The 55,853-nt window shown below is 73.9% G+C and carries 48 protein-coding genes, 2 tRNA genes, 1 pseudogene and 1 riboswitch (1 of these 52 cut by a window edge); of the genes and pseudogenes, 38 read left to right on the plus strand and 13 right to left on the minus strand.

Features of this window, described 5'->3' with window-relative positions; translation table 11 throughout:
* The 4 genes from ACIQTO_RS15555 to ACIQTO_RS15570 form a co-directional block, all read left to right on the plus strand.
* Window positions 1-179, plus strand: the end of a protein-coding gene (locus ACIQTO_RS15555; protein WP_402388100.1) for a hypothetical protein. The gene continues 346 nt to the left of window position 1, outside the view; 179 of the gene's 525 nt are visible here — the last part of the coding sequence; its start codon lies off the left edge, out of view; its stop codon occupies window positions 177-179.
* A gap of 43 nt (window positions 180-222) precedes the next feature.
* Entirely contained in the window at window positions 223-1,881 is a 1,659-nt protein-coding gene (locus ACIQTO_RS15560) for a WXG100 family type VII secretion target (RefSeq protein ID WP_402388101.1), read from the plus strand.
* A gap of 194 nt (window positions 1,882-2,075) precedes the next feature.
* Window positions 2,076-3,422 carry a type VII secretion-associated serine protease mycosin gene (mycP, locus tag ACIQTO_RS15565; RefSeq protein WP_402388102.1) on the plus strand — a complete coding sequence of 449 codons (1,347 nt, stop codon included), beginning with the start codon at window positions 2,076-2,078 and terminating at the stop codon, window positions 3,420-3,422.
* Between the two features lie 159 nt (window positions 3,423-3,581).
* On the plus strand, window positions 3,582-4,922 hold the full coding sequence (locus ACIQTO_RS15570; RefSeq protein WP_402388103.1) for an MFS transporter: 1,341 nt from the start codon (window positions 3,582-3,584) through the stop codon (window positions 4,920-4,922).
* Between the two features lie 41 nt (window positions 4,923-4,963).
* On the opposite strand, the gene ACIQTO_RS15575 is transcribed toward ACIQTO_RS15570, so the two are convergent.
* The gene (locus tag ACIQTO_RS15575) at window positions 4,964-5,569 is read right to left on the minus strand and encodes a flavodoxin family protein (protein ID WP_402388104.1); all 606 of its coding nucleotides are present in this window, start codon (window positions 5,567-5,569) and stop codon (window positions 4,964-4,966) included.
* A 216-nt stretch (window positions 5,570-5,785) separates the two neighbouring features.
* On the opposite strand from ACIQTO_RS15575, the gene ACIQTO_RS15580 reads away from it, so the two are divergent.
* The 4 genes from ACIQTO_RS15580 (at window position 5,786) to galE (ending at window position 8,337) form a co-directional block, all read left to right on the plus strand.
* Window positions 5,786-6,196, plus strand: a complete 411-nt coding sequence (locus tag ACIQTO_RS15580; protein WP_402388105.1) for a winged helix-turn-helix transcriptional regulator — start codon at window positions 5,786-5,788, stop codon at window positions 6,194-6,196.
* Between the two features lie 145 nt (window positions 6,197-6,341).
* Window positions 6,342-6,417: transfer RNA gene (locus ACIQTO_RS15585), tRNA-Thr, on the plus strand.
* A 169-nt stretch (window positions 6,418-6,586) separates the two neighbouring features.
* The gene (locus ACIQTO_RS15590; RefSeq protein WP_402388106.1) at window positions 6,587-7,255 is read left to right on the plus strand and encodes a LuxR C-terminal-related transcriptional regulator; all 669 of its coding nucleotides are present in this window, start codon (window positions 6,587-6,589) and stop codon (window positions 7,253-7,255) included.
* Between the two features lie 119 nt (window positions 7,256-7,374).
* Window positions 7,375-8,337 (plus strand): UDP-glucose 4-epimerase GalE, encoded by a 963-nt coding sequence (galE, locus tag ACIQTO_RS15595; protein WP_402388107.1) that lies wholly within the window; start codon window positions 7,375-7,377, stop codon window positions 8,335-8,337.
* A 150-nt stretch (window positions 8,338-8,487) separates the two neighbouring features.
* Here the strand turns inward: galE and ACIQTO_RS15600 are convergent, their stop codons facing one another.
* Entirely contained in the window at window positions 8,488-9,147 is a 660-nt protein-coding gene (locus ACIQTO_RS15600) for a TetR/AcrR family transcriptional regulator (RefSeq protein ID WP_402388108.1), read from the minus strand.
* A 118-nt stretch (window positions 9,148-9,265) separates the two neighbouring features.
* Between ACIQTO_RS15600 and ACIQTO_RS15605 the strand changes: the two genes are divergently transcribed.
* The 4 genes from ACIQTO_RS15605 to ACIQTO_RS15620 all read left to right on the plus strand — a co-directional run bounded on the left by ACIQTO_RS15605 (window position 9,266) and on the right by ACIQTO_RS15620 (window position 14,211).
* Complete coding sequence (locus ACIQTO_RS15605; RefSeq protein ID WP_402388109.1) at window positions 9,266-9,847, plus strand: NADPH-dependent FMN reductase; 582 nt, start codon at window positions 9,266-9,268, stop codon at window positions 9,845-9,847.
* A 68-nt stretch (window positions 9,848-9,915) separates the two neighbouring features.
* A complete protein-coding gene (locus tag ACIQTO_RS15610; protein ID WP_402388110.1) occupies window positions 9,916-11,436 on the plus strand; it encodes a DHA2 family efflux MFS transporter permease subunit in 1,521 nt (506 codons plus the stop codon).
* A 173-nt stretch (window positions 11,437-11,609) separates the two neighbouring features.
* Window positions 11,610-12,563: a LuxR C-terminal-related transcriptional regulator gene (locus tag ACIQTO_RS15615; RefSeq protein ID WP_402388111.1), complete on the plus strand. Its 954-nt coding sequence runs from the start codon at window positions 11,610-11,612 to the stop codon at window positions 12,561-12,563.
* Window positions 12,564-12,624: 61 nt separating this feature from the next.
* Window positions 12,625-14,211: a polysaccharide biosynthesis protein gene (locus ACIQTO_RS15620; protein ID WP_402388112.1), complete on the plus strand. Its 1,587-nt coding sequence runs from the start codon at window positions 12,625-12,627 to the stop codon at window positions 14,209-14,211.
* Window positions 14,212-14,229: 18 nt separating this feature from the next.
* On the opposite strand, the gene ACIQTO_RS15625 is transcribed toward ACIQTO_RS15620, so the two are convergent.
* The gene (locus ACIQTO_RS15625) at window positions 14,230-14,727 is read right to left on the minus strand and encodes a MarR family transcriptional regulator (protein WP_329489314.1); all 498 of its coding nucleotides are present in this window, start codon (window positions 14,725-14,727) and stop codon (window positions 14,230-14,232) included.
* A 111-nt stretch (window positions 14,728-14,838) separates the two neighbouring features.
* Here ACIQTO_RS15625 and ACIQTO_RS15630 point away from each other — a divergent pair, with 111 nt between their 5' ends.
* A complete protein-coding gene (locus ACIQTO_RS15630) occupies window positions 14,839-15,693 on the plus strand; it encodes a methyltransferase domain-containing protein (protein WP_402388113.1) in 855 nt (284 codons plus the stop codon).
* A gap of 49 nt (window positions 15,694-15,742) precedes the next feature.
* Here ACIQTO_RS15630 and ACIQTO_RS15635 read toward each other — a convergent pair whose 3' ends face one another.
* On the minus strand, window positions 15,743-16,492 hold the full coding sequence (locus tag ACIQTO_RS15635) for a TetR family transcriptional regulator (RefSeq protein WP_380573881.1): 750 nt from the start codon (window positions 16,490-16,492) through the stop codon (window positions 15,743-15,745).
* Between the two features lie 26 nt (window positions 16,493-16,518).
* On the minus strand, window positions 16,519-17,490 hold the full coding sequence (locus tag ACIQTO_RS15640; RefSeq protein ID WP_402388114.1) for an acyl-CoA desaturase: 972 nt from the start codon (window positions 17,488-17,490) through the stop codon (window positions 16,519-16,521).
* A 236-nt stretch (window positions 17,491-17,726) separates the two neighbouring features.
* On the opposite strand from ACIQTO_RS15640, the gene ACIQTO_RS15645 reads away from it, so the two are divergent.
* The 9 genes from ACIQTO_RS15645 (at window position 17,727) to ACIQTO_RS15685 (ending at window position 24,261) form a co-directional block, all read left to right on the plus strand.
* Window positions 17,727-17,800: transfer RNA gene (locus ACIQTO_RS15645), tRNA-Gln, on the plus strand.
* A 139-nt stretch (window positions 17,801-17,939) separates the two neighbouring features.
* Window positions 17,940-19,397, plus strand: a complete 1,458-nt coding sequence (gene glmU, locus ACIQTO_RS15650; protein WP_402388115.1) for a bifunctional UDP-N-acetylglucosamine diphosphorylase/glucosamine-1-phosphate N-acetyltransferase GlmU — start codon at window positions 17,940-17,942, stop codon at window positions 19,395-19,397.
* 201 nt (window positions 19,398-19,598) lie between these two features.
* Window positions 19,599-20,576, plus strand: a complete 978-nt coding sequence (locus tag ACIQTO_RS15655; protein WP_402388116.1) for a ribose-phosphate diphosphokinase — start codon at window positions 19,599-19,601, stop codon at window positions 20,574-20,576.
* A 284-nt stretch (window positions 20,577-20,860) separates the two neighbouring features.
* Window positions 20,861-21,451: a 50S ribosomal protein L25/general stress protein Ctc gene (locus ACIQTO_RS15660; RefSeq protein WP_402388117.1), complete on the plus strand. Its 591-nt coding sequence runs from the start codon at window positions 20,861-20,863 to the stop codon at window positions 21,449-21,451.
* A 107-nt stretch (window positions 21,452-21,558) separates the two neighbouring features.
* The gene (gene pth / locus ACIQTO_RS15665) at window positions 21,559-22,140 is read left to right on the plus strand and encodes an aminoacyl-tRNA hydrolase (protein WP_402388118.1); all 582 of its coding nucleotides are present in this window, start codon (window positions 21,559-21,561) and stop codon (window positions 22,138-22,140) included.
* A gap of 351 nt (window positions 22,141-22,491) precedes the next feature.
* Complete coding sequence (locus ACIQTO_RS15670) at window positions 22,492-22,767, plus strand: hypothetical protein (protein WP_402388119.1); 276 nt, start codon at window positions 22,492-22,494, stop codon at window positions 22,765-22,767.
* Window positions 22,768-22,866: 99 nt separating this feature from the next.
* A complete protein-coding gene (locus ACIQTO_RS15675; RefSeq protein ID WP_402388120.1) occupies window positions 22,867-23,202 on the plus strand; it encodes a hypothetical protein in 336 nt (111 codons plus the stop codon).
* 5 nt (window positions 23,203-23,207) lie between these two features.
* A complete protein-coding gene (locus ACIQTO_RS15680; RefSeq protein ID WP_402388161.1) occupies window positions 23,208-23,387 on the plus strand; it encodes a sigma factor-like helix-turn-helix DNA-binding protein in 180 nt (59 codons plus the stop codon).
* Entirely contained in the window at window positions 23,377-24,261 is an 885-nt protein-coding gene (locus ACIQTO_RS15685) for a hypothetical protein (RefSeq protein WP_402388121.1), read from the plus strand. Before ACIQTO_RS15680 ends, ACIQTO_RS15685 begins: the two co-directional genes overlap by 11 nt.
* Window positions 24,262-24,382: 121 nt before the next feature.
* Here the strand turns inward: ACIQTO_RS15685 and ppc are convergent, their stop codons facing one another.
* Entirely contained in the window at window positions 24,383-27,196 is a 2,814-nt protein-coding gene (gene ppc / locus ACIQTO_RS15690) for a phosphoenolpyruvate carboxylase (RefSeq protein ID WP_402388122.1), read from the minus strand.
* A gap of 260 nt (window positions 27,197-27,456) precedes the next feature.
* On the opposite strand from ppc, the gene ACIQTO_RS15695 reads away from it, so the two are divergent.
* Complete coding sequence (locus ACIQTO_RS15695; RefSeq protein WP_402388123.1) at window positions 27,457-28,725, plus strand: sensor histidine kinase; 1,269 nt, start codon at window positions 27,457-27,459, stop codon at window positions 28,723-28,725.
* Between the two features lie 75 nt (window positions 28,726-28,800).
* Here the strand turns inward: ACIQTO_RS15695 and ACIQTO_RS15700 are convergent, their stop codons facing one another.
* Window positions 28,801-29,346: an SUKH-3 domain-containing protein gene (locus ACIQTO_RS15700; RefSeq protein WP_402388162.1), complete on the minus strand. Its 546-nt coding sequence runs from the start codon at window positions 29,344-29,346 to the stop codon at window positions 28,801-28,803.
* 46 nt (window positions 29,347-29,392) lie between these two features.
* Window positions 29,393-29,854 carry a YwqJ-related putative deaminase gene (locus ACIQTO_RS15705; protein ID WP_402388124.1) on the minus strand — a complete coding sequence of 154 codons (462 nt, stop codon included), beginning with the start codon at window positions 29,852-29,854 and terminating at the stop codon, window positions 29,393-29,395.
* 412 nt (window positions 29,855-30,266) lie between these two features.
* Here ACIQTO_RS15705 and ACIQTO_RS15710 point away from each other — a divergent pair, with 412 nt between their 5' ends.
* From ACIQTO_RS15710 to ACIQTO_RS15740, 7 genes are all read left to right on the plus strand, one after another.
* On the plus strand, window positions 30,267-31,445 hold the full coding sequence (locus ACIQTO_RS15710; protein WP_402388125.1) for a Gfo/Idh/MocA family protein: 1,179 nt from the start codon (window positions 30,267-30,269) through the stop codon (window positions 31,443-31,445).
* Window positions 31,442-32,422: an NAD-dependent epimerase/dehydratase family protein gene (locus tag ACIQTO_RS15715; RefSeq protein WP_402388126.1), complete on the plus strand. Its 981-nt coding sequence runs from the start codon at window positions 31,442-31,444 to the stop codon at window positions 32,420-32,422. The genes ACIQTO_RS15710 and ACIQTO_RS15715 overlap by 4 nt, the downstream gene beginning before the upstream one ends.
* A 53-nt stretch (window positions 32,423-32,475) precedes the next feature.
* Complete coding sequence (locus ACIQTO_RS15720; RefSeq protein WP_402388127.1) at window positions 32,476-33,588, plus strand: DegT/DnrJ/EryC1/StrS family aminotransferase; 1,113 nt, start codon at window positions 32,476-32,478, stop codon at window positions 33,586-33,588.
* A 120-nt stretch (window positions 33,589-33,708) separates the two neighbouring features.
* Window positions 33,709-34,857 (plus strand): DegT/DnrJ/EryC1/StrS family aminotransferase, encoded by a 1,149-nt coding sequence (locus ACIQTO_RS15725; protein ID WP_402388128.1) that lies wholly within the window; start codon window positions 33,709-33,711, stop codon window positions 34,855-34,857.
* A 226-nt stretch (window positions 34,858-35,083) separates the two neighbouring features.
* Window positions 35,084-36,085, plus strand: a complete 1,002-nt coding sequence (locus ACIQTO_RS15730; protein ID WP_402388129.1) for an SMI1/KNR4 family protein — start codon at window positions 35,084-35,086, stop codon at window positions 36,083-36,085.
* 75 nt (window positions 36,086-36,160) lie between these two features.
* Entirely contained in the window at window positions 36,161-38,875 is a 2,715-nt protein-coding gene (locus tag ACIQTO_RS15735) for an SUKH-4 family immunity protein (RefSeq protein WP_402388130.1), read from the plus strand.
* Between the two features lie 265 nt (window positions 38,876-39,140).
* A complete protein-coding gene (locus ACIQTO_RS15740; RefSeq protein WP_402388131.1) occupies window positions 39,141-40,493 on the plus strand; it encodes a hypothetical protein in 1,353 nt (450 codons plus the stop codon).
* A 73-nt stretch (window positions 40,494-40,566) separates the two neighbouring features.
* On the opposite strand, the gene ACIQTO_RS15745 is transcribed toward ACIQTO_RS15740, so the two are convergent.
* Entirely contained in the window at window positions 40,567-41,232 is a 666-nt protein-coding gene (locus tag ACIQTO_RS15745) for a hypothetical protein (RefSeq protein ID WP_402388132.1), read from the minus strand.
* Between the two features lie 388 nt (window positions 41,233-41,620).
* Here ACIQTO_RS15745 and ACIQTO_RS15750 point away from each other — a divergent pair, with 388 nt between their 5' ends.
* Window positions 41,621-42,022 carry a beta/gamma crystallin domain-containing protein gene (locus ACIQTO_RS15750; RefSeq protein WP_402388133.1) on the plus strand — a complete coding sequence of 134 codons (402 nt, stop codon included), beginning with the start codon at window positions 41,621-41,623 and terminating at the stop codon, window positions 42,020-42,022.
* Between the two features lie 103 nt (window positions 42,023-42,125).
* Here the strand turns inward: ACIQTO_RS15750 and ACIQTO_RS15755 are convergent, their stop codons facing one another.
* Window positions 42,126-43,439 (minus strand): nucleotide sugar dehydrogenase, encoded by a 1,314-nt coding sequence (locus ACIQTO_RS15755; RefSeq protein WP_402388134.1) that lies wholly within the window; start codon window positions 43,437-43,439, stop codon window positions 42,126-42,128.
* Between the two features lie 717 nt (window positions 43,440-44,156).
* Here ACIQTO_RS15755 and mfd point away from each other — a divergent pair.
* Complete coding sequence (gene mfd / locus ACIQTO_RS15760) at window positions 44,157-47,786, plus strand: transcription-repair coupling factor (RefSeq protein ID WP_402388135.1); 3,630 nt, start codon at window positions 44,157-44,159, stop codon at window positions 47,784-47,786.
* Window positions 47,787-47,979: 193 nt separating this feature from the next.
* On the opposite strand, the gene ACIQTO_RS15765 is transcribed toward mfd, so the two are convergent.
* On the minus strand, window positions 47,980-48,291 hold the full coding sequence (locus ACIQTO_RS15765; protein ID WP_402388136.1) for a DUF4352 domain-containing protein: 312 nt from the start codon (window positions 48,289-48,291) through the stop codon (window positions 47,980-47,982).
* Between ACIQTO_RS15765 and ACIQTO_RS15770 the strand changes: the two genes are divergently transcribed.
* Both ACIQTO_RS15770 and ACIQTO_RS15775 read left to right on the plus strand, forming a co-directional pair.
* A complete protein-coding gene (locus ACIQTO_RS15770) occupies window positions 48,260-48,946 on the plus strand; it encodes a hypothetical protein (RefSeq protein ID WP_402388137.1) in 687 nt (228 codons plus the stop codon). The two genes, ACIQTO_RS15765 and ACIQTO_RS15770, sit on opposite strands and share 32 nt — an antisense overlap.
* 7 nt (window positions 48,947-48,953) lie before the next feature.
* Window positions 48,954-49,679 carry a response regulator gene (locus tag ACIQTO_RS15775; RefSeq protein ID WP_402388138.1) on the plus strand — a complete coding sequence of 242 codons (726 nt, stop codon included), beginning with the start codon at window positions 48,954-48,956 and terminating at the stop codon, window positions 49,677-49,679.
* Window positions 49,680-49,772: 93 nt separating this feature from the next.
* On the opposite strand, the pseudogene ACIQTO_RS15780 reads toward ACIQTO_RS15775, so the two are convergent.
* A pseudogene (locus tag ACIQTO_RS15780) lies at window positions 49,773-50,501 on the minus strand (phosphatase PAP2 family protein); the annotation flags it as partial.
* A gap of 236 nt (window positions 50,502-50,737) precedes the next feature.
* On the opposite strand from ACIQTO_RS15780, the gene ACIQTO_RS15785 reads away from it, so the two are divergent.
* Window positions 50,738-51,334, plus strand: coding sequence for a hypothetical protein (locus ACIQTO_RS15785; protein WP_402388139.1), 597 nt, complete (start codon window positions 50,738-50,740; stop codon window positions 51,332-51,334).
* A 145-nt stretch (window positions 51,335-51,479) separates the two neighbouring features.
* Window positions 51,480-52,499: a MazG family protein gene (locus ACIQTO_RS15790; RefSeq protein WP_402388140.1), complete on the plus strand. Its 1,020-nt coding sequence runs from the start codon at window positions 51,480-51,482 to the stop codon at window positions 52,497-52,499.
* Between the two features lie 117 nt (window positions 52,500-52,616).
* Here ACIQTO_RS15790 and ACIQTO_RS15795 read toward each other — a convergent pair whose 3' ends face one another.
* Complete coding sequence (locus ACIQTO_RS15795) at window positions 52,617-53,051, minus strand: SDR family NAD(P)-dependent oxidoreductase (RefSeq protein WP_402388141.1); 435 nt, start codon at window positions 53,049-53,051, stop codon at window positions 52,617-52,619.
* A 158-nt stretch (window positions 53,052-53,209) separates the two neighbouring features.
* Here ACIQTO_RS15795 and ACIQTO_RS15800 point away from each other — a divergent pair, with 158 nt between their 5' ends.
* Window positions 53,210-54,472: a cytochrome P450 gene (locus ACIQTO_RS15800; RefSeq protein WP_402388142.1), complete on the plus strand. Its 1,263-nt coding sequence runs from the start codon at window positions 53,210-53,212 to the stop codon at window positions 54,470-54,472.
* Between the two features lie 288 nt (window positions 54,473-54,760).
* Window positions 54,761-54,932, plus strand: a riboswitch (cyclic di-AMP (ydaO/yuaA leader).
* Between the two features lie 5 nt (window positions 54,933-54,937).
* A complete protein-coding gene (locus ACIQTO_RS15805; protein ID WP_402388143.1) occupies window positions 54,938-55,840 on the plus strand; it encodes a transglycosylase family protein in 903 nt (300 codons plus the stop codon).
* The last annotated feature ends 13 nt before the right edge of the window (window positions 55,841-55,853 follow it).

The following is a 55,853-nucleotide window of genomic DNA, read 5'->3' on the forward strand; positions in this document are numbered from 1 at the left end:
TGCACAAGGACTTCGTCTCCCAGATCGAGGCGATGAAGACGGCGGTCGCGAAGACGGCGGGGAACTACGCCGGCAACGAGGAGCACACGACGGCCGCCCAGAAGAGCGTCGCCAAGAACGCCGGCGTGGTGACCCCGGCGGCGGGGCCGGACGGGCCGGGGCCGAAGGTGACCTTCTGATGCTGGTCCAGGGTGGGAGTTTCGGTAGGACGGGGAGTAAGTGATGGCAGGCGGAACAGACTTCGAAGGCAAGAAGCACGAAGAGCTCAAGGCCATGGTCGCCGGGACCGACCCGGGGAAGGTGCTCAGCCGGGGGACCCAGCTGCAGGCCGCCGGTCGTGTCCTGAAGGAGCTCAGCCAGGCACTCAAGGCGCATGTCGACCAGATCTCCTGGGAAGGACCGGCTGCCGAGAGCTTCAAGACCTGGGCCGGCAACTTCCACAAGTCGGCGGCACTGCTCGGTGACTACTCCACGGGCGCCGGCGACGCTATGCACCAGGCCGGTGAGGCGCTCAGCACCGCCAAGACTGCGGTGCCCGAGGTGCCGAAGACCGAGGTCGCGACGGTCGCCAAGCACAACAGCCAGCCGTGCCCGAACATCACTCCGGTGCTGGAGATCAAGTACGGCGGTGTCGGCAGCTCGGCCGACCAGATCATGAAGCGGGTCGACTCCAACTGGGTGACCGCGGTCGAGGCGGCGACGGCGAAGAAGAAGGTCGACCAGGAGCACCAGGAAGCCATCAACCAGATGGTGAAGCTGGGGCAGGCCTACGAGGCGGCGACCACGAAGCTGAACGCGCTCGAACTGCCGCCCCTGCCGGGGACACCGGGTGAGGGTGGCGGAGTCGGCGGCAGCGAGGAGGTCGGCACCGGAGGTGGCGGCGGCACCGGCTCTGGCGGCTACTCCCGCACCCCTCACGCGGGTGCCGGTGGCGCTGGCGGTAGCTACAGCCCGCCCAGCGGTGGCGGTGGTGGCGGCGGTGGCGGCGGATCGGTGACACCCCGTCCGCCCGTGCCGGGCCCGCAGGGCCCGGGCGGGTCGGGGCACCTCGATCCCGTTCCGCCGCGCACCGGCCCGTCGCCGCTGCCGCAGGATCCGGGCGTACCGGGGCCGGCGCCGACCCCGGTGCCGACGTACCCGGGCGGCGACCGCCCGGGAACCGGCATCGACAGTGTGCCGACCGCGCCGACCATTCCCGGGCCGACCGGTCCGGTCGGGCCGGGCGGTGGCGGCAGCCTGCCGCCGACCGTCCCCGGCGGCACGCCCGCGCACCCCGGCCTCCCGGGCGGCCAGCCCGGCGGCGGGCCCCTGCCGTTCAACACCTTCGGCCCCAGCGGTGGTGGCGGCGGCTCCCTGCCGCCCAAGGGCGCCGGGCCGGCCTCGGGCCGGACGAGCACCTTCGGTGGTGGCGGCGCGCTTCCTCCCAAGAGCACGCCCGGGGGGCCCGGCGGCGGGCAGGCCTTCGGGGCCCGCGAGGCCCAGGGCGGCCGTGCCGCGGCCGGCAACGGCATGGGCGGCTCGGGCGGCGGCATGCACCCGGGCATGGGCGGCGGTCACGGTGGCGGGGCCTCCGGCGGCAGCGCACGCGGGCGGGGCCTGACCTCGACCGGTGGCGGCACGGTCGGTGGATCCAAGGGTCCGGCCGCGGGGGGCGCGTTCACCCCCGGTGGCACCGGTCTGCGGAGTCGGGCGGCCGGCGCCGCAGCGGGTGGGGAGAACGGGACGCGTTCGGGGCAGAACGGCATGCCGGGCGGTCCCGGTATGGCGGGTGGCGCGGGTAAGAGCGAGCGCGACCGGCGCAAGCGTGCCGACTACCTGCACGAGGACGAGGAGACCTGGACGAGCGGTACGCCGCAGAGCAATCCGGGCGTGATTGAGTAGGACTGCTACGACTGCCCGGCCACTGGGCTCACCCCGGTGGCCGGGCAGAGCTGTCCGGGGCATGGTCCTCGGCGACGGGGAGACAACGAGGAGCTGGAATGCGGCGGACGGGCAACGGGATGCGTAGGTGGTGCTTCGCCTCCGCGTTCTTGGCAGCGGGCGTGATCACGGGAGTCGCAGCGGCTCCGGTCGCGGTGGCCGACTCGATTCGTGAACAGCAGTGGCATCTCGATGCCATGAAGGCATCGGAGATGTGGAAGGTCAGCAAGGGTCAGGGCGTCACGGTTGCCGTGATCGACAGCGGCTTCAAGCTGGACCACCCCGATTTGGCCGGGCAGTTGCTGCCGGGAAAGGACTTCAGCGGCCTTTCGGGCGGAGTGGGCAGTTATACGGAGAGCCACGGCACCGAGATGGCCGCGCTGGTCGTGGGCTCAGGCAAGGGCCTGAACGGCAGCGGAGCCTATGGCCTGGCCCCGGGAGCCAAGGTGCTGCCCATCAAGATCAAGAACAATGACAACGCGGCTGGCGTCAGTTCATCGGACTTCCTCAACCAGATTGACCAGGGGATCGTCTACGCGGCCGATCAGGGCGCGAAGGTGATCAGCATCTCGCAGGCGACATCCGCTGCGCGGTTGTCTGCTGACGACCTTGCCGGTCTCAAGGCAGCTGTGGACCACGCGCAGGCCAAGGGTTCTCTGGTGGTGGCTGGAGTTGGGAACTCGGCGCAGTCGGGTAATCCGCTGCAGTACCCCGCCGCACTCCCAGGAGTGCTCGGTGTCGGCGCTGTGGACCGTGACGGGAATGTCACCGCCGAGTCCGAACAGGGCCCCCAGGTGGACCTTGTGGCGCCGGGGATCGACATCTACAACGCCTGTACCGCTCCGTCGGGTTACTGCAAGGGCCACGGCACGTCGGATGCGACCGCGTTGGTCTCCGCTTCGGCGGCGTTGGTCTGGTCGGTCCACCCCGACTGGACCGCGAACCAGGTGCTGCGCGTGCTCATCAATACCGCGGGGAAGCCGAGTGACGGCGCCGTCCGGGCCGACAACGTCGGCTACGGTGCCGTCCGGCCGCGAATCGCGTTGACCAGTCCCGGGGACCCGGGGCCGGCGGAGGTGTCGCCGATTCCGGAGAAGGCCGTCGAGGTTCCCCCGGGTTCGCCGTCGTCGGCGCCGTCCCCCTCGGCGAGCGCGTCCACGGGCGCGTCGGCGGGCGCGAACGCGACGCCGAGCGAGGTCAGTTCACCGGTGGGTGCGCCGGCGGGGCAGCCGGTGGCGGACGGGGCGGCCGACTCCGGCAGTGTGATGCCGATCGTCGTCGCGGTGGCCGTCGGGCTGGTGTTGGTGGCGGGGATCGTGTTCTTCGTGGTGCGCCGGCGTGGGGCCGCGGCTGCGCAGGGGGTGGGGGTGCCGCCGGTTCCGGTGGGGTACCCGCACGTGCCGGGGCAGCCGCCGCAGCAGCATGCCGGGCCGGGGGTGCCGCCGGGGCCGCCGTCGTACGAGCCGCCGGCTCCGCCGAGTGACAATCCGTACGCCCGGTAGGGGGTCGGACCGACTGCCCGGCCACTGGGCTCACCCCGGTGGCCGGGCAGTCGTCATTGGTGGTGACAGGGTGCGGGGCGGGCGTGAGGTCCCGGCTGTGCGCTGTTGTCACCCGGGTGGGCGCTGTTGCGGGGGTGCCGGGGTCGCCAGGGTGGCGGTATGGATACGCAGGAAGCCCGCCGGGCAGCGCAGTTGCGCCGGGCCGCGGCGGCGGCGCTGATCGGTACGGCGATCGAGTTCTACGACTTCTTCATCTACGGAACGGCGGCCGCGCTGGTCTTCGGCGGGGTGTTCTTCCCGGAACTGGGCACCGTGGGGGCGTTGTTGGCGGCGTTCTCGGTGTACGCGGTGGCATTCCTGGCCCGGCCGTTGGGGGCGGTGGTGTTCGGGCACTTCGGGGACCGGCTGGGGCGGCGGGCGACGCTGGTGGTGTCGCTGCTGCTGATGGGCGTGTCGACGGCGCTGGTCGGGGTGCTGCCCGGGTACGGGGCGTGGGGGTGGTGGGCGCCGCTGGCGCTCGTGCTGCTGCGGGTCTGCCAGGGGGTGGGGCTCGGCGGGGAGTGGGGCGGGGCCGCGCTGTTGATCGCGGAGAACGCGCCGGCCGGGCGGCGCGGGCGGTACGGGGCGTTTCTGCAGCTGGGGCCGACCAGTGGCTTCGCGCTCGCCAACGGGGTCTTCCTGGTGCTCCAACTGACGCTGGACGAGCGGGCGTTCCACAGCTGGGGCTGGCGGGTGCCGTTCCTGGCGTCGCTGGCGTTGGTGGCGGTGGGGCTGTTCGTGCGGCTGCAGATCGAGGAGTCGCCGCTGTTCCGGGCCGAGGAGGTGCGGGCGCGACCGCCGGTCCTGGAGGTCCTGCGCTGGCACTGGCGGACGGTGCTGGTCGGCTGCGGTGTGATCACCGTGGGGTACGCGCTGTTCTACCTGACCACCACGTACGCGCTGGCGTACGCGACGACCGGGCTCGGGGTGCCGAGCACGGTGGTGCTGTCGATGCTGCTGGCGGGCTCGGTGGGGATGGCCGGGACGGTCTGGGTGAGTGCGCGGCGCAGTGACCGGTGGGGCCGTCGGCGGACCTTGCAGGTGGGGACGGGCCTCGCGGTGTTCTGGTCGCTGCTGCTGTTCCCGTTGCTGGAGACGGTGAGCCGGCCGCTGATGTTCCTGGCCCTGGCGGGGGCGATGGTGGTGCTGGGGTGTCTGCTCGGGCCGATGGCGGCGTACCTGCCGGAGCTGTTCCCGACCCGGGTGCGGTACACGGGGGCCGCGCTGACGTACAACCTGGGCGGTGTGGTGGGCGGTGCGACGACGCCGCTGATCGCGACCCGGCTGACCGACGCGTACGGGACGGCGGAGCCGGTCGGCTGGTACCTGGCGGCGTTGGGGCTGGTGTCGCTGCTCTGTCTGCGGCTGCTGCCGGAGACCAGCGGGACGGACCTCGCGGTGGCCGGGGTGGACGGCGGACGCCGCCGGGCGCCCGTGCTGGGGGCGGATCCGGCGGCGTAGCGCGTGGCGGGGCGAGCGAGCGGGCCCGGCGTCCGGGTAGGTCAGACGGTGGCGGCGGTCTGGGCGGCGCGGCCGGCCAGCAGGGTCGCGGTGTGCTTGGCGACCCGGTCGCCGAGGTGCTCGGCAGTGGCGATGTCGGCCTTGTGCACGGCGTCGGCGCCGCCGTCGGAGGGGGTGGAGGCGGCGGCACCGGCGAAGAAGCCGAGGCGGTTGAGGTCGTTCTCGCTGCCGGTCGAGGAGTTCCAGCCCGGCTTGAGGCCGAGGTTGACCCAGCTCATGCCGTGCTGGGCGGCGAGGGTCTGGAAGAAGCCGAGGGTGCCGGACTTGTCGCCGCTCTTGGAGGCGGAGTTGGTGAAGCCGGCGGCGACCTTGTCCAGCCAGGCGTCGCCGAACCAGCGCTTGCTGCTCGCCTCGGCGAAGGTGTGGAAGGCGCCGGAGGCGGTGCCCATGTAGGTGGGCGAGCCGAAGATGATCGCGTCCGCGGCGTCCAGCCGGGCCCACTGCTCGTCGGTGATGGTGTCGACGGCGACGGAGACGACCTCGGCGCCGGTGGCGGCGGCGCCGCGGGCGACGGCCTCGGCGATGACGGCGGTGTGGCCGTAGCCGGAGTGGTAGGCGATGGCGACGGTCGGGCGGATGGCGGTCATGGTGGGGTGCTCCTCGGCGGGGCTCGTGGAAAGGGCGGCGGAACCGGCGGGAAGGCCGGGAAGGCAGGAAGGCAGGAAGGTCAAAGAAGGCCGGCAGGCCGGGAAAGGCGGCGGGTCGGCGGACGACAGCGTCCCCGCTCCAATGGTCTCCAATATAGACCAGGTCTCTAATGGTTACCAAGAGCGGATTGGAGACCAAGGGCTACCCTGGAGGGCATGACGACGCAGGAGCAGTCCCAGGCCGGGGCCGGCCAGGCTCAGGAGCTCGATGTCTTCGCCCAGCTCTGTCCGAGCCGCGCCATGCTCGCGGACCTGGCGGACAAGTGGTCGATGCTGATCCTGATGGTCCTCGGGGAGTTCGGTCCACAGCGGTTCTCCGAGCTGCAGCGCGCGGTGGACGGGGTCAGTCGCAAGATGCTCACCCAGTCACTGCGCACCTTGGAGCGGAACGGCCTGGTGCGGCGCACCGTCCACCCCGAGACACCGCCGCGAGTGGTCTACGACCTGCTGCCGCTCGGCCGGGAGCTGGCCGTGCTGGTCGCGCCGGTCGGCCGCTGGACGGAGGAGCGGACCGCGCAGATGCTCGCCGCGCGCGAGGAGTTCGACCGGGCGCACGCCGACGGCTGACCGGCCGTGTGACGGCGCGACGCGCTCCCGGACGCCGTCGTGGCCGGCCGTCGGCGCGGGGCTCGGGTGCCCTCGGCCGGGTGGTCGGAGCCGATTTCCCTTCCTGGTCGTCCGCCGTGTAATGTCTTCCTTGTTCGACCGGTTCGCCCCTATAGCTCAGTCGGTAGAGCGTCTCCATGGTAAGGAGAAGGTCTGCGGTTCGATTCCGCATGGGGGCTCCAAGTGAAAGACCCTCGCCCAACGGCGAGGGTCTTTCACGTTTCCGGCCCGCACCTGCCGAGCCGGAGGCGGGCTAGCGGGTCGGGTACGGAATGCGCTGTGATGGTGCGTCATCGGCCGCCCGCCCCACCGGGTGCGGGCGCGGGGCCGGTCCCCGACCGGGAGGGTGTCATGGGCGTTCGACTCGTGGTGGTCGACGACCATCGGCTGCTGGCGGAGGCGCTGGCCACCGCGCTCCAGCTGCGCGGTCACCGGGTGCTGGCGGTCGGCTCGCCGGCCGCGGCCGCCGCCGATCTGGTGGCCGGGCGCAGACCCGAGGTGTGTCTGCTCGGGGTGGCCGCGCCGGCCGAGCCCGGTGCCTTCGACGGGCTGCGCCGGATCCGCCGGGAGCGGCCCGAGGTGGCCGTCATCGTGCTCGGGCCGGTGGGTGAACTGCGGGGTGTGGCAGGCGCGTTCGCGGCGGGCGCGGCGGGGTACGTGCCCAGCGACGAGCGGATCGAGGTGGTCGAGCGGGCCATCGGGCGGGCTCGGGCCGGCGAGGCGGCGGTCACGGTGGACGTGCTGCGGGGTGCCTTCGACCAGTTGCTGCGGCCGGCGGTGGAGCCGGACGACGAAGCGTTGCGGCTGCTGCGGCTGCTGACCCGCCGTGAGGTCCAGGTGCTGGCCCGGATCGCGGACGGGGAGGACACCGCGGCGATCGCGGCCGGGATGCGGATCGCGGCGAGCACCGCCCGGACGCATGTCCAGCGGGTGCTCATGAAGCTCGGCGCGCGCACCCGGCTGGAGGCGGCGGCGGTGGCCGCCCGGACGGGGCTGCTGGAGCGGATGGCGCGGGACTGAGCGGGCGGTCCGGTCGGCGGTCCGGGGCACTCCGGCGGCCAGGGACAATGGGCCCCAGTCGTATGTACGTCACCGATGGCCGCCCGCACGGCGGACCATCGCCCGCTGGAGGTCTCATCATGAGTAAGTACCTGGTCACGGGTGGCGCCGGCTATGTCGGCAGCGTGGTCGCCGCCCACCTGCTGGAGGCGGGACACCAGGTGACCGTCCTGGACGACCTCTCCACCGGCTTCCGCGAGGGTGTCCCGGCCGGTGCCGAGTTCGTGCAGGGGCGGATCCAGGAGGCCGGCACGGTGCTCGACGCCTCCTTCGACGGGGTGCTGCACTTCGCCGCCTCCTCGCAGGTCGGCGAGTCGGTCGTGGACCCGGAGAAGTACTGGCGCAACAACGTGGCCGGCTCGCTGGAGCTGATCAGCGCGATGCGCGCGGCGGGCGTGCGCAAGCTGGTGTTCTCCTCCACGGCCGCCACCTACGGCGAGCCGGAGTCGGTGCCGATCGCCGAAACCGCCCGCACCGCGCCGACCAACACCTACGGCGCCACCAAGCTGGCCGTCGACCACCTGATCACCAGCGAGGCCGTCGCCCACGGCCTGGCCGCCGTCTCGCTGCGCTACTTCAACGTGGCCGGCGCGTACGGCGCCTACGGGGAGCGGCACGACCCCGAGTCGCACCTGATCCCGCTGGTCTTCCAGGCCGCCCTCGGGCAGCGCGAGCACATCGCGGTGTACGGCGACGACTATCCGACCGAGGACGGCACCTGCGTCCGCGACTACATCCACGTCGCGGACCTGGCCGAGGCGCACCTGCTGGCGCTGGACGCGGCCAAGCCGGGCGAGCACCTGATCTGCAACCTGGGCAACGGCAGCGGCTTCTCGGTGCGCGAGGTCATCGAGTCGGTCAAGCGTGTCACCGGCCGGGAGATCCCGGTGGTGACCTCGGGCCGTCGCGCCGGTGACCCGGCCGTGCTGGTGGCCTCCGCCGAGCGCGCCCACCAGGCGCTGGGCTGGACCCCGAGCCGTCCGAACCTGGACGACATCGTCGCCGACGCCTGGAAGTTCACCCTGGAGAAGAACGGCCTGTAGGCAGGGCTCACGGGCACCGGCCGGAGGGCCGGTGCCCGCGGGGCCGACGCGCCGCTCCCGCTCCGGGGGCGGCGCCTCGGCGTTCCCGCCCGCGGCCCCGGCCCCGGCCCCGCCCCCGCCCCCGGCCGCCGCGCACCGGGGGCCGGCGGGCTAGGGCGTCGGGCGCGCGGCGTAGGCGCGCAGGAAGACGTGCACGCCGGCGGTGATGATCTCTTCGGCCTCCGACGGGGCGAGCGGATGCGCCCCCCAGTACGAGCGCTGGGTGACCTCGTTCCCGATGAGCAGGACGAAGTGCTGGGCCGCACGCGCCGGATCGGGCGCGTCCAGCAGGCCCTGGTCGTCCAACTGGCCGAATCGGACGCCGAGTTCGGCCATGGCAGGGCGCGGCCCGGTGGCCTGCCAGGCGTCCAGCAGGTCCTTGGGGAGGTGCGCCGCCTCGGCGTTGATCTGCCGGACCAGTGCGAAGTGGTCGGCGAAGGTGGTGAGCGTCGCCACCCAGGCCAGGCTCAGGGCGACGAGGTCCGCCTCCAGGTCGGTGACCTTGGCCAGCTTGCGGTCGATGACGTCCAGCTGGGCGTCCCTGACCTGGCCGGCGCTCTCCTGGACGACGGTCCGGAAGAGCAGCTCCTTGCCGGTGAAGTGGTTGTAGATGGTGCGGGTGGACACCCCGGCCTCCGCCGCGATGGCGTCGATGCTGGCGCGGGAGTAGCCGTCCCGGCCGAACACCGTCCGGGCGGCCCGGGTGATGGCCTGCCGCTTCTCGGCCAGCCCCCGGCGGGGTGCGGCCGGGGCTTCGTTCTCACTGGTCATCGGGGACCTCCCAAGAAGTTTGCAGTAAGCGTTGTACTCATTGCCATACACGTTGTACTTTACCTGATGTGCCGTCCGATCGGGCGGTGACGTCGAGCGCAACCCCCAGGAGACCGCCATGTCCCAGACCCCGTACCGCGTCGCCGTCATCGTCGGCAGCACCCGTCAGGGCCGTGTCGCCCCCACCGTCGCCGAGTGGTTCGTGCGCACCGCCGGGCAGCGGGACGACCTCGACCTCGACGTCGTCGACCTGGCCGACCACCCGCTGCCGCACCTGGGCGAGGAGCCCGATGCCGAGCAGGCCGAGTGCCTCGCCGCCCTCTCGCCGCGGCTGGCGGCCGCCGACGCCTTCGTGGTGATCACGCCCGAGTACAACCACAGCTTCCCCGCCGTGCTGAAGAACGCCATCGACTGGCACCGCGCCGAGTGGCAGGCCAAGCCGGTCGGCTTCGTCTCCTACGGCGGCCTCGGTGGCGGGCTGCGCGCGGTCGAGCAGCTCCGGCTGATCTTCGCGGAGCTGCACACCGTCACCGTCCGGGACTCCGTCAGCTTCCACGGTGTCTGGGCCGCGTTCGGGGAGGACGGCGAGCCGGTCGACCCGACCGTCCCGAACGGCGCCGCCAAGGGCATGCTCGACCAGCTTGCCTGGTGGGCCCACGCGCTGCGGGACGCCCGCGCCGCCCGCCCGTACGGCGCCTGACCCGAAGCCCGAAGCCAGGCCCGAAGCCGGAGGCCCGAGGTCCGACGCCCGTCGCCCAGGGGGGACCGATGAGCACCACCACCGCCGGACCCGCCGCCACCGGGGTGCCCGCCGCACCCGGCCCGCGGACCGCGGCGATCGCCGCCGTCGTGGTCCTCGGTTCGCTGATGACCGTCCTCGACACCACGATCGTCAACGTCGCCCTCAACCACCTCGCCGAGGACTTCCACGCCCCACTGGCCACCATCCAGTGGGTGACCACCGGCTACACCCTCGCGCTCGCCACCGTCACGCCGGTCACGGCCTGGGCGATCGGACGCTTCGGCACCCGGCGCCTCTACCTGACCGCGCTCACCCTGTTCGTGCTCGGCTCGCTGCTGGCCGGCACGGCCTGGGACGCCCCGTCGCTGATCGCCTTCCGGGTGCTCCAGGGGCTGGGCGGCGGCATGGTGATGCCGGTCGGGATGACCGTCCTGGTCCGGGCCTCCGACCCGGCCCGCACCGGGCGCACCATGAGTGTGCTCGGCATCCCGGTGCTGATCGGCCCGCTCGCCGGGCCGGTGCTGGGCGGCTGGCTGGTGGACGAGGCCTCCTGGCGCTGGGTGTTCCTGGTCAACCTGCCGATCGGCGCGCTCGCGCTGGTCCTGGCCGCCCGGCTGCTGCCCCGCGACGCCGCCGCGGCCGCCGGTCGCCGGCTGGACCTGCCCGGTCTGCTGATGCTCTCCCCGGGGCTGGCGGCGCTGATCCACGGACTGGGCGCCGAGCACGGGAGGCCCGGTGCCGCCGGTCCGCTGTCGGTCCTGGCCGGGGCGGTTCTGGTCGCCGGGTTCGTCGTCCGGGCGCTGACCGTCCGTGATCCGCTGCTCGACCTGCGCCTCCTGGGCCGTCGGGCGTTCGCCGGCCCCGCCGCCACCATGGCGCTGTTCGGCTGCGGCTACTTCGGCTCGATGCTGCTGCTCCCGCTCTACTACCAGCTGGTGCGCGGCCAGAGCGCGACCGACGTGGGCCTGCTCGGCATCCCGCAGGCCCTGGCCACCGGCATCACGATGCAGTTCTCCGGGCGGCTGGCCGACCGCTTCGCCCCGGGCCGGATCGTCCTCGCCGGGGTCGCGGTGGCCACCGCCGGGTTCCTCGGCTTCACCGTTCAGCTCGGCGCGGCCACCCCGTACTGGCACGTGACCGCCGCCCTGGTGGTGATGGGGACCGGTGTCGGCATGACGCTGATGCCCGCCATGGCGGCCGCCACCCGCGGTGTCGCCCCGGTCGAGGTCCCGGCCGCCACCACCCTGGTCACCATCGTCCAGCAGGTCGCCGGTTCGGTCGGCACCGCGCTGATGTCCGTCCTGCTGTCCGCGGGACTGGCCGAGCGGCTGCCCGGTGCGGCCGGGGGCGGCCTGGCCGCGGTGCACGCCCTGGACCCGGCGGCGCGGGCCGCGCTCGCCCCCGGCCTGGCGGACGCCTTCCGGGGCACGTACGGGTGGGCCGTCGCGCTGCTCGCCCTGGCCGTGCTGCCCGCGCTGCTGCTCTCCCGTCGTACGCCGGGAGGCGCCGCCGAGAGGGTCAAGTCACGCCAACTTCGCACCTCCTGACGAAACTTCACCAAACCCCCACCGGGCCGCCCCCCACCCCGTACGCTGATTCCGGTACCGGTGGGGGTCGGTGCTTTGGTCCTCCCGGGAGCCGGGGGGTGGGCGGCGGAGCAGTACCCGGGAACGGGTCGGCGCCCCGGGCGCGGGCTCGGCCGAACAGGGGGGGAGTGACGATGGGGCGGATCCGCGTCCTGGTGGTCGACGACCACCGGATCTTCGCCGAGGCGCTGGCCGCGGCGCTCGCCGCCGAGCCCGATGTGGAGGTCGGCGCGGCCGGCAGCGCGGCCGCCGCCGAACGCGCGCTGGAGCGCGCCGCCACCGAGGGCCGGGCCTTCGACGTCGTCCTGATCGACGCCGATCTCGGGGTCGAGCCCGACGGCACCCGCACACCGCGCCAGCCCGGGGCCGACCCGCCCGACGCCGTCCGGCGCCGCCCGCCGGTCACCCTGCCCGGGCCGCGCCGCCCGGCCGCCGCGCCCGGCTTACCCCCCGCCGGTACGCCGGCCCGCAGTTCCCCGCCCCCGGCCTGCTCGACCGCCGGGCACCCGCCCGGGCCGTACCCGCCCGACCGCTACCACGCGGCCGCCCCGGTACCCGACGGGATCACCCTGCTCGCCCGGGTCCGTCGCCACCACCCCGCGCTGCGGGCGATCGTCCTGGCCACCGCCGACGACCCGCTCCGCGCCGCCCGCGCCCTGCACGCCGGCGCCACCGGCTGGGTGGCCAAGGAGAGTTCGCTGGCCCGTCTGCTGGCCGTGGTCCGGGGCGTGCTGCGCGACGAGACGCATCTGCCGCCCGCCCTGCTCACCGGCGTCATCCGGGAGCTCACCACCGCCCGGCGGGACCGCACCGAGAGCGAACGCCTCGTCGAGACCCTCACCCCCCGGGAGAAGCAGATCCTGCGCTGCATGGTCGCCGGCCTCGGCCGGCAGGCCGTCGCCGAGCGGCTCTACCTCTCCCCGCACACCGTGCGCACCCACATGCAGAACGTCCTCGGCAAGCTCGGGGTGCACTCCACCCTGGCCGCCGTCGCGGTCGCGCGGCGGGCGGGCGTCAGCCCCTCCGAGCCGGCCGCCCCCACAGTCCCGCCGTCCGTCGCCTCGACCACAGCTCCCGGCGCCGGCTGATCCGCCCGTCATACCCAGGTACCGGCTCAGGTTCGTCAGGTCAGGGAAATCCGGAGGACAGATGACGCCGCACAGCACTTCCGCACGCCCGCACGCAGCCCAGCCCGGCGCGAACGGGGGCGCCGGCGCCCCCTCGCGGGCCGCGAGCGCCCGCGCGGCGACACCACCGACGGGCCTGCGCACCCTGATCGTCGGAGCCGGCGCGGCCGGGACGGCCCTGGTCCGCGACCTCGGCCGGACCCCGGAGTTCGGACTCGACCCGATCGGCCTGCTCGACGACGACCCGGCCAAGGCCGGCCGGTCCGTGGGCGAGGTGCCCGTCCTCGGCACCCTGGCCGAGCTGACCGCGCTCGCCGTGCGCCACCGCGCCCAGGTCGTCGCGCTCGCCATCCCCGGTCTCGCCCCGCGGCGGGTCCGGGCCCTGGCCACCGCCGCCGCGGCGGCCGGCGCCGCCGTCCGCTACCTGCCGTCCTTCCTCGCCGCACTGCGCCGCGAGGTGGTCGGGTCGGACATGCGCAGCCTGGACGTCAACCGGCTGATCGGGCGGCACGAGGTGCACGTGGTCTCCGCCGACGTCCGGGACGTGATCGAGGGCCGGCGGGTGCTGGTGACCGGGGCCGGCGGCTCGATCGGCAGTGAACTCTGCCGCCAGGTCAACGCGTTCAACCCGAGCGCGCTCTACATGCTGGACCACGACGAGTCCAATCTGCACCGCCTCCAGCTGGAGATCTGGGGCGAGGCGCTGCTCACCGACGAGTCACTGGTGATCGCGGACATCCGGGACCGGCCGCGGATCCAGCAGATCTTCCGCGACCTCGAGCCCGAGGTGGTCTTCCATGCCGCCGCGCACAAGCACCTGCCGCTGCTGGAGCGGCACCCCAGCGAGGCGGTCAAGTCCAATGTGCTGGGCACCGACCACCTGGTGGAGGCGGCGCTGGCCACCGGCGTCGAGCGGTTCGTCCTGATCTCCACCGACAAGGCGGCCGACCCGACCTCGGTGCTCGGTGCCAGCAAGCGGCTGGCCGAGCTGATCGTGCAGGCGAACGCCCGGGACGCGCGCAACCTGGGTACCGGGGTGTTCTCCGCGGTCCGCTTCGGCAATGTGCTGGGCTCGCGTGGCTCGCTGCTGTCGGTGCTGGCCGAGCAGTTGCGCAGCGGCGGCCCGGTGACCATCACCCACCCCGATGTGACGCGGTTCTTCATGACCATCGAGGAGGCCGTCGGGCTGGTGCTGGAGTCCGGCCGGATGGCCCGCGGCGGGGAGGTGTTCGTGCTCGACATGGGTGAGCCGGTGCGGATCGTCGACCTGGTGCACAACTTCGCCGAGCAGGTGCAGCTGGGCCGGGACGAGGTGGAGATCCGCTACACCGGTCTGCGGGCGGGGGAGAAGCTGAACGAGGCGCTGTTCTCGGAGGGTGAGGAGCGGCTGCCCACCGCGCACGCCCGGATCTACGCCACGGTGGCCGAGCGCGGCGCCGGCCCGGAGGACCTGGCGGGCGGCCTGACCGGTCTGTACGAGGCGGCGGTGGGCAACAGCGACGAGGAGGTGCGCCGGCGGCTGGCCGAGCTGCTGCCCGGCTACCGCACCCCCGAACTCGCGCCGGCGCCGGTGCCCGCGCTCAGCACCCCGTACCCGGACGGTTTCTGACGGCCGGCGGGCCGGGGGTCAGCTCGGGATGTTGTCGAAGGGGGCGACCAGCTGCCGCAGCAGCCCGGCGAGTTCGCCCTGCTGGGTGCCGGTGAGCTGGGCCAGCAGCTCGCGTTCGTGTGCCAGCAGTCCGGCGAGCGCCTGGTCGGCCCGGTCGCGTCCGTCCTCGGTGAGCCGGACCAGTACGCCGCGCCGGTCGTCCGGGTCGGGCAGTCGCTTCACCAGGCCCTTGCCGGTGAGCCGGTCGATCCGGTTGGTCATGGTGCCGGAGGTGACCAGGGTCTGGGTGAGCAGCTGGCCGGGGGAGAGCTGGTAGGGGGAGCCGGCGCGCCGCAGCGCGGTCAGGACGTCGAACTCCCAGGGCTCCAGGCCGTGCTCGGCGAAGGCCGTCCGGCGGGCGCGGTCGAGGTGCCGGGCGAGCCGGCTGACCCGGCTGAGCACCTCAAGTGGTTCCACGTCGAGGTCGGGGCGCTCTCGGCGCCATGCTGCGACCAGGCGGTCGACCTCGTCCTCCATGACGATCAGTGTATCGGGGGATGTGTCGATGTGAAGTCTCTTGACATCGAGAAATATCATGTGGAAGCTGCGACTGGATATCTTGATGTCGAGATACTTGCGAGGTCGACCATGAGCACCCCCGTCTGGGACCCGGAGCAGTATCTGCGCTTCGCCGACGAACGGACCCGCCCGCTGCGCGACCTGCTCGCCCGGGTCCCCGCCCTCCCGCACGAGCCGGCCGCCACGATCCTGGACATCGGCTGCGGTCCCGGCAACTCCACCGCCGTCCTGCGCGAGCGCTGGCCGGCGGCCCGGATCACCGGCGTCGACAACTCCGCCGAGATGCTCGCCACCGCCCGCACCGAGGGCGAGCCCACCGCCGACTACCTGCTCGCCGACGCGCGCCGCTACGACCCGGCCGCCGCCGCGCCGGACCTGATCGTCTCCAACGCGGCGCTGCAGTGGATCGGCTTCGCGCCGGAGCACGGCGCCCGCCCGGAGGCCGGTGGGCCGACGGGGGCGGGCGGGCCCGGCGGGCACCTCGGCCTGCCGGCCCGCTGGGCCGCGGCACTGCGTCCCGGCGGCGTGATCGCCTTCCAGGTGCCCGGCAACTTCGACGCGCCCAGTCACACCCTGCTCGCCGGACTCCGCCGCAGCCCCCGCTGGCGCGCCGCGCTGGGTGAGGGTGCCGCCCGGGCCGGTGTCCACGAGCCCGGCGCGTACCTGGCGGCCCTCGCCGGGGCCGGCTGCTCCGCCGATGTCTGGGAGACCACCTACAGCACCCTGCTCCCCGGTCCGGACCCCGTCCTGGAGTGGGTCAAGGGCACCGCGCTGCGGCCCGTGCTCACCCGGCTCACCGACCCCGCCGAGCGCGCTGCCTTCCTCGCCGAGTACGGCGCGCTGCTCCGCGAGGCCTATCCCGCCGGGCCGTACGGCACCGTCTTCCCGTTCCGGCGGATCTTCGCCGTGGCCGTGAAGCGGTAGCCCCCGACGGGGGCCGGGCAGGCCGGAGGCGGACCGGCCGGGGCTCGGTCTAGGCCTTGCGGTCGCCGACCAGCTTGGGGTGGCGCTCCATCCCCTCCAGCCCGTGCCAGGCCAGGTTCACCAGATGGGCGGCGACCTCGGCCTTCTGCGGCTTGCGCACCTCCAGCCACCACTGGCCGGTCAGCGCCACCATCCCCACCAGCATCTGCGAGTACATCGGGGCGAGGCGCGCGTCGAAGCCCCGCGCCTTGAACTCCAGGCCCAGGATGTCCTCCACCTGTGTCGCGATGTCGCTGATCAGCGAGGCGAAGGTGCCGGTCGACTGGGCCACCGGGGAGTCCCGGACCAGGATCTTGAAACCGTCCGTCGAGGTGTCGATGTAGTCCATCAGCGCGAACGCCGCCTGCTCCAGCAGCTCCCGCGAGTGCCCGCCGGTCAGCGCCCCGGTCACCATGTCCAGCAGCAGCTGCATCTCGCGGTCCACCACCACCGCGTAGAGCCCCTCCTTGCCGCCGAAGTGCTCGTACACCACCGGCTTGGACACCCCGGCCCGCTCGGCGATCTCCTCCACCGAGGTGCCGTCGTAGCCGCGCTCCGCGAACACCGACCGGCCGATCTCCAGCAGCTGCTCCCGCCGCTGCTTGCCGGTCATCCGCACCCGGCCGCTCCGGCGGCGGCCGGCCGGCGCGGCCGCGCCCGCCGGGGCAGCGGCACGCGGACGGGCCTGCGCCGCATCGGGCGCGGCGTCCGTCCGCGTGCTCTCGTGGCCGCCTGTGCTGTCTGCGCTGCTCCCGTTCACCCCTACATCATGCTGCAGGCGCGCCCTCATGCGGCGCGGCGGGCGGCGATCCGCTGCGCGTCCGGCCAGCGGACGTCCCGGGCCCAGCCGGCCAGCTCGAACCAGCGGATCAGCCGGGCCGAGGAGTCGACCTGCCCGCGCAGCACGCCGTGCCGGGCCGAGGTCGGGTCCGCGTGGTGCAGGTTGTGCCAGGACTCGCCGCAGGAGAGGACCGCCAGCCACCAGACGTTCCCGGAGCGGTCGCGGGAGCGGAACGGGCGGCTGCCGATCGCGTGGCAGATCGAGTTGATCGACCAGGTGACGTGGTGCAGCAGGGCGACCCGGACCAGTGAGCCCCAGAAGAACGCCGAGAGCGCGCCCTGCCAGGAGAGCGTGACCAGCCCGCCGACCAGGGGCGGGATCAGCATCGAGAGCGTGGTCCAGAGCCAGAACAGCCGGGAGATCCGCCTTATGGCCGGGTCGTCGACGAGATCTGGCGCGTACTTCAGCTGAGGGGTCTGCTCCTCGTCGAAGAGCCAGCCCATGTGCGCCCACCAGAGACCCTTGAGCAGGGCCGGGACGGTCTCGCCGTAGCGCCACGGCGAGTGCGGGTCGCCGTCCTTGTCGCTGTACCGGTGGTGCTTGCGGTGGTCGGCGACCCAGCGGACCAGCGGCCCCTCGATGGCCAGCGACCCGGCCACGGCGAGGGCGATCCGCAGCGCCCGGTTGGCCTTGAAGGAGCCGTGGGTGAAGTAGCGGTGGTAGCCGATCGTGATGCCGTGGCAGGTGAGGAAGTACATGACGGTGGCGATCGCGAGGTCGGTCCACCCCAGGCCCCAGCCCCAGGCCACCGGCACGGCCGCCAGCAGCGCGGCGAACGGCACGGCGATGAACAGCCCGAGCGCGACCCGCTCGGCGAGCCCCTGGCTCTCCCCGCCGCGGGTCGCGGAGAGCAGGGTGGGGGCGGGATCGATGGAGAGCGCGGTATCGGCGCGCGCCTCGCCGGCCTGGATGGTCATGGGTGTCCCTTGAGGGCGGGGGTGGAGGTTACGTCTGCGTAACCTACGGCATCGTAGGTTGCGTTCGGCCGTCAGGGGAATACGTGACCGCGGGCGGCTCGGCGTATTTCACCCGACTGGATGGACAACGCCCGGAATCCGTGCGGGCCGGGTCCGCCGCGCCGGGTGGTGGAGGTCCACGGCCGTAACCCTTAGGCTGTGTCGAAGCGCCCTGGGCGCTGCGAGTTGATGATCGATCCGCCGTGGTGTAATGGCAGCACAGGGCCCTTTGGAGGCCTTTGTCTGGGTTCGAATCCTAGCGGCGGAGCCAGTAGACGCCTCTGTTTCGGGCGTATCACCCGCCCCCCGGTATTGTCGGGGCTGCTCGGCGGACTGTGCGAAGGCGACCGGCCTGGGTCCCGGCCGGGCTGCACTGCCCTCTCTGTGAACCGACTGAGGAGCCTCCCCCCGTGAGTGCCAATTCGCCTGCCGCCGTTGTCGTGCTTGCCGCCGGTGGCGGGACCAGGATGAAGTCGAACAGCCTGCCCAAGGTGCTGCACGAGGTCTGCGGACGGTCTCTGGTGGGCCACGCGGTGGCGGCGGCACAGGAGTTGACGCCGCGACAGCTGGTCGTCGTGGTCGGGCACCTGCGGGAGAAGGTGCAGGAGCACCTGGGGGCGCACTACCCGGCGGCGCGCGCCGTGGTGCAGGAGGAGCAGAAGGGCACCGGGCACGCCGTCCGTACCGCGCTGGAAGCGCTGGCGGCCGACGGGGTGGAGCTGGACGGCACGGTGATCGTGACCACCGGGGACGCGCCGCTGCTGACCGGTGCGACGCTGGCGGCCCTCGCCGGGGCGCACGCCGAGCAGGGCAACGGCGTCACGGTGCTGACGGCGGTCGTCCCCGAGCCGTTCGGCTACGGGCGGATCCTGCGGGACGGGGCGGACGGCGCGGTCGCGGCGATCGTGGAGGAGAAGGACGCCTCGGACGCCCAGCGGGCGATCGACGAGATCAACTCCGGGGTCTTCGCCTTCGACGCCAAGCTGTTGGCCGAGGCGCTGTCCCGGGTCACCACCGACAACGTGCAGGGCGAGGAGTACCTCACCGACACCCTGGAGATCCTGCGGACGGCCGGCCACCGGGTCGGCGCCGTGGTGGCCGCGGACTACCGCGACATCCTGGGCATCAACGACCGGGTGCAGCTGGCCCAGGCCCGCCGCCTGCTGAACGACCGGCTGCTGGACCGGGCGATGCGCGCGGGCGTCACCGTGGTGGACCCGGCGACGACCTGGTTCGACGTGCAGGTGTCCTACGAGCCGGACGCGGTGGTCCTGCCGGGCACCCAGCTGCAGGGCGCCACCCATCTGGGCGAGGGCTGCGAGGTGGGCCCGAACTCGACCATCAAGGACACCCGGATCGGCGTCGGCGCCCGTGTGAGCAACACCACGGCGGACGGCGCCGAGGTGGGCGACTTCGCCACCGCCGGCCCGTACGCCTACCTGCGGCCGGGCGCGAAGCTGGCCCGCAAGGCGAAGGTCGGCACCTACGTCGAGGTGAAGAACTCGGTGCTGGGCGAGGGCGCCAAGGTGCCGCACCTCTCCTACATCGGGGACGCCACGATCGGCGAGGGCACCAACATCGGCGCGGCCTCCGTCACGGTGAACTACGACGGCGTGAACAAGCACCGCACGGTGATCGGCGCGCACTGCCGGACCGGGTCGGACAACATGTTCATCGCGCCGGTGACGGTCGGTGACGGCGCTTACACCGGGGCGGGCTCGGTGATCACCGGCGACGTCCCCGCCGGCGCACTGGGCGTGAGCCGGGCGCAGCAGCGCAACATCGCGGGCTGGGTGGAGCGCAAGCGCCCCGGGACCACATCGGCGCAGGCCGCGGCCGCCGCGTCGGAGGAGGCCGGGGAAGCCTGACGGGGCGGGCGGGAGTCCGAGGGGCGGTCCCGGGGCGGACGGTTTCTGCGCGGGCGCGTAACCTGGGGGACATACGTGCGCCACTGGGCTTACCGCCCGTGTCCAGGCGTACCGACATTCCCCCGACCCCTATCGCCAGCGGGCTCGCGCCTGCCTGCGGTGCGGACGGGTTCAGCGTCAGCAACGCGAGGAGACGGTGCAGTGAGCGGGATCACGACGTCGGGTGAGAAGAAACTGAAGCTCTTCTCCGGCCGTGCCCACCCTGAGCTGGCGAGGGAGGTGGCCGAGTCGCTCGGGACCGAGCTGGTTCCGACCAAGGCCCTGGACTTCGCCAACGGTGAGATCTACGTCCGCTTCCTGGAGTCGGCGCGCGGTGCGGATTGCTTCGTGATGCAGAGCCACACGGCTCCCATCAACCAGTGGATCATGGAACAGCTGATCATGATCGATGCTCTGAAGCGGGCCTCGGCCCGGAGCATCACCGCGATCCTGCCGTTCTACGGCTACGCCCGCCAGGACAAGAAGCACCTGGGCCGCGAGCCCATCTCGGCCCGGCTGGTCGCGGACCTGCTGGCCACGGCCGGTGCCGACCGGATCATGGCGGTGGACCTGCACACCGCGCAGATCCAGGGCTTCTTCTCCGGTCCGGTGGACCACCTGTTCGCGCTGCCGCTGCTGGCGGACTACGTGGGCGAGAAGGTCGACCGCGACCGGCTCACCGTGGTGTCCCCGGACGCCGGCCGGGTGAAGGTCGCCGACCAGTGGTCGGACCGCCTGGGCGCGCCGCTGGCGATCATCCACAAGCGCCGCGACATGACGCAGGCCAACACCATCCTGTCCGCCGAGGTGGTCGGTGACGTCAAGGGCCGGGTCTGCGTCCTGGTCGACGACATGATCGACACCGCCGGCACCATCTGCGCCGCGGCCGACGCGCTGTTCGAGAACGGCGCCGCGGACGTGATCGTGGCCGCCACGCACGGCGTCCTCTCCGGCCCGGCCGCGGACCGGCTGAAGAACTCCCGGGTCAGCGAGTTCGTCTTCACCAACACGCTGCCGACGCCGGCCGAGCTCCAGCTGGACAAGATCACCACGCTGTCGATCGCCCCGTCGATCGCCGCCGCGATCCGCGAGGTGTTCGAGGACGGCTCGGTCACCAGCCTGTTCGAGGGCGTGCACTGACGAAGCCCCGCGCAGGCGGCCCCGGTCCCTCAGGGGCCGGGGCCGCCCCCGATTTCACGGGAAGCCACCGGTGCGGTTAGACTCGTGAAACTGCTCGGCGAGGGAAGCCGTGTGCCTGCTCGTCGGGTGCCCGCTCCGTGATCGACGCGCTGCTGGAGCCGGTTCTTCCGGTTGTCGGCAGAGTCGTGCGCCGCCGAGTGACCCCCGAACGTACTGTGGGTGTGGTCCCGGCGGTTTTTCGCGTTGCCTGCACCCCCGCGCCAGTTTTCACGAGGAGTGCAGTCGTGTCCGAGATCCGCATCGCCGCTGAGACCCGTTCCGAGTTCGGTAAGGGCGCTGCCCGCCGGGCCCGCCGTGCCGGCCTGGTCCCCGGTGTCGTCTACGGCCACGGCCACGCCCCGGTTCACCTGAACCTGCCCGGCCACGACCTGATGATGGCCCTGAAGACCCCGAACGCCCTGCTGGTCGTTCCGATCGAGGGCAAGGACGAGTACGTCCTGCCGAAGGCCATCCAGCGCCAGGCCATCAAGCGCACCATCGAGCACGTCGACCTGCTGCTCGTGAAGCGCGGCGAGAAGGTCACCGTCGAGATCCCGGTGCTCACCGAGGGCGAGCTGGCCCCCGGCGGCAACCTGCTGGAGCACGTCCTCAACGCGCTGCCGGTCGAGGCCGAGGCCACCCACCTGCCCGAGTCCGTGACCGTCTCGGTCGAGGGCCTGGAGGCCGGTGCCTCCATCACCGCCGGTGACATCACGCTGCCCAAGGGCACCACGCTGGCCGTCGAGGCCGACGCCGTCGTGCTGCAGGTCATCGGGGCCCAGGCCTCGCAGGCCGACGCGGACGCCGAGGCCGCCGAGGCCGGCGCCGAGGCCTGAGCCTCCCGCACCGTCTGACCGCTGCCCCGGCCGCTCCGTTCTGGAGCGGCCGGGGCAGCGGTGTGTCCGGGATGATGTCGACGAGCGAGAGCACGAGGAGCGATGCGATGAGCGAGGACGCGTACGAGGGCCCCTGGCTGGTGGTCGGGCTGGGCAACCCGGGGGAGCAGTACGCCCGGAACCGGCACAACATCGGCTTCATGGTGGCCGACCTGCTGGCGGAGCGGATGGGCGCCAGGTTCAAGGCCCACAAGAGCCGGGCACAGGTGGCCGAGGGGCGGCTGGCGGGCCGGCGGGTGGTGCTGGCCAAGCCGATGTCCTTCATGAACCTCTCGGGCGGCCCGGTGACCGCCCTGCGGGACTTCTACAAGGCGCCGGCCTCGGCCCTGGTGGCCGTCCACGACGAGCTGGACATCGACTACGCGGCGCTGCGGCTGAAGCTCGGCGGCGGCGACAACGGCCACAACGGGCTGAAGTCGATCACCAAGTCGCTGGGTCCGGACTACTACCGGGTGCGCTGCGGGATCGGCCGCCCACCGGGCCGGATGGAGGTCGCGGACTTCGTCCTGAAGGACTTCTCCGGCACCGAGCGCAAGGAGCTGGAGTGGTTCGTGGACCGGTCGGCGGACGCCGTGGAGGCGCTGCTCTCCGACGGTCTGGAGCGGGCCCAGGGCGTCTACAACTCCTGACCGCGGCACGGCCCCGCGGCCGGTGGCGCCAGGGTGCCCCCGCTCCGGGCGGCCCGGTCCGGCGCTGGCTGATCCGGCGTCAGGGGCACTGTCGCGCAAGGGAGCCCGGCTCCTGGTCGCCGCGCGCCGCCCTCCCGCCGGGTGCGGCGGCCGGTCCGGGGGGTGGCGGGCGGTGCCGGACGTGGCCGACTGCGCAACAGTCGTACAACGCTTGGCGTCCAAACCTGAATGGGTGTGAGAAACCTGTGCGGGATCGGATAACGTCAGGCCCGTACGCGAACGGGTCCTGGGGAGTTCTCGATGCGGAGTTTGCGGCCGATCCGGCACCTGCGGCCGGTCCGGGTGGCACGGATGAGGAAGCTCGGCCGGAGGGTCGGTACGGCCGGCGCGCTGGGGGCGGCCGGAGTGCTGCTCTCCAGCGCCGGTGTGGCGCACGCGGACTCGGTGGCCGAGCCCGATCCCGGTGTGGTGTCCCAGGATCCCGCCTCCGCGCAGTTCGGTCCGGTGCTCGGCGGCTCGGTCGGCGGTGACGCGGGCCTGCTGGCCGTCGGCGGCGGCCTGGTCGTGGCGGCGGGCGGCGCGGCCCTCTGGGTGAAGCGCCGGCGCGCGGGCGATCCGGGGGAGTGACGAGGGCCGGAGGGGCCGGGTCCGCGGTGCGGACGCCGGCCCCTCCGGTGTTTTCCCGGGGCTGTCATCCGTTTTCGCCCGCCGGTGCGTCCTGTGGGCATGAAGCGCGAATCGATGCGGCCGGACGGCACCGCGAGTGACCCGTTAGACGAGTTCGTCGCGGCGCGGTACCAGGCGCTGCTGCGTGGCGCGTTCCTGATCACGGGGGACATCCACGACGCACGGGACCTCCTGCACGACGCCCTGGCCCGGGTGTACGCCCGGCGCGGCGCGATCCGGGATCCGGGGGCGGCCGAGGGCTACGTCCGCAAGGCGATGGTCCGCACCCACGTGTCGCGCTGGCGGCGGACCCGGCGGGAGGTGCTGACGCCGCGGCTGCCGGAGACCCGGCGGCCTCGGTCGTCGCACGGGACGAGCAACTGGAGACGGCGCTGAGATCCCTGCCGGCGCGTCAGCGGGCGGCGGTGGTCCTGCGGTACTACGCCGACCTGCCGGTGGCCCAGGTGGCCGAGGAGCTCGGGTGCTCCCTGGCGACCGCCCGGACCCATCTGGCCCGCGCGATGAAGACGCTTCGGCAGGAACTGGCACCGGCTGAGGAGATGGTGGGTCATGGCGGCTGACGGCGGGACCGGGCGGGTCGGCGCGGACGGTGCCGAGGGCCGGTTCGAGGAGGAACTCGTCGTCCGGCTCGGGGCGCGTGTGCGGGGGGTGGGCGGGAGTCCGCCGCTGGCGGACCTCAGAGCCGCCGGGCGGCGCCGGGCGCGCCGGGGCCTGGCGCTCCGGGCCGTCGTGGTGGCGGCGGTGCTGGCGGTCGGTGCGGGGGCGGCGGTGCTGGCGGTCGGTGCGGGGGCGCTGACGCAGCTGGGGGCGGGTGGTGGCGCCGGGTCGTCGGGACCGGCCCGGGGTGGGGAGAGTCCGTCCGATGACCTGGGCGGACTGTACGGCGGCTGCCGGTCCGGGCCGGCCGCGCTGCGGATGCCCAGTTGGGAGCAGCTGCACGGCCTGGCACCGACCCCCACACACCCGGCCGCCCCGTCGTGGACTCCCCCGCGCCCGGAGGCGAGCGCGAGCCTGGATCAGGTCGCCCGTCACACGAGGGAGGTGGCCAACGCGATCAGGAGCTTCGGTGCGCGGGAGTACCCGGAGTACTGGTTCGGCGCCTGCACCGACGTGACCACCGACGTGGTGTACGTGATGGTGGCTTCGGGGAGCGACATCGACAAGGTGCTGCCGGAGGCCGTCCCCCACACCGGAGTCACTGTCCAGTTCGTGTACGTGGGCGGCTCGCGGAAGTACTACCAGGCGCTGGCGGAGCGGATCACGTCGGAGGACGCCGCCTACTGGGCGCAGCGGGGTGTGAAGATCTCCGAGATCCGGATCTCGGAGGACGGCACCGGGTTGATCTTCGTCACCCAGCAGGCCGCGGCTGCCAAGGCCGACATTCTGGCCCGGTACGGGGCGAAGCTGGTGATCGAGGTGAGGCCGATCGACTGACGGGGGACCACGGGGGACCACGAGGAGCCACCGGGAACACGGGGGAACGGGGGCGAAGGGCCCCGCAGCGCCGGCTGCGGGGCCCTTCGGGTGTTCCGGTGCGGGGTGTACCCCGCACCGGTCAGCCGGTGTTGCGCAGGCCGGCGGCGATGCCGTTGACGGTCAGCAGCAGGGCGCGGGCCCGCAGCGGGTCCTCCGGGCGGCCGGTGCCGGCCTCCTCGCGCTGCCGGCGCAGCAGCGCGACCTGGAGGTAGGAGATCGGGTCGAGGTAGGCGTCGCGGACGGTGAAGGTCTGCTTCAGCACGGGGTTGTGCTCCAGCAGTTCGTTCTCGCCGGTGAGGCGGAGCACCTCGCGCAGGGTCCGCTCGTGTTCGGCGGTGATCTGGTCGAAGACGTGGTGCAGCTCGGCGGGCACCAGCTGCTCGACGTAGTGGCGGGCGATCCGCAGGTCGGTCTTGGCCAGCGTCATGGCGACGTTGGACAGGAAGTTGCGGAAGAAGTGCCACTGGCCGTACATCTCGTCCAGCACGTCGCCGAGACCCGCGTCGCGGGCGGCGGCGAGGCCGGCGCCGACGCCGAACCAGCCGGGGACGATCTGGCGGGACTGGGTCCAGCCGAACACCCACGGGATGGCCCGCAGGCCGTCCAGACCGGCGCCGGAGTCGGGGCGCCGGGACGGGCGGGAGCCCAGGTGCAGCGAGGCGAGCTGGTCGACCGGGGTGGCCGCGAAGAAGTACTTCGGCAGGTCCTCCTGCTCGACCAGGGCGCGGTAGGCGGTGTGGGCGGCCGCGGAGACCTGGTCCATCGCGGCGTCCCAGCGGGCCAGCTCCTCGGGGGCCTGCCGCGGGGCGGTGTGCAGCGCCGAGGCGGAGAGGGTGGCCGAGATGGTCAGTTCCAGGTTCTCCCGGGCCAGCGAGGGCAGCAGGTACTTGTCGGAGATGACCTCGCCCTGCTCGGTGACCTTGATCTCGCCCTCCAGGGTGCCCCACGGCTGGGCCAGGATGGCCTCGTGCGAGGGGCCGCCGCCGCGGCCGACGGTGCCGCCGCGGCCGTGGAACAGCCGCAGCCGGATGCCGTAGCGGTGGGCGACGTCGCGCAGCCGGCGCTGGGCGCGGTGGATCTCCCACTGGGAGGTGGTGATGCCGCCGAACTTGGAGGAGTCGGAGTAGCCGAGCATGACCTCCTGGACGTCGCCGCGCAGCGAGACGAGCAGCCGGTAGGAGGGGTCGGAGAGCATCTCGTCCAGGATCCGGTCGGCCTCCTGGAGCTCGTCGGTGGTCTCCAGCAGCGGCACGATGCCGATCTTGGCGATACCGGCGTGCAGGTCGATCAGACCGGCCTCGCGGGCCAGCACGGTGGCGGCGAAGACGTCGTCGGCGCCCTGGCACATCGAGATGATGTAGCTCTCGACGATCTCGTCGCCGAACCGCTCGAAGCCCTCGCGGATGGTGCTGAAGACGCCGAGGGTCTTGGTGCCGGCGGCGTCCAGCGGAGCCGGGGTGGGGGCGAGCGGGCGGCGCGAGCGGAGCTCCTTGGCGAGCAGCTTCTGCCGGTACTCGCGGGGCATGTCGGCGTAGCGCCAGGCCTCCTCGCCGAGCCGGTCGAAGAGCTGGCCGAGCGCGTGGTGGTGGGCCTCGGCGTGCTCGCGGACGTCCATGGTGGCGAGCTGGAGCCCGAAGGCCTCGATGGTGCGGATGGCGCGGGCGAGCCGGCCGTCGGCGATCAGCCCGCCGCGGTGGGAGCGCAGCGACTCCTGGACCAGCCGGAGGTCGGCGACGAGCTCGCGGGTGCCGAGGTAGTCGCGGCCGGGGACGTGCGGGGTGCCCTGGGCGAGCCGCTCGCGGGTGTTCTCCAGCTTGAGCCGGACACAGGTGGCCTTGAGGCGGTAGGGCTCCTCGGCGTTCATCCGCTTGTAGCGCGGGCTGAGCTCGGGGAGCGCCTTCAGGTCGGCGTTGAGCGAGGCGAGCAGCTCGGCCGAGGCGCCGGCCAGGCGCTCGGAGGTGGAGAGCGAGTTGCGCAGGTCGTCGACGGCCGCGAGGGCGTCCATGATGCCGTACTCGTGCTGGAGGTTGAGGACGTCCCGGGTGACCTGCGGGGTGACGTTGGGGTTGCCGTCGCGGTCGCCGCCGATCCAGGTGCCGAAGGTGAGCGGGCGGACGCCGTCGGGCAGCGTGAGGCCGACCCGGGCGAGCTCCTCGTGCAGCTCCTCCAGGACCTCGGGGACGGCCTCGCGGTACAGCTCGTCCAGGTAGTAGACGGCGTTGCGGGCCTCGTCGGTGGGCTCGGGGCGGGCGATCCGCAGCTCGTCGGTCTGCCAGAGCAGGTCGATGACCTCGGCGAGGCGGCGGTCGGCCTGCCGCTTGGCGGAGGAGGTGCGGGCCGGGTCGGCGTGCGAGAGGCCGGCGGCGATCTGCTCGCGGTGGATCCGGTCGAGGAGCTCGCCGATCCGGCGGAGCTTGTTGAGGACGCTGCGGCGGGCGGCCTCGGTGGGGTGGGCCGTGAAGACCGGGCGGACGGCCAGGTGGGCCAAGGTGTCCTGGAGGTGCTTCGGGTCGGCCTCGGCGAGCTGGTCCGCGGTCTGGGCGAGCAGCGAGCCCTCGCGGGCGCGGCGGGTGGCCAGCTCCCGGCCGCGGTGCACCTGCTCGGTGACGTTGGCGAGGTGGAAGTAGGTGGAGAAGGCGCGGACCAGCTTGGCCGCGGTCTCCAGGTCGATGTCGGAGAGCAGCTCGGCGGTGGCCTCGCCGTCGGTGCGGCTGAGCAGCCGGACCTGTTCGACCAGGCCGAGCAGCTGGGGGCCCTCCTGGCGGACCAGGGTCTCGCCGAGCAGGTCGCCGAGGCGGCGGATGTCCGCGCGCAGGGCTGTGTTGTCGGCGTCGGCGCCGGCTGCGCCGACACGGCTGGGGCTGTCCGCCGGGGTGGGGACCGGAGCGGTCACGGCTGGCTCCCTGTGGTGGTGGGGTTCGGCAACGGCTCATCGTCACAGTTCCGCGCACGTGTGGCGGGTGTGACGCGTGCGGACCGCGCTGTCCGACGCGACCCAGCATAGGTGTCGGGGCGGTTGCTGTCCGCGAGGTGGCCGGATGGCGGACAAGATCACATGCCGCCCATGTGGTCTGGACCACTTGAGGGCCTCGATGGGTGTCGGAACGGAACCGGGTGGGGATGGATCAAGGTTCACGCTTAGGCTGTGGTGCTATGAGCAAGTCGCCTGGGGAGCGCGAGCGGGACCGGTCGTTCTGGTGGTGGGAGCGGCGGCGCAGCGCTCTCCTGGACATCGGGCTGGCCGCGTTGGCGGCGTTGGAGTGCGCGGCCAGTGCGGTCGCCTTCGTGGTCTCCCGGGTCCACCTCGGGGTGGCGGCGATCGTCGGGGTCGCGCTGTTCGGCGCGTTGGCGGGCACCACCCTGGTCCTGCGGCGGCGCTGGCCGGCGGTGCCGGTGCTGGTGGCCCTGGTGGCGATGCCCGGGATGCTGGGCGTGGTGCTGCTGACGGTGTCGCTCTACACGCTCGCCGAGACCTGGGAGTGGCCGACCCGGCGCCGGCGGGTGGTGGCGCTGTCGGCGCTGGCCTTCGCCGAGGCGGTCGGCGTGATGCTGGTGTCCATGCTCACCCCCTCCGACCTGGCGGTGGAGCAGCCGCCGCTCTGGGGGCAGGTGCTGCTGTCGGTGCTGGTGGCCGTCGGCCTGACCGTGCCGCCGGTGGTGACCGGCCTGTACGTGGGTGCGCGACGGCGGCTGATCGAGTCGCTCAAGGACCGTGCGCACGGCCTGGAGACCGAGCTGGACCTGCTGGCCGAACAGGCCCGCGAGCGCGCCCGCCGGGCCCGGCTGGAGGAGCGGACCAGGATCGCCCGGGAGATGCACGACGTGGTGGCCCACCGGGTGTCGCTGATGGTGGTGCACGCCGGGGCGCTGGAGCGGATCGTGGCGAAGGACCCGGAGAAGGCGGCGCAGAGCGCCAAGCTGATGGGGGAGGTCGGCCGGCAGGCGCTGAACGAGCTGCGCGAGATCCTCGGGGTGCTGCGGATGTCGGACGACACCGCGGCGGAGCCGGACTCGCTGGTCGCGCTGCCCCGGCTGGTCGACCAGTCGCGGGCGGCCGGCATGGCCGTCACCCTGACCGTCAGCGGCAGCCGTCAGGAGTTCACCGGCGAGGCCGAGCAGACCGCCTACCGGGTGGTGCAGGAGGGCCTGACCAACGCGCACAAGCACGCCGACGGCGCCCAGGTCTCGGTGCTGCTCGCCTACGCGCCCAACGGCGTGCGGGTCACCGTGGTGAACGCCTGCCCGGGCGGTGAACGGACCGCCGCGGCGCTGCCCAGCGGGGGCAACGGACTGATCGGGATGCGCGAGCGGGTGGTCGCGCTGGGCGGCACCTTCTCGGCGGGGCCGGAGCCGGACGGCGGCTTCCGGGTGGAGGCGGTGCTGCCGTCCCGGCTGGCCGTCCGGGCCGACCGGCTGGCGTGAGGCCGCGGGCCGGGCGTGGCCGTGCCGGGCGTGGCCGTGCCGGGTGGGGCGGTGCCGGGTGGGGCGATCAGTCGGTCAGTCCTCGTCGGCGGTGCGCAGCCGCTCGGGGGCGGTGCCGAGGACGAGGGCGGTGATCGCCTGGTCGATGCCGTGGCCGAGGAACCACTCGCCGGTGTGGTCCAGGCTGTAGACCCGGCCCGCCTCGTCGACGGCCAGCAGGGCCTGGCCGTACGCCTCCTCGCCGAGCGGGGCGAGCCGGGTGTCCAGGGCGCGGCCGAGGTCGGCCAGGGTGCGCGGCTGGTGGAGCCCGCGGAGCGGGTCCACCAGGAAGGGCGTGCGGGCGAGCTGACGCCCCGGGCCGTCGAGGTCGAAGGCGAGGCCGCCGAACTCGGCCCAGGCCTCCACCGCCGCCGGGAACACGGCGTGTCCGACGTCGGCCGGGCCGCCGTACGCCGCCAGGGTGTCGGCCCACTCCTCGGCCTGGCGGATCTGCCAGCGGCCGGGGTGCCAGCCGGCCGCCTTGAGCTCGGCGGCGACATCGGCGGGAAAGCGCGGGCGGGTCCGCTGGGCGGGCCCGCCGAGCGTGCTCGGCGGGGGCGGCGGCGGGCTGGGCGGGTTCAGGGCGGGCTCCGGTGGCTCGGGGGCAGGGGGCGTACGAGGGGCGCGGTCAGCCGGCGGGCGGGCCGACGGCGACGCTCTGCACGGTGAAGTGCTCCAGCAGCGGCAGGCAGGAGCGGCAGGGCGGGGCGTGGGTGCCGTGCGCCGGGTCGTGCTCCTCGCGGATGCGTACGGTGGTCAGCCGGGAGCCCTTGAGCGCCTTGCGGGCCTCGGGCAGGCTCATCGGCTTGCGGGAGGCGCGCTTGGAGCGTTTGCCGTCCACGAGCGTCAGGTACTGGGAGAGCAGGACGGCCTCCGGGCAGCGGCCGGTGAAGCGCTCGCGGTGCTCCAGCGGCAGCGCGTCCAGGAACTCGCCGACCAGCGGGTGCAGGGCCGGGCGCCGGGCGGGCTTGTCACCGGCCAGGGTGTGCACCTCGCCGCCCTTCAGCGACAGGGCGGCGGCGACGGCGGGCAGCAGGCTGTCGCGAAGATGGCGCAGTACGGGCGGGCCGTCCGGTTCGCCGGTGGTCATGCGTCGTCCTCCTCCTGTTTCTCCGCTGGTGGTACGGCTGAGCGGGGTCAGTCCGGGGCAAGCCTGTCAAATGGCACCGACATCCGCACAACCGGGGGGTGACGGAGGGTGGTCGGCGGCGGTGGGCGGCGCGCTGGGCACGCCGTGTTGGCCGGATCCGCACGCCATCGTCACGACTCGTCCCCGGGTTTCCCCAATCCGCCCCCGGCCGGGGGCGGTGGCCGGTAGCGTTCCAGCAGCGAGCCAAGGGGGTGGCCGGTCCCCGGGGGGTTGATCGGCTGTTCGGCAACTCCTTTGCTCGGCATGGCCGTTGAGGCCGCCGGGGCACGGGCGCCCCGGCGTGCGGCCGGCGGGACGCGCCGGTACGGGCGCCCCGACGGCCAAGTCGACGACGAGCAAGGGGGGTCTTGCGATGACGGAGACGGAAACCGCCAACGAAGCGCCCGGCGAGCACGTGCCCACACCGGGCGTGCCGCCGCAGCCCGCGCCCGCGCACCCGATCGGGATCGCGGTGGTCGGCGCCGGCTACTGGGGCCCGAACCTGGTCCGCAACGCGCAGCAGACGCCGGCGCTGCGCCTGCACTGGCTCTGCGACCTGGACGAGGCCAAGTCCCGGCGGGTGCTGGGGGAGTACAGCACCGTCCGGTCCACCACCTCGTTCGCGCGGGTGCTCGCGGACGAACGGGTCGGCGCGGTCGCGGTGGCCACGCCCGCCGCCGCGCACTACCGGCTGGTCCGGGCCGCGCTGGAGGCGGGCAAGCACGTCCTGGTGGAGAAGCCGATCACCACCTCGGCCGCGGAGGCCGCCGAGCTGGTGGCGCTCGCCGAGGAGCGCGGGCTGGTGCTGATGTGCGACCACACCTTCTGCTACACACCCGTGGTGCGCCGGATCCGCGAACTGGTGCACGGCGGGGAGATCGGCGACGTCCAGTTCTTCGACTCGGTGCGGATCAACCTCGGGCTGGTCCAGCCGGACGTGGACGTGCTCTGGGACCTCGCCCCGCACGACCTGTCCATCCTGGACTTCGTGCTGCCGCCGGGCGTCGAACCGATCGGCGTCTCCGCCCAGGGCGCCGACCCGATCGGCGCCGGCCGGGCCTGCGTGGCCTACCTGACGGTCCGGCTGAGCAACGGCGCGCTGGCGCACTGCCACGTCAACTGGCTCTCCCCGACGAAGGTCCGCACCACGCTCATCGGCGGCTCGCGGCGCACCCTGGTCTGGGACGACCTCAACCCGCAGGCCCGGCTCGCGGTGCACGACCGCGGCGTGGACCTCACCCCGCCCGACGAGCTGACCGACGCGATCCGCCACCGGACGCGGATCTCCTACCGGGTGGGCGAGATGGTCGCACCCGCGCTGGTCGAGCAGGAGGCGCTGCGCAACGTGATGGCCGAGTTCGCCGCCGCCATCACCGAGGGCCGGGCCCCGCTCACCGACGGCCGGTCCGGGCTGCGCGTGCTGCAGCTGCTGGAGGCCGCCTCGCTCAGCCTGGAACTCGGCGGCGCCACCGTCCCGGTGGGCGCCGGGCTCGACGACGCTGTGACGATCGACCGACTGTCCGACGCACACGAGAGGGCCGCCGCGCGGTGAACGCTGTACAGATCGAGGGCTCCCGCTGCCTGGTCACGGGCGGGGCCGGCACCATCGGCTCCACCGTCGTCGACCAGCTGATCGAGGCGGGCGCCCGCGAGGTGATCGTGCTCGACAACTTCGTCCGCGGCCGCAGGGCCAACCTGGCGTACGCCCAGGAGATCGCCGCCCCCGGACAGCTGCGGGTGGTGGACGGCGACATCCGCGACCGCGGGCTCCTGCGCGAGCTGCTGAACCCCGGTACCGACCTGCTCCTGCACCTGGCCGCGATCCGGATCACCCAGTGCGCCACCGAGCCCCGGCTGGCCCTGGAGATCATGGTGGACGGCACCTTCGACGTGGTCGAGGCCGCCGCGGAGACCGGCGTCGGCAAGGTGATCGCCTCCTCCACCGCCTCCGTCTACGGCCTCGCCGACGTCTTCCCGACGCCCGAGACCCAGCACCCGTACCACAACGACACCCTGTACGGGGCGGCCAAGGTCTTCAACGAGGGCCTGCTGCGCAGCTTCCACGCCATGACCGGACTGGACTACGTCGTGCTCCGGTACTTCAACGTGTACGGGCCCCGGATGGACGTCCACGGCAAGTACACCGAGGTGTTCATCCGCTGGATGGAGCGGATCGCCGCCGGGCAGCCGCCGCTGATCTTCGGGGACGGCGCCCAGACCATGGACTTCGTCTACACCGAGGACATCGCCCGGGCCAACCTGCTGGCCGCCGCGGCGCCCGTCACCGACCGGGTCTACAACATCGCCAGCGGTACCGAGGTCTCGCTGCGCGGCCTGGCCGACGCCCTGCTCACCGCGATGGACCGCGCCGACCTGGACGTCGAGCACGGCCCGGCCCGGGGCACGGCCGGCGGCGTGGTCCGGCGCCTGGCGGACATCACCGCCGCCGAGCACGACCTCGGCTGGAAGCCCGAACTGGGCCTCGATGACGGCCTGCGCAGGCTGGTCGCCTGGTGGCGCGAGCAGTAGTCCCCCTTGTCTGAACGGCAGTTCGGAGTGCACCTGTGTCCACCATCCCCGTCATGATCCCCTGGCTCGGCGAGGAGGAGGCCCTCGCCGCCGCCGAGGCCGTCCGCTCCGGCTGGGTGGCCCAGGGCCCCCGGGTCGCCGCGTTCGAGCGGGCCTTCGCCGAGCACCTCGGGGTGCCGCACGCGGTCGCGGTCTCCTCCTGCACCACCGCCCTGCACCTGGCGCTGATCGGCGCCGGCGTCGGGCCGGGGGACGAAGTGGTCGTCCCCTCGCTCTCCTTCATCGCCACCGCCAACGCCGTCACCTACGTCGGTGCCGTCCCGGTCTTCGCCGACGTGGACGCCACCACCGGCAACCTCACCGTCGCCACCGTCGAACCGCTGCTCACCCGGCGGACCAGGGCGGTGATCGCGGTCGACCAGGGCGGTGTCCCGGTCGACCTGGACGGGCTCCGGGAGCTGGTCGAGCCGCGCGGCGCCACCGTGGTCGAGGACGCCGCCTGCGCGGCCGGCTCGGTGTACCGGGGCCGGCCGGTGGGCAGCACGGCCGCGTTCGCCGCCTACTCCTTCCACCCGCGCAAGCTGCTCACCACCGGGGAGGGCGGCATGGTCACCTGCCGGGACGGCGCGACCGCCGCCCGGCTGCGCCGGCTGCGCGAGCACGGGATGAGCGTCTCCGCCGCCGACCGGCACGCCGCGCGGGGCGGGGCCGGGCCGCTGGAGACGTACGACGAGATCGGCTTCAACCACCGGATGACCGACATCCAGGCGGCGATCGGCCTGGTGCAGCTGCGCAAGCTGCCGGCCATGGTCGCCCGGCGGCGCGAACTCGCCGAGCGGTACCGGGCGCTGCTGGCCGGCACCGGCGCCCGGCTGGTGGCCGACCCGGCGCACGGCAGCACCAACTACCAGTCCTGCTGGCTGCTGCTGCCGGACGGCGCCCGCGACAGCCGCACGGTGCTGGGCGACCTCGCCGCCGAGGGCGTCTCCGCCCGGCGCGGCATCATGGCGGCCCATCTGGAGGCCCCGTACAAGGGCGCCGCGCGGGTGCCGCTGCCCGTCACCGAGCTGCTCACCCGCCGCTCGCTGATCCTGCCGCTCTACCACGCGCTCACCGAGCAGCAGCAGGACCGGGTGGTCGACGCCCTGCGCGCGGCCCTCGGCTGAGCCGGACCGCCCGGCCCCCGTCGACAGCCCCCGGCTCCCGGGCCCGCCCACCGGCGGGCCCGGGCCGTCGCCGCCGTACGCCCGCCCCGATCCGCCGAGCCGCCCCAGGGGGAGACCAGGATGACCACCGATCAGTCCGCCGAGCGGTCCGCCGACCGGACCGCCGACCAGTCCGTTCCGCTGGTGGACCTGAAGGCCGCGCACGCCGAGGTGGCGGCCGAGGTCCGGGCCGGGTTCGACCGGGTGCTCGCCACCGGCGGCTACATCAAGGGCCCCGAGACGGCCGGCTTCGAGGCGGAGTACGCGGCCTTCTCCGGTACCCGGCACTGCGTCGGCGCCGCCAACGGCACCGACGCGCTCGAACTGGCCCTGCGCGCCCTCGACCTGCGGCCCGGCGGCGGTGTGGTGCTGCCCGCCAACACCTTCGTCGCCACCGCCGAGGCCGTGCTCCGGGCCGGGCTGCGCCCCGTGCTGGTCGACGCCGACCCGGACCACCTGCTCATCGACCCCGAGCGCGCGGCGGACGCGCTGCCCGGCGCCGTCGCGTTGCTGCCCGTCCACCTCAACGGCCAGCTCGCCCCGATGGCCCCGCTGCTGGAACTGGCCGCCGGCCGGCCCGTCGTGGAGGACGCCGCGCAGTCCCAGGGCGCCCGGCAGCACGGCCGCGCCTTCCACGGGCTGATCTCCGCCACCAGCTTCTACCCCGGCAAGAACCTCGGCGCGTACGGGGACGCGGGCGCCGTCGTCACCGACGACGGCGGGCTGGCCGCCGCCGTCCGGCTGATCGGTGACCACGGCTCGGGCCGCAAGTACGAGCACGAGCGGTTCGGCTTCAACTCCCGGATGGACGCGCTGCAGGCCGTCGTACTGCGGGCCAAACTGCGCCGGCTGCCCGCCTGGAACGAGGCCCGCCGCGCCGCCGCCGAGCGCTACCACCGGCTGCTGGCCGGCCTCGACGGCGTCACCCTGCCGCGGGTCGCGCCCGGCAACGAGCACGTCTGGCACCTGTACGCGGTGCGGATCGGGCCCGGCCGGGACCGGGACGCCGTCCTCGCCGCGCTGGTGGCCGCGGGCATCGGCGCCGGTGTGCACTACCCCGTGCCGGTCCACCTCCAGCCCGCGTTCCGTCATCTCGGCCACGGCGCGGGCGCGTTCCCGGTCGCCGAGCGGGCCGCCCGGGAGCTGCTCACCCTGCCGCTCTACCCGCAGATCACCGGGGGGCAGCAGGAACGCGTCGCCGGGGCGCTGGCCAAGGCGCTCGGCGCCTGACCCCGGCGGGCCGCGCTCCGCGGGTGCCCGTGCCCGTGCGCTCCGCCCGTGCGCTCCGCCCGTGCGCTCCGCCCGTGCGCTCCGCCCGTGCGCTCCGCCCGTGCGCTCCGCCCGTGCGCTCCGCCCGTGCGGAGTCCCCCGGGTGGGGGGCCGTGGCCCGGGGCGACCCCCTACGCTGGTGTCCAGCAAGCGCACCGAATTTGCAGCAGCCAGTGGGGGCTCCCAGATGACGACAGGTCGGCCCGGCGTCGCCGCCGCGCCCAACGCGGCGTACGCAGGTCAGGTGGTGCAGTTCCCGGACCCGGTCCGTGCGGAGCGACACCCCGCCGGAGTCCGGGTGGACGAGCACGGCCACCCGGACTTCGGCCCGTACGCGGCCGCCGCGGCCGAGGTGGCCGACCCGCCGGCGGGCTTCGGCGTCGACGAACTGCGGCTGACCGACTACGTCTCGGCCAACGCCACGCAGTTCACCCAGGGGCATCCGCTCTGGGCCGACCTGGAGACCGCCGTCGCCACCCCGCCCGGCTGGACCTGGCACCACGCGGTCGGCCGGGCCGCGCCCGGCTGGCGGCGGATGGAACTCGTCCCGGTCGAGGTCAAGGCACTGCTGCGGCACCACGGCGGCCTGGCCACCTCCACCGCCGACCACGGCCGCCGCGGCACCCGCCCGCTGCAGGATCGCCGGCCGGTGCACTTCTCGCTCGCCAGGGACGGCAGCGACCCGATCGGCGTCCCCGAGGACCTGGTGCAGCGGGCCGAGGAACGCCTCGGCTACCGGCTGCCCGGCGCCTACCGCACCTTCCTCAAGCTGGCCGGCGGCCGGGCCCCGGTCGGCGTGGCCCTCGACCCCGAACTCGGGCTGCTGCTCGACCAGCCGTTCCTGACCCTCAGCGAGGAGTACGGCACCGAGGACGTCGTGTACGCCAACAAGTGCCTGCGCGACCACCTCACCAAGGACTACCTGGGCATCGCCTACGCCCAGGGCGGCATCGTGGCGCTCAAGGTACGCGGCGACCGGATCGGTTCGGTCTGGTTCTGCCTCTACGACGACGCCCGCGACGCCGGTGCCCCGGAGGCGCCCGAGGAGCGGGTCGCCCGGCTGCTGCTGCCCTGTGGCGAGGACTTCGACGACTTCCTGCTCCGACTGGCCGGCAGCCCGCCGGAGCTGGAGACGGTCGCGGAGCTGATGGTGGACGGCGGGTTCGCCCGCGCCGTGCCGGTGGGCTGACGTGGCCCGTACGGCGCCGGCGGCGGTGGTGGTAGCGGAACAAGCGGGGACGAAGGGGACAGGGGTGAACCGGGCGTGGTGACGTACGCGCAGGCACAGGAGCTCGCCGACGAGTGGATCAACGGCGGGGTGCCGCGTTCGCAGCAGCGCGAGGTGCGGGTCCGGGAGTTCGACCTGGGCTTCGTCTGCTGGGCGGTGCAGCCCGACGGGGGCGCGGCCGGCGAGACCGGCGGCCGGTCGGACGGCTCGGACGGTACGGGTGGCGCCGGCGGTTCGGCGGCCTCGGGTGGTTCGGCGGGTGAGGCGCGGTTGGTGATCGCCCGTGACTCCGGCGCCAGTACGCTCTGGCCCGCGCTGCCGGTCAACGAGGTGGTCCGGCAGTACGAGGAGGTCTACGGGCGGCCGGTCGCGGCCAATCCGGCCGGGGCGGCGAAGCCCGCGCCCGGGCCGGTCGAGGCGACGTCCTTCCTGCTCAGCCCCCCGCAGTGGCTCCAGGAGGCGGGGGCCGCGGCGATCGCCGCCGAGGCGGAGCGGCTCGGGGCTCCGGCCGCCGCCCCGTCCGCCGTGCCCGCGCTCGCTGTCGCGCCGGTCGTGCCGGTCGCGCCCCAGGCCGGGCCGGCGCCCGCCGTGCTGACCACGCCGCCGGTGTCCGAGCGGCCGGCCGGGGACGCGCCGACCATGCTGGCCCCGCCGCCCGCCCACGGCGGGCCGTTTCAGGCGGCTCCGCCCGTCGCCCCGCCGGTGGCCGAGCCGCCGTTCGCCCCGCCCGCCCCGTCCGTCGGTGGTGCCGGTGGTGCCGAGGCGGCGACCGTGCTGCTGCCCGACGGTCTGCGCACCAACGGCGCCGGACTGCCCGGCACGCCCCGGCCCGGTGCCGAGGCGGCCACCGTGCTGCTGCCCGAGGGCGGCTACGGCCTGGCCGCGGTGCCCGCCCCCGCTCCCGCGCCGGCGGCCGAACCCGCGCCGACGGTGCTGGCGCCGCCGGACGGCCTGCCCGGTCTGATGGGCCTGCCCGGCGCACCCGGCCCGGGTGGCCCCGGCGCACCGATTCCCGGCGCACCGGTCCCGACCGCACCGATTCCCGGCGCACCGGTCCCGACCGCACCGATTCCCGGCGCACCGGCTCCGGGGGTTCCGGTGCCCCCGCCGCCGGGCGGCCCCGGCGTCGAACACGCCGCGACCATGCTCGCCTCGCCGGACGCGCTGCCCGGTCTGATGGGCCTGCCCGGCGCGCCCGGCCCCGGCGCGCCCGCCGCCCCGGCGGCCGAGGTGCCGCACGGGGCGCTCGGCCGGGGTCCGGGCTCCACCCCGCCGCCGCCCCCGCCGGCCGCCCTGCGCGGCGGCTCGGCCGCGCCGGGCGCGGCACCCGTCTCGCTCGGCCGGGGTTCGGCCTCCACCCCGCCGCCGCCCCCGCCGGGCGAGCTGCGGCAGTCCCCGGGCGCGGGTGCCCCCGCCGGGGGCGCGGGCGGTCGTGGCGCGGGCGGAACCCCGCCGCCCCCGCCGCCGGCCGGCCTGCGGGGCGCCGGTGCCCCGCCCGCGCCGCCCGTCGCGGGCCCGCCCGGCGCCGGGGTCGCCTACGAGCGCACCCAGCTGGCGGGCGCGATCGACCCCGCGCTGCTCGGCGGCATCCCGGCCGATCCCGGCACCCCGCCGTCCGGCGGCCCGGCCGTGCCGCCCCCGCCCGGCGCCGCCGCGCCTGCGGCCGGCTACGGCTACCCGGGCGCGGCGGCGCCCGTCGCCCCGGCTCCGGCCCCCGCGCCGGCCGTCCCGCCGGCGCCCGTCCCCGGTCCGCCGCAGGGCGCCCCGGTGCCGCCGGGCGTGCCCGCCGTCGGCCCCGGTTACTTCGCCGCGCTCAGCTACCGCGGCCCGGACGGGTCCGAGCAGAAGCTGCTGCACCGCAGCGAGCCCGGCACGCCGCACCCCGAGTGGAAGATCCTGCAGGACCTGCGCCGGCTGAACGTCCCGCCGGAGCAGGTCCTGGAGCTCTACACCGAGCTGGAGTCCTGCGACCTGCCGGGCGGCTACTGCAACCGGATGATCGCCGCCTCCTGGCCGAACGTCCGGCTCACCCACACCGCCGACTACGGCCGGGACCACCACTCCCGGCAGGCCGGCATGGCCCAGTTGCTCGACCACCTGGACGAGCTGCACCAGCTGGCGTCCGGTGCCCAGCGGGTCCGCCCGTTCCGGGTGCCGCTGCCGGCCCCGGGCACCGTCCCGCCGCTGCCGCCGATCGCGCCGCAGCAGCTCGGCCAGGAACTCGGCCAGGCCTTCGGCCCGAACGTGTTCCAGTTCGAGCAGCGGGCCGTCTCCCGCCAGGGCGTCCCCGAGCCGGTGGCGCAGACCCTGATGTGGGCGGGTCTGCCGCGCGAGTTCGGGCCCTTCTTCTGGGCCCAGGCCCAGGAGGGCCGCCCGATCCCGACGCTGGCCGAGCTGGCCGCCGAGCGCGGTCTGGCCGGCGCCCCGGACTTCGGCGGCTACCTGGTGCTCGGCAACGACTACGGACGCCAGCTCTGTGTGCAGTACGGCACGGCGCACGTGGTCGCGGTGGACATGGACGGAACCGGCGAGCCGCCCCGGTTCGTCAACAGTGGTGTACCGGAGTTCGTCCGCGCGCTGGCCCTGCTGGGCCGGATGTGGCGGCTGCGGTACGGGCTGACCCCGGACCAGGCCGGTCGCTGGACGACCGACTTCCAGGCTCAGCTCGCCGCGATCGACCCGGCGGCCCTGCAGTCGGCGGACACCTGGTGGGCCGTCCTCCTGGAGCAGTTCTGGGACGGCCTGATGTAGCGGGCCGGCTCGGATCCGTGCAGGTGGAAGGGGTCGTTCCGGTGTCCGGAACGACCCCTTCGGCGTGCCGTCGCGGCTCTGCCTCGTTGGGGTTTCGCCCTGATCTGCGCAAAATAGGTCAAGAGGATGGGTCTACTCGTCCATTCCTCGCCGCGTTCCGATCCGTACGACGTCCGAATTCGGACCGGCTGCCGGATTCGGTTCCGGATCCGTCCGTTCCGTCCGATCATGGGCTCCGCAGCCCGCGACACGAGGGGAAGAGCCCATGAGCGATGCCGTCCCCCAGCACGGCTTCACCGCTGCCCGGCGCGGTTACGCGCCCGAGCAGGTCGACCGAGCCCTGCACGCTCTCACCGTCCAACGGGACGAGGCGTGGGAGCGACTGAGCGTGCTAGGCGCCGGACTCCGGGAGATGGAGCGGCGCCTGGCCGACATCCGGCAGGCCGCCGCCGATGCCCCCGACCCGGACTACCAGGTCCTCAGCGAGCAGGCCGCCGGACTGGCCACGATGGCCGTGAACGAGGCCACAGCGGTCCGGGAGGCCGCCGAGCGCTTCGCCGAGGACCTCCGCGACGAGGTCTACGAGGCCGGCCAGGCACTCGGCCAGGCCGCGAAGGAGTACGGCGCCACCACCCGTTCCGAGGCCGACCAGGCCGCCCGGCGCACCGACGAGCGGACCCGCTCCGAGGCCGAGGCGATCCGGGCCGACACCGACCGCGAGAGCCGGGCCGTCCGCGACGCCGCCACGGCCCACGCCGCCAAGGTGCGGGTCGCGGCGGCCGAGGCGTCCGAGCTGGCCGAGGCCAAGCTCGCCGAGCTGCGCCGGGAGGCCGACGAGACCTTCGCGTCGGCCGGGGCCAAGGCCGACGCCGAGGACGCCCAGATCTCGGCGACCGCGGAGCGTCGGGTCAAGGAGGCCGAGCAGTACCGGGAGTCCGTGCTCGGAAAGATCAAGCAGTCGGACGCCGAGGCGCAGGCCCGGGCGGACCAGCTGATCGAGCAGGCCCGGCGCGAGGCCGAGCGGATCAACGCGGCGAGCGAGCGCGAGCAGCGCGAGTTCGCCACCAGGCAGGAGACGGTGCAGCAGCACCTGGACCACATCAAGGGCACCCTCGCCTCGCTCACCGGCGCGGCGGTGGGCGCGATCGAGCCGGTCGAGGTCGCCGAGGCGGCCGACCACCGGGACGGGGGCGAGCCGGTGGTGGACTCCGAGGCGGACACCGGCGAGATCGCGGTGGCGAGCCTGCGCAAGGCCGTCGCGGTGGGCGGTGGGCAGCCCGCCGTCGCCGAGGCGGCCACGGCGGTGCTGCCGGTCACCCCCGGCCCGGTGGGGCCCGAGGCGGGCGCCTTCGACGCCGCTCCCTCGGACGCCGCCCCGGACCCCGCCCCGGCTGATCCGCCGGCTGCCGCCGAAGCCGTCACCACCGGCCCGGTCAGCCCCGGCCCGGTCAGCCCTGGACCGGTGCCGCCCCGACCGGCCACGCCGCCGGGCGGGTCGACCGCCACCGGCGCCGTGGCGGGCGCCGACGAGACCCGGGTCATTCCGAAGATCGTGATCGTCGACGACGGCAGCGGCTACGCCACCCCGAACACGGTGGGTCTCAACCGGCGGCGCTGAGCCGTCGGGGCCGGCTCGACCCGGTTCCCCGCGAGCACGGTTCCTCATGAGCCCGGCCCGCGAGCCCGGTTCCTCATGAGCCGCCGGCCACCAGCCGGGTGAGTTTCGCGTCCTGGGCCCTGACCGCCTCCTGCTGGGCGGTCAGGGCCTGCGCGTTCCGGTCGATCTGCTGCCGCTGGTAACCGGCCAGCACGGCGAACCAGATCCCCGCCAGGTTGCTCCGGGTCGTGCAGTCGGCGTCGGCACGGGCTGTCGCGAGCTCATCCTGGGTGATCTCCGCGGCGGCCCGGTACCGCTCCGGCAGGGCCGCCGGGTCGTCGACCCGGAAACCGGCGGCGGCCATGCAGGCGGACCACTCCCCGGTCGCCGCGGCCACCCGGGCGTCGCGGCCGGTCGCCCCGATCGATTCGTCGAAGAGCCGGCCGACCAGTTCGGCACCCGGTCCGGGCGGTGAGCCGATCCGCTCCGCCGCCTGCCGGTCGCAGTCGACCCGGGCGGTGTCGTAGGCCTCGCCGGAGCCGGCCGCCGGTGCGGGGGCGCGGGGCAGCACCCGCTTCGGCGGGTGGAACCCCTGGACGGCGGCGACCTCGGCCCCGAGATACCCCCAGGCGCCGGCCGGCAGGGCCGTGGCGTTGTCCGGGGCCTGCGCGGCCTGCAGGCCGTCGCCGCCGAACCCGGTGAATCCGGCCCCCCGCATACAGGAGATGACCAGCATATTCCTGGCCTGAATCTCTTTCACGGCCACCTGGTCATTGGCCTGATAAGCGGAAAGCGGCAGTCCGGTCATTCCGGCGCGCCCGGATTCCGGAGGTTTCGGTGTGCCGATCGCCGGGGGGTTCGGCGAGGATTTCGCCGAGGGCTCTCCGGAGGAGTCGGCGCAGCCTGCGGAAATGGCCGACAGTGCGGCTGCCAGAGTGATGGCGGTGAATCGTCCGAAATGTGGTGGACGTGCCAATCGTCTGCTCCGATCCTGATCCACAGCAAGGTTGTTCGGACCCTAGCGCATTCCGCTTCGCCCCGGCCCGGCGGGTTGTCGCGGGGTTTCGGCTTGGCTGGAAAACAGCTGTTCGGCGACAGGCCTCCATGTAAATCTCTGGAGTCGCAACCGCTGTCGATGGAGGGGTTTCATGATTCGCCGCACAAATCCCGCACATCCCCGCAGGGATCGCCGCACCGGAAATGTCCTGGCCTGTCGGATCGGCGCCGTCGCCGTGCTCACCGCCGCCGCGGCCGCACTGCTGCCGACGGCCGGCGCGAACGCGGTGAGCCGGGTCGAATGCGGAAACCGCACCGATTTCGCGAAGGTGTACAACTACGGCTACAGCAGTGTGCTCTGCTTCGCGAATGACGGTTGGATGTCCGTCCGCGTCTACAACGTGGACCGGATCGACGCGGGCAACAACCGGGTCATCACCTATCTGGGGGGTGGCCTCGGCTCCTGGACCGTCTTCAACTGGGAGCAGTACGACTTCAACGGCAACCAGGGCCACCAGGTGACGATGTACGACATCAACCTGTCCCGCTGGTAGTCGCCGGGGGCCGGGGCGGGCCGGATTCCTTCGCGCGGTGCCGGGCGGGTGCGGACGCCCGGCACCGCGTTTTCCGTCGGCCGGCCCCTCCGGAGCACCTCGACTAGAGCACCTCGACCGCCGCGCCCGTGAGCCGGCGGCGGCAGTCCAGCACGTACCGGGCGTGCGTGGTGACGGCCTCGTAGTCGAACTCGTCGTGATCGGCGAGCAGTACCACCGCGTCGGCCGCGGCCAACTCCTCCGGCGTCGCCTCGACCCGACGGACGGCGGCGAACGGATCGCCGTGCCGATCCAGCTCGGCGGCCCGCTGCCCCGGGATCACGGGCTCCGGGACGTGCACCCCGACGACCACGTGCGGGTCGGCGGCCCGGACCTCGGCGCCCATCCGGGTCAGCAGCTCGGCGACCCGGGCGGCCGGTGTCTCCCGCGCGTCGCCGGTGTTCTTCTTGTAGGCGAGCCCGAGCAGCAGCACCCGGGAGCCCTTGACGGAGCGCTGCCGCTCGTTCAGGGCCTCGGCGAGCCGGCGGACCACGTAGTCGGGCATGTGGCTGTTCACGTCGTTGGCCAGCTCGACGAAGCGGAACGACTGGCCGAGCGCCCGTTCCACCCGCCAGGACAGGTAGGAGGGGTCGATCGGCAGGCAGTGCCCGCCGACCCCGGGCCCCGGGGTGAAGCGCAGATAGCCGAACGGCTTGGTGGAGGCGGCGTCGATCGCCTCCCAGACGTCGATGCCGAGGTCGTGGGCGAACATCGCCAGCTCGTTGACCAGGGCGATGTTCACGTGCCGGAAGGTGTTCTCCAGCAGCTTGGTCAGCTCGGCCTCCTTGCAGGAGGAGACCGGAACGGTGCGCTCGACCAGCCGTCCGTAGAAGCCCTCGACGGCTTCCAGCGCCGCCGGGTCGACACCGGAGACCACCTTCGGGGTGTTCTCGAGCCGCCAGGTCGGGTTCCCCGGGTCGATCCGCTCGGGGCTGTAGCCGAGGTGGAAGTCGTGGCCGGCGGCCAGCCCCGACCCCTCCTCCAGCAGTGGCGCGAGCAGTTCCTCCGTGGTGCCCGGATAGGTGGTGGACTCCAGGACGACGGTCGCGCCCGGGCGCAGGTGCTGGGCGAGCAGCCGGGCCGAGGACTCGATGTAGGAGAGGTCGGGCACCCCGTCGCGCAGCGGCGTCGGCACCGTGATCACCGCGATGTCGAAGCCGGCCACGTCGGCCGGATCGGCCGAGGGAAGGTAGGCGCCGCTCTCCAGCAGCGGCCGCAGCCGCGCGGCCGGGATGTCCTCGACATAGGACTCGCCGACGGCCAGCCGTTTGATCCTGCGCTCGTCCACGTCGTAGCCGACCACCTGGTAGCCCACCTCGGCCGCCCGGACCGCCAGCGGCAGCCCCACATAGCCCTGACCTGCGATGACAACGCGCATGACGAAGAACCCCCTCCATCGCGACGCCCCCTGGTCCCCTCCGGGGCATCCCCACACGGCCTTCACCACAGGGTAGGGAGCGGCGTCGGGCCGCGTGGCTTTTCGGCGAACTGGGCGGATCTGTGACGCGCCGGGCGCGGGGCCGGCGTGCGGGGGAGGCGGGCGTGGGGCCGGCGTGCGGGGAGGGGCGCGAGGTGTGGAACGGGCGCGCGACGCGCGGGGCCGGCACCAATGAAAGAGGCCGAGACCCGTGGCGCCCTCCAGGAAAGGGCGCCACGGTTCCCGGCGCTTGGGCGGGCGCCCCCACCCAGGGTCGCCCGGCCTCGCACCCCCGACCCCCATCGGGTGTGCGACTGTGCCACCGCAGCCATCCCCCACGGTTGGGTGCGGCGGGCACAGTCACTATGGTGCGCGATCTCCATGGACGGGCAGTGACAGGAGTATGTCCAGTTCGTGGCAGATCGCGGAGGTCGAGCCGCAGCGTGCGGCCGGTGCTTCGTCCCCGTCCGGGCGACGCCCGGGTGGTGATCCGGTGGTGCCGCACGCGCGCCCCGCCCGTACTCCGGCCCCGCCGGGCCCGTGCGCCGCGTGCGTGTCGGCGCTGCGGCGTAGGCTGGAGACCCCCGGCCGCTCGGCGCGCCGGGCCGTTCGCGTTGCCCCGGCAGGCTGGTGCCGCCCGGGGGCAGCACCAGCCACGGCACGAAGAAGAGACTCCTGATGAGCCTGACCGGACTGCTCGATGTCGTCGCGCGGGACGCGGCGCTCGCCGAGGCGATCGAGGCCGCGACCGCGATCGGTACCGCGGCCGGTGGCCGCCACCACCTTGACCTGGTCGGCCCGCCCGCTGCCAGGCCGTTCGCCATCGCCGCGCTGGCCCGCGCGCTGGCCGCGCAGGCGGCCGGGGAGCGGGGCCGTCCGGTGCTGGCCGTCACGGCGACCGGCCGGGAGGCCGAGGACCTCGCCGCCTCGCTCCGTTCGCTGCTGCCGCCCGACGCGGTCGCCGAGTACCCGGCCTGGGAGACGCTGCCGCACGAGCGGCTCTCGCCGCGTTCGGACACGGTCGGCCGCCGGCTGGCGGTGCTGCGCCGGATCGTGCACCCGCGGGCGGACGACCCGGCGGCCGGTCCGGTCCAGGTGATCGTGGCCCCCGTCCGTTCGGTGCTCCAGCCGCAGGTCAAGGGGCTGGCCGAGCTGGAGCCGGTGGCCGTCCAACGCGGCGAGTCGCACGATCTGGAGTCGGTGGCCCGGCGGTTGTCGGCGGCCGCCTACGCCCGGGTCGAACTGGTCGAGAAGCGCGGCGAGTTCGCCGTGCGCGGTGGCATCCTGGACGTCTTCCCGCCGACCGAGGAGCACCCGCTGCGGGTGGAGTTCTGGGGCGACGACGTCGAGGAGATCCGGTACTTCAAGGTCGCCGACCAGCGCTCGCTGGAGATCGCCGAGCACGGCCTCTGGGCGCCGCCCTGCCGTGAGCTGCTGTTGACCGACGAGGTGCGAACGCGGGCCGCCGAGCTGTCCGCCGAGCATCCGGCGCTGGCCGAGATCCTCGACAAGATCGCCGAGGGGATCGCGGTCGAGGGCATGGAGTCGCTGGCGCCCGTCCTGGTGGACGACATGGAGCTGCTGGTGGACGTGCTGCCGCTCGGCTCGGTCGCCGTGGTCTGCGACCCGGAGCGGGTCCGCACCCGGGCGGCCGACCTGGTGGCGACCAGTCAGGAGTTCCTGCACGCGTCCTGGGTGGCGGCCGCCGCCGGCGGGGACCGGCCGATCGACGTCGAGGAGATCGACGTCTCGGCCGCCTCGCTGCGCTCGCTCGCCGAGGTGCGTGAGCACGCCGCCGAGATCGGCCTGCCCTGGTGGTCGGTCAGTCCGTTCGCGACCAGCGAGTCCAGCATCAGCGAGGTGCTGGAGTTCGACGTCAACACCCTGACCCTGGGCATGCACGCGGTCGAGGCCTACCGGGGGGACACCGCCCGGGCGATCGCCGACGCCAAGGAGCGGCTGGCCGCCGACTGGCGGGTGGTCATGGTGACGGAGGGCCACGGCCCCGCCTCCCGGCTCGCCGAGGTGCTCGGCAACGAGGGCATCCCGGCCCGGCTGGTCGCCGACCTCGCCGAGGCGCCGACCAGGGACGTCGTGTACGTCTCCTGCGGATCGATCGAGCACGGGTTCGTCGACGAGGCGCTCAAGCTCACCGTCATCACCGAGACCGACCTCTCCGGGCAGAAGTCCTCCACCAAGGACATGCGCCGGATGCCCTCCCGGCGGCGCAACGCGATCGACCCGCTGGCGCTGGCGGCCGGCGACTACGTCGTCCACGAGGCGCACGGTGTCGGCCGCTACGTCGAGATGGTGCAGCGCACGGTGCAGGGTGCCACCCGCGAGTACCTGGTGCTGGAGTACGCGCCGGCCAAGCGCGGCCACCCCGGTGACCGGCTGTTCGTGCCGACCGACCAGCTGGACCAGGTCACCAAGTACGTCGGCGGCGAGGCCCCGACCCTGCACCGCCTCGGCGGCGCGGACTGGGCGAAGACCAAGCAGCGGGCCAAGAAGGCGGTCAAGGAGATCGCCGCCGACCTGATCAAGCTGTACTCGGCCCGGATGGCCGCGCCGGGCCACACCTTCGGCCCGGACACCCCGTGGCAGCGCGAGCTGGAGGACGCCTTCCCGTACGCGGAGACGCCGGACCAGCTCACCACCATCGCCGAGGTCAAGTCGGACATGGAGAAGTCCGTCCCGATGGACCGGCTGATCTGCGGCGACGTCGGCTACGGCAAGACCGAGATCGCCGTGCGGGCGGCCTTCAAGGCGGTGCAGGACGGCAAGCAGGTGGCGGTGCTGGTGCCGACCACGCTGCTGGTGCAGCAGCACTTCTCCACCTTCGCCGAGCGGTACGCCAACTTCCCGGTGTCGGTGAAGGCGCTCTCCCGGTTCCAGACCGACGGCGAGGCGAAGGCCGTGCTGGAGGGGCTCTTCGAGGGCTCGGTGGACGTCGTGATCGGCACCCACCGGCTGTTCTCCTCGGAGACCCGGTTCAAGGACCTCGGCCTGGTCATCGTCGACGAGGAGCAGCGCTTCGGCGTCGAGCACAAGGAGCAGCTGAAGAAGCTGCGTGCCAACGTGGACGTGCTGACGATGTCCGCCACGCCGATCCCGCGCACCCTGGAGATGGCGGTCACCGGTATCCGGGAGATGTCCACCATCACCACCCCGCCGGAGGAACGGCACCCGGTGCTGACCTTCGTCGGCCCGTACGACGAGAAGCAGATCTCGGCCGCGATCCGTCGTGAACTCCTGCGCGAGGGCCAGGTGTTCTACATCCACAACCGGGTGGAGTCGATCGACAGGGCGGCGGCCCGGCTGAAGGAGCTCGTTCCCGAGGCGCGGGTCGCCACCGCGCACGGGCAGATGGGGGAGACCGCGCTGGAGAAGGTGGTCGTCGACTTCTGGGAGAAGGAGTTCGACGTCCTGGTCTCGACCACGATCGTCGAGTCGGGCATCGACATCTCCAACGCCAACACCCTGATCGTCGAGCGCGGTGACACCTTCGGGCTCTCCCAGCTGCACCAGCTGCGCGGCCGGGTCGGCCGTGGGCGCGAGCGCGGCTACGCGTACATGCTGTACCCGCCGGAGAAGCCGCTGACCGAGACGGCGCACGAGCGGCTGGCCACCATCGCCCAGCACACCGAGATGGGTGCCGGTATGTACGTGGCGATGAAGGACCTGGAGATCCGCGGCGCCGGCAACCTGCTCGGCGGCGAGCAGTCCGGGCACATCGCGGGGGTCGGCTTCGACCTCTACATGCGGATGGTCGGCGAGGCGGTGGCCGAGTTCCGGGAGTCGCTGGCCGGTGGCGGTGAGCCGGAGGAGGAGCCGCTGGAGGTCAAGATCGAGCTGCCGGTGGACGCCCATGTGCCGCACGACTACGCGCCGGGCGAGCGGCTGCGGCTCCAGGCGTACCGCTCGATCGCGGCGGTCAACTCGGAGCAGGACATCCAGCAGGTCCGGGACGAACTGGTCGACCGGTACGGCAAGTTGCCCGAGCCGGTGGAGAACCTGCTGCTGGTGGCGGCGCTGCGGCTGTACGCCCGCCGGTGCGGCATCGCGGACATCACGCTGCAGGGCGCCAACGTCCGGTTCGGGCCGGTGGAGCTGCGCGAGTCGCAGCAGCTGCGGCTGAACCGGCTCTACCCGCGCAGCCAGGTGAAGGCGGCCGCCCAGCAGTTGCTGGTGCCCCGGCCGGCCACCGGGCGGATCGGCGGCAAGCCGCTGGTCGGGCGGGAACTCCTCGGCTGGTGCCGTGAGTTCCTCTCCACGATGTTCGACGACCTGGCGGGGGCGAAGAAGTAGCGGTCCGCTCCGGCGGGTCCTGCGGCGGTCTCGGGCGATGGCGCCCGAGGCCGCCGCTGTGTTGTGCGGCGGGGGCTCCGGCGGGTGGGGGCCGGGTGTGCGGGTGGCGGGGTGCCGGGCGCCGGGTGCGCCCGGTGCCGGGTGCCGGGGTGCTGCGCGCATGGCGTGCCGGGCACGGGTGTGAACGCGGCTGTCAGCCGATCTTCCACTGGCCGACCTGGTCGGCGAAGCCGCTGTCCAGGGCGAACTGGACCTTGTCGAGCTTGGCGTCGGTGGGCACCTCGAAGGCGATGAAGCCCTTGCCCGTCTCGCCGGCGGCGATGTTGGTGGGGGTCTGGAAGGACGGGCCGGCCTTGGTGTCGGCCAGGTTCGGCCCGTAGGCCTGCCCTTGGGCGTCGACCACCTTGGCGCTGCTCCACGGCGTCTCGCTGTAGGCCTTCCCGCCGGTGGCGGCCGAGCACGCCGCGTACCGGGTGACCCAGGAGGCACTGACGAACGCGGCCAAGCACGCCCCGCACGCGCCGGTCACGGTGCGGGTGGCCCACAGCCCGGAGGGGGCCCGCGTCGAGGTGGTGAACGGTCCGTCACCGGTGGGCCCGCCGGTCGCACCGGTCGGGGCCGGCCGTGGACTGATCGGCCTGGCCGAGCGGGTCAGACTGGCCGGCGGTACGCTCCGGCACGGTCCGCGCGGCGACGGCGGCGGGTTCGAGGTGGTCGCGTTTCTTCCGCGCTCCTCCTCGACCGCCGTTGCCGCCCCGGGGCCCGTCCCGGTGTCACCGGCCCGCGAACTGAGCCGCGCCCGCCGCCGGGTGGGCCGGATGATGGCGGCGACCGTGCTGGTGCCGCTGGTCACCGTGCTGGTGCTGACCGCAGTCCTGCGGGGGTGGGTGATCTACTCCGCCGGCCGGGCCGTACTGGACCCGGCGGACTACGCGTCGCTGCGGGTCGGCCAGGACCGCGCGACGGCCCAACCGTTTCTGCCTGCCCATCAGTTTCCGTACCATCCATCCGTGGGGAACCCGCCACCCCGGGGAGAAGGAGTGACGTGCGAGTACTACGCGATCACCGCTGCGCCGTTCAACGACGACCGATCCGGCGACGCGTACCGGCTCTGCTTCCGGGAGGGCGTGCTGGTCTCCTTGGACGCTCTGGTCGCGTGAGCGCCGGATGAGCGGCGGCGAACCGGTCGTGGCCGGTACACCGATCCGGGTGGTGATCGCCGACGACGAGCCGATGGTCCGCGCCGGCATCCGCGCGGTGCTCACCACCGATCCGGGCATCGTGATCGTCGCCGAGACCGGGGACGGCCGGGAGGCCGTCGAGCTGGTCCGCCGCCATCGCCCCGATGTCGTCGTGCTGGACATCCGGATGCCCGGCACGGACGGCATCACCGCCGCCACCGAGATCCGTCGCACCGGTGTGGCCACCGGGATCGTCATGCTGACGACCTTCGGCGAGGACGACTACATCCTGCGGGCGCTCGCCGGTGGTGCCAACGGGTTCCTGATCAAGTCCGGTGAGCCGGAGGAGTTGATCGCCGGAGTGCGGGCGGTGGCGGAGGGCGCCGCGTACCTCTCACCCAAGGTGGCCGCGCGCGTGGTCGCCCACCTCGCCTCCGCCGGAGCCGGCGGGCCGGCCGACCGCCGCTCCACCGCCCGCGAACAGGTGGCCGCTCTGACCACCCGGGAGCGGGACGTGCTGGTGTTGATCGCCGCCGGTCTGTCCAACGGCCAGATCGCCCGCCGGATCGGGGTGGTGGAGGGCACGGTGAAGGCCCATGTGAGCTCGATCCTGGCGCGGCTCGGTGTGGCCAACCGGGCGGCCGCCGCTGTCCTCGCACACGAGGCCGGTCTGACCACCGGCGGAGCGTGCGCGGGAGGTCCGCGCGCCTGACGGCGGCGCGGCCCGCGGCGGGCCCAGCAGCCGCCCACCGGCCGGCGACGCCACCGCCGCCGTGGCGAGCGGCAGCAGCGCGACGACCACCGCCGCCGTGATCGCTCCGCCCAGAGCGACCCCGGCGGCCACGTCGTGCGGATAGTGCACCCCGGCGGCCACCCGCAGCGCGGCCGTCGCGACACCGACCGGGACGACCAGCGGGGCCCAGCGCGGGCGCAGCATGACCAGGCCGGTCGCCAGGGCGGCGGCGAGGGTCGCGTGGTTGCTGGGGAACGACGAGTCGCCCGGTGGTGGGCATTGCGCGACGACCGACCGGGCGGACACGGCGCCGGACACCGCCGCGCGGAGCGCGCGGCAGGGTCGTTCCTCGTCGATCACGACCTTCAGCACCTCGCTCGCCCCGTACGCGAGGACCGTGCCGAGGCCGGTGAGCGCGACCCCCGCGACCAGGTCGGCCGCGCGCCGGCCGCGGGCCGTCCACCAGCAGTGCACCAGCAGCAGTCCCAGCACCAGCAGTCCGGCCTCGGTGGCGGGCTCCAGCAGTGTGCCGATCCGGTGCGGCGCGTCGGCGACGACGTCGGCCGCCCATCGGTATCCGGTGACGGACACGCCGGCGGTCACCCGCGCCGGAGCGTCCTCCTCGGCGCGGGCCGGCGCCAGCCACAAGACCACTCCGGCGCCGGCACCCAGCAGCGCCACCGCCCCAGCCACCCGGGCGCCGGTCGTGCCCGTCCTTCCCGTGCCGACCCTTGTCGTGCCGGCTGTCCTCCCGTCGATCGTTCTCGTCCCGGTCGCTCTCTTCCCGGCCGTGTTCGTCATGGTCAGGACGGTAGGGGCGGGCGGGGTCCCGGGACCCGGGGCGAAAGGCAGGGGGAGACCTGGACGATCGTCAGGGTTGACAGCCGCCGCACGCCGGGTGACCTCCGCACGCCGGGTGACCCGTTCGGGTCACGGTCCGCGCGGCGAAGGCCCGGCCGCCCTACTCTCGGGACAACGTCGGGCCGCTCGGGGGAAGGCGGCCCGGACACCGCGCCACCCCATCCCGGAGACCTGCCATGCACCGTCGGACCGCCGTCGTTGGCGTCCTGCTCGCCGCCTCGGCGCTGTCCGCCTGCGGAGCCGACGGGCTGACACCGGGTACGGCGGCGGTGCTGGACGGGCGGCGGATCCCGGTGGGGGTGGTGGAGGCCCGGGTCGCGGAGCTGCGCCGTACGGCCGGCGGTGCCTCCGCGGACGCCGGGCAGCAGCCGGACGGACTGGTCCGGAGCGCCGTCACGGACCTGGTGCTCGACGCGGTGATCGCCCGCGCGGTGGCCGACCGCGGACTCGCCGTGCGGGACGACGAGGTGGTGGCCGCCCGGACGGCGGAGCAGGACCGGTACGGCGGTGCCGGTCCGCTCGCCCGGGTGATGGCCGCCCGGGGTGCGCCCGGTGCCGGGATCGACGACTACTTCCGGCGCCGGTTGGGTGTCAGCCGCCTCGCCGCCGCTGCCGGCCAGGACGCCGGCACCCCGGCGGGCGACACCGCCGTCCGCCGCGCCCTGGCCGACGCCGCCGCCGCGCTCCACCTGCGCGTGAACCCCCGGTACGGCACCTGGAGCGCCGACCGGGTCGCCCTCCTCCCCGACGCCCCGCCCTGGCTGGCCCCGTAGGCCAGCGGGTACGAGTGGGCAGCCGGGGCCCGTGCCCCCGACTGTACCGCCCCCGCCCGTACCGCCCGCCGCCCGGGCGGCGGGGCCCCGGGCCGGGGCGGAAACGTGGAGGCGGGGCGTTGCCGGGGGCGGGTAGGTTCGGGGTGTGACGAATCCTCCGGGCGCGAAGCTGATCCTGCTCACCACCACCCACCGGGTGGCCCCCGGCCTGCTGGCCTGGCCCGCCTGGGAGGCGTTGCGGTCGGCCGGGCGGGTGCTCGCCGGCGACGCCGCGCACCCGCAGCTCCCGGCGGTACGGCAGGCCGGGGTCGAGGTGGAGGTGGTGGCGCCCGGTTCCGCGCCGACGCTGGCCCGGCTGCTGACCGGGCAGCCGGCGGCCGCGGGTCCCACGGTCTGGCTGGGCGGCCCGGACGGCGACCCGGGGCTCACCGACGCGCTGGCGCGCCTCGCGGTCGAGCGCGCGGGTGAGGTGCCCGAGATCGAGGTGCTGCCCGGCTCCTACGACCTGCCGGGCGCGCGGTTGCTGGACCTGGTCTCGGTGATGGACCGCCTGCGCTCGCCCGGCGGCTGCCCCTGGGACGCCGAGCAGACCCACGCCAGCCTGGTGAAGTACCTGGTCGAGGAGGCGTTCGAGTTGGTCGAGGCGATCGAGGAGGGGGACCGCGGAACGCTTCGCGAGGAGCTGGGCGATGTCCTGCTCCAGGTCTTCTTCCACTCGCGGATCGCCGAGGAGCACCCCACCGACGCGTTCTCCGTCGACGACGTGGCGGGCGACATCGTCGAGAAGCTGATGTACCGCCACCCGCACGTGTTCGGGGACGTCGAGGCGGAGGGTTCCGCCGAGGTGGAGGCGAACTGGGAGGCCCTGAAGGCCGCCGAGAAGTCGGAGCGCGAGTCGGTGCTGGACGGTGTGCCGGCCGGGCTGCCGGCGCTGGCGTACGCGGCGAAGCTGGTGTCCCGGGTGCGCCGGGCAGGGTTCACAGGGGTGCCGGACGCGCCCTACGAGCTGCCCGCGGAGCTCACGGGGGAGTCGGCGGGCAGGCTGCTGCTCGCCGTGGCGCAGCGGGCGCACGACGCCGGGGTGGACGTGGACGCCGCGCTTCGGGCGGCCGCGCGCGGCTACCGGGACGCCGTGCGCGCGGCCGAGGGCCTCCAGCCCGAGTAGCCCGAGCAGCCCGAGCAGCCCGAACAGGCTGACGAGCCCGGCGGCCCCGCCCGGCACAGACCGGCCCTACCGGCCCGTCAAGCCCGGGCCGGCCCGGCCGCCCCGCCGCCGTGCCCGTCAGACCGTCGCGACGTCCTCCACCGCACGGCGCTGCGCCGGGACGACCCCGCCGACCACCTCGGCGATCGCTTCGCCGACCAGGGCGAGCAACTCGGCGAGCCGCTCCAGGTCGAGGTGGTCGGGCAGCTCGGCGAGCGAGACGACGCGCTCGCCCTCCGGCCCGGCCACGCAGAACAGGTCGATCGGACCGAGGTGCTTCTCGGCGGTGTCGACCAGGGCGGCGATGTCGCTCGGGCGGCGGATGTCCCCGCAGACGCCGACGACCGGGCAGCCCGGCCGGTCGAGCTCGGTGGCGAGGTCCTCGGCGATGCCGACCTGCTGGTCGGCGATGAGGACGCCGGCGGCGCCCGCGGCGGTGAACCGGCGGGCGAGGTCGGCTCCCGACCCGCCGGTGAGTACGGCGATGACCACGACTGCCCCGGTGACCCGCATGGTGCGCTCCTCCCTGTGGGCGGCTCCGCACCGGCGCCCACGCGTTTTGCTTGCGGAGGATCGTAGGCAGGTCCTGATCCCCCGCAACAGGGATTACCCCTCAGGTGACCAGGCTCACGCCTGCCGCGTCCAGGATCCCCACCGGATACGGTCGACACATGCCAGTTCAGCCCGATTCAGCCCGCCCGCCGCTCTTCACCTGGGAGTTCGCCGCCGACCCGTACCCGGCGTACGCGTGGCTGCGGGAGCACGAGCCGGTGCACCGCACCACCCTGCCGAGCGGGGTCGACGCCTGGCTGGTGACCAGGTACGCGGACGCCCGGCAGGCGCTCGCCGACAGCCGGCTCTCGAAGAACCCGCTCCACCACAGCGGGCATGCCCACCGCACCGGCCGGGTCGGTATCCCGGGCGAGCGTCAGGCCAATCTGATGACCCACCTGCTGAACATCGACCCGCCGGACCACACCCGGCTGCGCCGACTGGTCTCGAAGGCGTTCACCCCGCGCCGGGTGGCCGAGTTCGAGCCCCGGGTGCAGCAGCTCACCGACCGGCTGATCGACGGCTTCGCGCGGCGCGGCTCGGCGGACCTGATCCACGAGTTCGCCTTCCCGCTCCCCATCTACGCGATCTGCGACCTGCTCGGCGTGCCGGCCGAGGACCAGGACGACTTCCGGGACTGGGCGGGCATGATGATCCGCCACGGCGGGGGGCAGCGCGGCGGAGTCGGGCGCGCCGTCAAGCGGATGCGCGCCTATCTGGCGGAGCTGATCCACCGCAAGCGGGCCGATCTCGGCGACGACCTGATCTCCGGCCTGATCCGGGCCAGTGACCATGGTGAGCACCTGACCGAGAACGAGGCCGCGGCGATGGCCTTCATCCTTCTCTTCGCCGGCTTCGAGACGACCGTCAACCTGATCGGCAACGGCACCTACGCCCTGCTCCGCAACCCCGGGCAGCGGGCGCTGCTGCAGGATTCGATCGCCCGTGGCGAGACCGGCCTGCTGGAGACCGGGGTCGAGGAACTCCTGCGCTACGACGGGCCGGTGGAGCTCGCCACCTGGCGGTTCGCGACCAGCCCGCTGACCATCGGCGGGGTGGAGATCCCGGTCGGCGACCCGGTGCTGGTGGTGCTCGCGGCGGCGGACCGGGACCCGGCGCGGTTCGCCGACGAGAACACCCTCGACCTGGCCCGGACCGACAATCCGCACCTGGGCTTCGGGCACGGCATCCACTACTGCATCGGCGCTCCGCTGGCCCGCCTGGAGGGGCGGGCGGCGCTCGCCACCCTGCTCACCCGGCTGCCCGATCTGCGACTCGCCGAGAGCCCGGAGGACCTCCGCTGGCGCGGTGGCCTGATCATGCGTGGACTTCGCGACCTCCCGGTGGAATTCACTCCCGAGAAGCGGTCCGAAGAACCCTAGGCCGGACTCCGGGCAATCCGCTCGGCGATGCCCCCAACCGTGTCCCGATGCCGCCCCTTCGGGCAACGGGCGCGCTGACGGGGTGTCGCCGCCACGCCCGAGCAAGGGGCATGAACCACCATCAACCAGGACATAGGCCCGTCGTTGGTAGGCGATCGGCCACGCGCCGTAATTTATGTGTGATACCTGCGATATGAGCTTGTTATTGATGTGAGGATCTGTCTACCCTCCCTGGAGTTCGCAGCTGCGGACCTCGTGCGCGGAACGCCGAATCCTGCCCGCCGCGTCACGGGAAACCGACCAGAACCCTTGGGCAGGGGCGGGGGAACCAGGTTTGTTGCCGTCCCCCACGGCTTGGGGTGAAGCCGCCCGCGCGGGCAGAAAGCCTCCGCGCCACGCGGCCGGGCCACCTCCCGGTCCGAACCCGACAGCTCACCTCGCAGGCGTGCGGAGAGGGACTTCCCCATGCTCTTCGTCGGAACCGGCCGTCATCGCCGTCGTACCCAGACCGAGAAGGCCATCGCCGTGGCCGGTGTGGCCGGCGTCGGGCTCGCGCTGCCGCTCCTCACCGCCGCCGGCGCCTCCGCCGCCCCGGCCTCGACCTGGGACGCGGTCGCCCAGTGCGAGAGCGGCGGCAACTGGGGCATCAACACCGGCAACGGCTTCTACGGTGGCCTGCAGTTCACTCCCAGCACGTGGAAGGCGTACGGCGGCACCGCGTACGCGCCGCAGGCCAACCAGGCCACCAGGGCGCAGCAGATCTCGGTCGCCGAGAAGGTCCTCGACTCGCAGGGGCCGGGCGCCTGGCCGGTCTGCTCCCAGAAGGCCGGTCTGAGCAAGGGCGGTGCCCCGGCGTCGGTCGACTCCTCCTCGGACGCCAAGCCGACCGCGTCGAAGCCCGCCACGTCGAAGCCGGCCCAGCCGAAGGCCGATCAGAAGCCCGCGCAGCAGCAGGCCCAGAAGCCCGCGCCGAAGCCGGCCCAGCAGGACGCGTACCAGGAGGCCCAGACCCCGGGCTTCTCCGGCCAGTCCGGCTGGGACGCCGACGCGAAGGTCTTCTGGTACCAGAGCGACGGCGCCTGGTACTGGACCAGCCACCAGGGCGTCTACCAGCAGTACGCGGGTCAGTCCGCCGGCCAGGACAGCCGTCCGGCCGCCGCCCACGGCGCCCCGGCCCCGGCCGCCCCCGCCGCGGCCCAGCAGCGCGCCGGCCACGGCTACACCGTCCAGTCAGGTGACACGCTGTCGACCATCGCCTCCGCCCAGGGTGTGTCCGGCGGCTGGCAGGCGCTGTACGACGGCAACCGCGGCGCCGTCGGCACCGACCCGAACCTGATCCTCCCGGGCCAGGTGCTCGACCTCGGCTGACGCCGATCGGCGC

This window comes from Kitasatospora sp. NPDC091207, assembly GCF_044768625.1.
Taxonomy (GTDB): Bacteria; Actinomycetota; Actinomycetes; order Streptomycetales; family Streptomycetaceae; genus Kitasatospora.

What these genes read in the sequence shown, in the direction of transcription:
- ACIQTO_RS15740 (WP_402388131.1), top strand. Translation starts at nt 39,141, where the DNA reads ATGAGCGATGCCGTCCCCCAGCACGGCTTCACCGCTGCCCGGCGCGGT.
- ACIQTO_RS15730 (WP_402388129.1), top strand. Translation starts at nt 35,084, where the DNA reads ATGACGACAGGTCGGCCCGGCGTCGCCGCCGCGCCCAACGCGGCGTAC.
- ACIQTO_RS15615 (WP_402388111.1), top strand. Translation starts at nt 11,610, where the DNA reads ATGGGGCGGATCCGCGTCCTGGTGGTCGACGACCACCGGATCTTCGCC.
- ACIQTO_RS15605 (WP_402388109.1), top strand. Translation starts at nt 9,266, where the DNA reads ATGTCCCAGACCCCGTACCGCGTCGCCGTCATCGTCGGCAGCACCCGT.
- ACIQTO_RS15705 (WP_402388124.1), bottom strand. Translation starts at nt 29,854, where the DNA reads ATGACCACCGGCGAACCGGACGGCCCGCCCGTACTGCGCCATCTTCGC.
- ACIQTO_RS15695 (WP_402388123.1), top strand. Translation starts at nt 27,457, where the DNA reads ATGAGCAAGTCGCCTGGGGAGCGCGAGCGGGACCGGTCGTTCTGGTGG.
- galE (WP_402388107.1), top strand. Translation starts at nt 7,375, where the DNA reads ATGAGTAAGTACCTGGTCACGGGTGGCGCCGGCTATGTCGGCAGCGTG.
- ACIQTO_RS15640 (WP_402388114.1), bottom strand. Translation starts at nt 17,490, where the DNA reads ATGACCATCCAGGCCGGCGAGGCGCGCGCCGATACCGCGCTCTCCATC.
- ACIQTO_RS15590 (WP_402388106.1), top strand. Translation starts at nt 6,587, where the DNA reads ATGGGCGTTCGACTCGTGGTGGTCGACGACCATCGGCTGCTGGCGGAG.
- ACIQTO_RS15685 (WP_402388121.1), top strand. Translation starts at nt 23,377, where the DNA reads ATGGCGGCTGACGGCGGGACCGGGCGGGTCGGCGCGGACGGTGCCGAG.
- ACIQTO_RS15600 (WP_402388108.1), bottom strand. Translation starts at nt 9,147, where the DNA reads ATGACCAGTGAGAACGAAGCCCCGGCCGCACCCCGCCGGGGGCTGGCC.
- ACIQTO_RS15560 (WP_402388101.1), top strand. Translation starts at nt 223, where the DNA reads ATGGCAGGCGGAACAGACTTCGAAGGCAAGAAGCACGAAGAGCTCAAG.
- ACIQTO_RS15620 (WP_402388112.1), top strand. Translation starts at nt 12,625, where the DNA reads ATGACGCCGCACAGCACTTCCGCACGCCCGCACGCAGCCCAGCCCGGC.
- ACIQTO_RS15710 (WP_402388125.1), top strand. Translation starts at nt 30,267, where the DNA reads ATGACGGAGACGGAAACCGCCAACGAAGCGCCCGGCGAGCACGTGCCC.
- ACIQTO_RS15750 (WP_402388133.1), top strand. Translation starts at nt 41,621, where the DNA reads ATGATTCGCCGCACAAATCCCGCACATCCCCGCAGGGATCGCCGCACC.
- ACIQTO_RS15610 (WP_402388110.1), top strand. Translation starts at nt 9,916, where the DNA reads ATGAGCACCACCACCGCCGGACCCGCCGCCACCGGGGTGCCCGCCGCA.
- ACIQTO_RS15570 (WP_402388103.1), top strand. Translation starts at nt 3,582, where the DNA reads ATGGATACGCAGGAAGCCCGCCGGGCAGCGCAGTTGCGCCGGGCCGCG.
- mfd (WP_402388135.1), top strand. Translation starts at nt 44,157, where the DNA reads ATGAGCCTGACCGGACTGCTCGATGTCGTCGCGCGGGACGCGGCGCTC.
- pth (WP_402388118.1), top strand. Translation starts at nt 21,559, where the DNA reads ATGAGCGAGGACGCGTACGAGGGCCCCTGGCTGGTGGTCGGGCTGGGC.
- ACIQTO_RS15675 (WP_402388120.1), top strand. Translation starts at nt 22,867, where the DNA reads ATGAAGCGCGAATCGATGCGGCCGGACGGCACCGCGAGTGACCCGTTA.
- ACIQTO_RS15720 (WP_402388127.1), top strand. Translation starts at nt 32,476, where the DNA reads ATGATCCCCTGGCTCGGCGAGGAGGAGGCCCTCGCCGCCGCCGAGGCC.
- ACIQTO_RS15755 (WP_402388134.1), bottom strand. Translation starts at nt 43,439, where the DNA reads ATGCGCGTTGTCATCGCAGGTCAGGGCTATGTGGGGCTGCCGCTGGCG.
- ACIQTO_RS15785 (WP_402388139.1), top strand. Translation starts at nt 50,738, where the DNA reads ATGCACCGTCGGACCGCCGTCGTTGGCGTCCTGCTCGCCGCCTCGGCG.
- ACIQTO_RS15805 (WP_402388143.1), top strand. Translation starts at nt 54,938, where the DNA reads ATGCTCTTCGTCGGAACCGGCCGTCATCGCCGTCGTACCCAGACCGAG.
- ACIQTO_RS15630 (WP_402388113.1), top strand. Translation starts at nt 14,839, where the DNA reads ATGAGCACCCCCGTCTGGGACCCGGAGCAGTATCTGCGCTTCGCCGAC.
- ACIQTO_RS15575 (WP_402388104.1), bottom strand. Translation starts at nt 5,569, where the DNA reads ATGACCGCCATCCGCCCGACCGTCGCCATCGCCTACCACTCCGGCTAC.
- ACIQTO_RS15800 (WP_402388142.1), top strand. Translation starts at nt 53,210, where the DNA reads ATGCCAGTTCAGCCCGATTCAGCCCGCCCGCCGCTCTTCACCTGGGAG.
- ACIQTO_RS15625 (WP_329489314.1), bottom strand. Translation starts at nt 14,727, where the DNA reads ATGGAGGACGAGGTCGACCGCCTGGTCGCAGCATGGCGCCGAGAGCGC.
- ACIQTO_RS15725 (WP_402388128.1), top strand. Translation starts at nt 33,709, where the DNA reads ATGACCACCGATCAGTCCGCCGAGCGGTCCGCCGACCGGACCGCCGAC.
- ACIQTO_RS15795 (WP_402388141.1), bottom strand. Translation starts at nt 53,051, where the DNA reads ATGCGGGTCACCGGGGCAGTCGTGGTCATCGCCGTACTCACCGGCGGG.
- ACIQTO_RS15670 (WP_402388119.1), top strand. Translation starts at nt 22,492, where the DNA reads ATGAGGAAGCTCGGCCGGAGGGTCGGTACGGCCGGCGCGCTGGGGGCG.
- ACIQTO_RS15580 (WP_402388105.1), top strand. Translation starts at nt 5,786, where the DNA reads ATGACGACGCAGGAGCAGTCCCAGGCCGGGGCCGGCCAGGCTCAGGAG.
- ACIQTO_RS15775 (WP_402388138.1), top strand. Translation starts at nt 48,954, where the DNA reads ATGAGCGGCGGCGAACCGGTCGTGGCCGGTACACCGATCCGGGTGGTG.